The following is a 55651-nucleotide window of genomic DNA, read 5'->3' on the forward strand; positions in this document are numbered from 1 at the left end:
CATGGCCGGCGAGCTGGCCCACCAGCCTGTGCGTGGTGGTCAGTGGAAGGCCTGCACGCTCGGCAAGCTCCGACAACCGGAGGTCCGTGACGTCCTGGGGGAAGGCGGAGATCAGCCGCACAATCCGGTCCACCACCGAATCGCCCGAGCTTGAGTTCGCCACGTCCGCACGCCCTTCCGTTGAATGGGAAGTCCAGCGTACCGCGCTGGGCGAACGAAAGGCGGGTCCAACGAAAGGCCGGGCGCTTTCCCGGACGGCGGTCAGGCCGCCGTCGGGCCGTGATCCAGCCTGCGCCGCAGGCGACGCCACGCGCCGGGGGCGAGCACGACGGCAATGCCGACGACGGCGCCAATGACGGTCTCGATGATGCGGTCCCGCAGCAGGATGGGTGCCGAGGCGGGAACCACCAGGAGCGTGGACACCAGCGCCAGGGGCGTCACGAACACCTGGGCCACAAGGTACTGGCGGATGATGAACATCTCCGCGCCGAACTGGCAGAGCGCCATCACCAGCACCGTCTGCCAGGGCTGCAGGCCCACCAGCAGGACGGCCGCCAGGACCAGCAGGCCCAGCACGGTGCCGATGATCCTTTGGATGCCGCGGCGCACCCGGTGCCTGGTGGTGTGCCCCACCAGCGGAACCACGGCGGCCACCATGGCCCAGTAGTTGTGGCCGAAGCCGAGGCGGCCGCCTGCCCACGTGGCCAACGAGCCGGCCAGGCCTGCCGCCACCAGGTAGCCGAAACCCTCAAGCCACGCCGTCCGCTTCTCTGCCGGGGTCCGCCGGATGCGGGGAGGCCTGGTCCAGGGGGTGCGGTGGCTGGGAAGAATCCGGGAGGAGAAGCCAATGAGCAGGGCGAACACCGTGGTGAGGACCGCGACCAGCATGCCCTGCCACAGCGGCGGCTGGTTGGGAATGGACGCGATGGCGGCAAAGGCGAAGATGTGGAAAAGCGATCCCGCCGGGCGCAGCCGCAGCCAGGAGATCGCCACCGAGCAGCCGCCGGCCACCAGGGTGGTGGCCAGGACCAGCAGCCAGGTGTGCGCGGCGGCATCCAGGCCCCAGGCAGGACCTATCCGGGCGGCGAGCGCGGCGAGGAGGATCACCAGCAGCATCAGCAGCCCGGCCCGCAGCTGCAGGACAAAACGGACGGCGTGCGGCTCCCCGCGGCCGTAGATTCCGGTGAAGGCACCGAACGACGCGAAGATTGCCAGGTCCAGCCGGCCCAGCAGCACCAGGGTGATCAGGGGTACGAAGACGCCGACGGCGCACCTCAGTGCCGGGTGGTGGTCCTTGTTGCCGGGGGCGATGCTGAACATCTCAGCAAGCATCTTCACGGGGGCAGCGCCTTCCTTGGGGGTGGATTCCGGGGTGGCGGCCGCGCTGACGTTCCTGGTAAATCCTACGGCCCGGACCCCCGGCACCGCCCGGTACGTTCCCATGAAGGGAATCGGGAGGCAATGCGGCGGAAACAACGCCCCGTGATGCTTGAGTCATGAAGCGCCCTCCGCACAACACACCTGCCGCTGACTTGAGCTGCGAAGTCTGCGGCCGGATGCCGGAACCGCCCAAGGCGCGGCTGACCCTGGCGAACGTGGCCGCGATGCTGCCCATCGAGCTCCTGGTCCATGCGCTGGTGGTGGAGACCCACCTCCCCTATGTGGCGAAGGTGCTGGTGCTGACCCTCACCGCCACGGTCCTGGTGATCTGGGTGGCTGAGCCGTCTGCGGCCCGGATCCTGCGCGGCTGGCTGCATGCCCCGGCGCTGCGGCACCGCAGCCGGCTGGCCGCGGCCCCGGCGCTGTGGCGGGCGCGGACGATGCTCCAGGACCAGCCCGGGTCGCTGCAGCGGGTGACGCGGGCGCTGTCCCGGCTGGATACGAACATCCTTGGCATCCACGTCCATCCGGTGCCGGGAGGGGTCCTGGACGAGTTCGTGCTCTCGGCTCCGGGCACCGTGGGCGAGCGGGAGTTGCTGGCAGCGCTTTCCGACGGCGGCGGGAGCCGTTCGCACGTTTGGCCCACCACCGCGCTTGCCATGGCCGACGGGCAGACCAGGGCCCTGAGCCTTGCCTCGAGGATCGCGGCTGCCCCGGAGGAACTGCCCCTGGCGGTGGCCGAGCTGCTGCACGCAACGATTGTGCCGCCGTCGGACGCCGGCACCAAAGCGGCCGACGACGGCACCCGGCTTAAGATCCCCACGGCATGGCATGGCCCCATCACCTTTTCCCGGCCGGGCGAGCCGTTCACTCCGGCCGAATCAGCCCGGGCGCACCGGTTGGCGGAGCTTGCCGAGATCCTGTCCCATCGGCGCGAGGACTCCCGCGCCTAGGTCCACGGGCAGTCACAATCCGTTTGCAGGCCATCCGGGCCCTTCGGACCACTAAAACCCTTGACAGTGGCGGGAGTCACTTCTACCTTTGATTTTGGGATCCCAAATTGGGATCCCAAAAAAGCTCCCGCTCCACGCTCCGGATCGTCCAGCGGCTGCTCCCTCCGCGGGCCGGCCCCCTCCTGCCCGCGACGCACCACGCATCTTTTCGAACCCTCCCCATCCGTAAACTTCCCCGTGAAGGAGAAGCTGTGTCCATCCCAAACACCGAAACAACGGCCACGTCCGACGAGGCCGCACCCCAAACCGCCGAACAATCCGGAAAGGGCGGAACGCAACGGCGCACCTCCGTCCGCTGGAAAATGTTCCTGCTCCTGCTCGTGCTGGTTTCCGTCAACTACATCGACCGCGGCTCCATTTCTGTCGCGCTGCCCATCATCCAAAAGGAATTCAACCTCGCTCCGGAGTTGGTGGGCCTGCTGTTGTCCGCTTTCTTCTGGACCTACGCCCTGATGCAGGTTCCCGTGGGCTGGCTGATCGACAAATTCGGTCCCCGCAAGGTCATGACCGCTTCCTGCATTGGCTGGGGTGCTGCGACAGCGGCGTCCGGCATGGCCGGCGGCTTCCTGAGCATGTTCATCGCCCGGCTTGGAATCGGCGTGACCGAAGCCGGCGTGATGCCTGCCGGCGGAAAGCTCAACGCAATCTGGATGCACAAGTCCGAACGAGGCCGCGGCGCGACCATCCTTGACGCCGGCGCACCCTTGGGAGCAGGGCTGGGCGGCATCATCATCGCCGGCCTCATCGCCTCCACCGGCAGCTGGCGCTGGTCCTTCGTCATCGCCGGCGCCGCCACCGTCCTCATGGGCCTGGCCGTCTGGTGGTACGTCCGGGACAACCCCCGCCAGCACCGCGGCGTCAATGATGCCGAGGCCTCCTACATCGAAGCCTCCCACGCTGCCGAGGACGCCGAAGCAGCCATGGACGGCAGCAAGGGCAAGCGAGGCCTGCTCCCCTACCTCAAGTTCCGCTCCTTCTGGGCCATGTGCCTGGGCTGGCTGGGATTCAACGGCGTGTTCTATGGCCTGCTGACCTGGGGCCCGCTGTACCTGGCGCAGGCCAAGGGCTTCGACCTGAAGACCATCGGCTGGTCCACCCTGGTGATCTTCGGCGCCGGGTTCGTCGGCGAGATCATCGGCGGCACCATCGCCGACAAGTGGCGCGCCTCGGGCGCCTCTGCAAACCTGGTGATGCGGACCCTCCTGGGCATTTCCAGCGCCATCGTCGTGGCGGGGCTAGTGGGCGTGACCGTTGTCCCGGACGCCACCACCGCCGTGGTCCTGCTCTCCGTGGTCCTGTTCTTCCTGCGCTGGGTGGGCCTGTTCTGGAGCATCCCCTCCATCCTGGGCGGCCGCACCAACGCCGGCGTCCTGGGCGGGGCCATGAACCTCAGCGGCAACATCTCCGGCTTTGTCACCCCCATCGTCGTCGGCCTGATCGTGGGCGCCACCGGCTCCTACACCTGGGCGCTGCTGTACTTCGTGGGTTCCGCCGTGATCATGGGCGCATCAGTGCTCACCCTGAACTACAACAAGCGGCTTCCTGTCTAAGCTGACCCTCGCAGGGAAACTTGCAACCGACGCCCCCGCAGCCGGGAGCCGTGCCGTACAAAATCCGAATGGAGCACCATGCTGACCGCAGAAGAGACCCAGGACAAGGACCGCCCCCTCCGCGAGACTGTCCGGGACACCCTCCGCACCCGGATTTTCGAAGGACACTACGCTCCCGGCACGCGGTTGGTGGAACGCGACCTGGCAGCCGAATTCTCCGTATCCCGGCTGCCGGTGCGCGAGGCACTGCGCATGCTGCGCCAGGAAGGCCTCATCAGCGACCGCGGCGCACGCGGGGCAGAAGTCAGCAGCCTTAGCCCCAAGGACGTGGAGGACCTGTTCGACGTCCGCCAGTCCCTGGAGGTGTTGGCCTGCAGGCTCGCCGCCAAGCGGGCCACCAGGGACGACCTCTCCTACCTCAAGCGGCTGCTGGACAACGCGGAGGCGTTCCTGGCCAAGGGGGCGGTGATGGAGGCACACCGCGCCAACAGCGAATTCCATGACGCCATCACCGCCATCGCCGACAACAACTTCCTCAAGTCCGCCCTGGAACCCCTTCAGGGCCGCATGCACTGGCTGTTCCGGCACGTCAGCGACCTGCCCGAGCTCATCCGCGAACACCGCGAACTCTACGCCGCCATCGCCAGCGGCGATCCGGACAAGGCAGCCGCCCAGTCCGCCTCCCACATTGGAAAGTACCGGGACCAGTTCCCTGAGGACTTCCAGAAGACCGAACCAGAATTCCACCGGAAGAGAAAATGAAACTCCTGGTCATCAACCCCAACATCAGTGCAGATGTCACGGCGCTGATCGAATCCGAGGCGCTCCGATCCGCCTCCCACGGCACTGAACTGCTGGTCCGGACGGCCGCCCACGGCGTCGAATACATCGAGACCCGCTTCGAATCCCTCATCGCCGCCGGAGCGGTGGCCGAAATCATCGCCGAACACACCCGCCCCGGAGCAGACCCGGTGGATGCGGTGGTGGTGGCAGCCTTCGGGGATCCGGGCATGCCTGCCCTCAAGGAACTCGCGGACGTCCCCGTCATCGGCATCACCGAGGCGGCCCTGTGCGCAGCCGCCCTGCAGGGCCACCGTTTTTCCATCATCGCCATCTCAGACCGGATCAGGCCCTGGTACCGCGAGTGCGTGGAGCGGTTCGGCCTCTCCGGCCGGCTGGCTTCCATCCGCTCCATCAACGACTCCCTGACCAGCATCGCTTCCGTCCAGCAGGACTTCAGGGAAACCCTGCTGGCACTGGGCCGGCAGGCCGTGGCCGAGGACGGTGCCGACGTCGTGATCCTCGCCGGCGCCCCGCTGGCCGGGCTTGCCCGGGAACTCAACGGACAGATTCCCGTCCCCGTGGTTGACGGCATTTCCGCCGGCATCCGCATGGCCGAAGCCGTAGCTGCACTGCAGTCCGGAACCCACCGCGCCGGCGCCTTCGCCCCGCCCCCGGCCAAGGACCGCAAAGGCCTCTCCGGCAACCTGGACGCGGCCCTCGCCGCCCGCCAGGAGCACGCCGGCACCCCGCAGCCCGCAGCCTAAACAAACTTCACCACTCCAAGGAGGACACCGATGTCCCACCAGCCAGACCTCGTCATAGCCAACGCCACCGTCGTCAACAGCACGGGCCGGCAGGAAGCCCACATTGTGGTGCACGAAGGAAAGATTGCCGCCCTCGTGGACGCCGCCCAACCCGCCCCGGCGGCCGGCCGCACCATCGACGCCACGGGCAAGCTCGTGATCCCCGGCGGCGTGGACGGACACTGCCACGTCGCGCAGGTGACCGGCCGCTTCCGCACCCTCGACGACTACCGCACCACCTCCACCGCAGCGCTGTGGGGCGGCACCACCACCATCATCGACTTCGGCATCCCCCGCGATGCCCAGGAAACCCCGCTCGCCGCCGTCCTGCACAAGAAGGAACTCGCCACCCAGTCACGCTGCGACGTGGCCCTGCACGGCGCCGTGGTCAGCTGGGACGAGACCGTGCCGTGGCAGCTGGAGCAGTTGGCCGCCGAGGGCGTGCGTTCGGTGAAGATGTACACCACCAACCGCGGCACCACCATGGCCGACGGCGACACCATCCTGAAGGTGATGCGCGAAATGGTGCGGCTGGACGGCCTGGCCTACATCCATGCCGAGCACGATCCCATCATCGCCGACTGCACCGAACAGCACGCCCAGGACGGCCGGATCGGCATCGAACACCTGCACCGGACCCGGCCCGAACTGGCCGAGGAGATCTCGGTCAAGGAAACCCTGGCGATGGCCGAATACACCGGCGCACCGGTCTATTTCGTCCACCAGTCCACGCCCGGCGCCGTCGACCTGGTATCGCAGGCACGGGAACGCGGGCTTGAGGCGTACTCCGAGACCTGCCCGCACTACGTCACACTGGACGACACTGTCTACGCCTCCACCTTCCCCGAGTGGTTCGCCTGCTGCCCGCCCATGCGCAGCGCGGAAACCGTGGCCGCCCTCAAGGAGCGGCTGGCGTCCGGCGCCATCCACACCATGTCCTCCGACCACTCCTGCTACGACCTGTCACAGAAGCGCGAGCGCACCGATGACGTGCGCGCCATGCCGCACGGACTGCCCGGCGTGGAAACCCGGATGCCCGTCACCTTCAGCGCGATGACCTCCGCAGGCGCCACCGTTGAGCAGTTCGTCAGCGCGTTCGCTGCGGAGCCCGCGCGGATCAACGCCGTCCCCGGCAAAGGCCGCATCGCCGAGGGGTTCGACGCCGACCTGGTGGTCTTCGATCCAGCCGAGGAACGCACGGTCAACGGCGCCGCCCTGCACATGGGAACCGACTTTTCACCCTTCGACGGGAAGGCACTCACGGGCTGGCCCGCCGTCGTGGTTTCCAACGGGCGCGTGGTCCTGGACGGCGGCGGCTTCCACGACCCGGGTGCGGTGGGCCGCTTCATCAACCGCAACGGCTTCCGGCAGCACCAGTCCCCTGCCGCCGAAGCCTCCCACCTGCCTGCCGCCGTCCTCTAGGAGCCCCCATGCCAGCAACCACACGCCCCCGCAGGATCGGCATGATCGTGCCGTCCTCCAACACCTGCCTGGAACCCCAGACCTACCGCATCCTGGGCAGCCGCACCGACGTCACGGTGCACTTCACCAGGATCCCGGTCACCCGCATCGCCCTGGACGATTCCTCCAACCGGCAGTTCGACCCCGCCGTCATGGAGGAGGCGGCCACGCTGCTGGCGACGGCGGATGTGGACGTGATCGCCTGGAACGGCACCTCGGGTTCCTGGCTGGGGTCAGCGCACGACCAGGAACTGGCCGGCGGGATCACGGCCGCCACCGGGATCCCGGCCACCACCTCAACGCTGGCCTACCTTGAGGCCTTCCGGGCCTTCGGCACCGGGCGGATCGGCCTCTTCACGCCCTATACCGAGGATGTGAACCACCAGGTCATCGCATCCTACGAGCGGGAGGGCATCAAGACCGTGGACCACCGGGCGCTGGGCCTGAGCGACAACGAGTCCTTTGCCCGGGTCACCGACGACGAGATGCGTCCCGGCTCCCTGGAACTCGCCGCCGCGGCTCCCGACGCGCTGGTGTACCTGTGCACCAACCTGTACGGGGCCAACATCACCGCGGAGATCGAGCACGCCACCGGGGTCCCGGTGCTGGATTCAGTGGCAGTGACGCTCTGGCACGCCCTGAAACTGGCAGGCGCGCCGCTGCTGGACGCGCGCTGGGGCAGGCTGCTGGTGTAGCGGACCTGCCCCGGAAAATCCCTGCACCCGCAGGCCGTTACATGCGCAGGGTGAGGGCGCCGGGCTCCATGGTCATGAGCACGTGCTTGCCCTCGCCCTCGTGGTCGCCGTCCAGCTGGTAGTCGTCCTTGTGCTCCAGCGTGATCTCAACGGTCTTGCCCTGGAAGTACTCCACTGCGGTGTCTTTGCCCCGGCCCTTGCCGATCATGCCGGCCACCACGGAGAGCCACCCCAGCTTTCCGTGGTGGGGGGCCAGGACGGCGATGTCCAGCAGGCCGTCGTCCATCTTGGCGTCAGGGAAGATTTCCAGGCCGCCCTGGACTTTGCCGCAGTTGCCCACCATCACGCTGCGGACACCGCGGTGGACCACTGATTTCCCGTCGATCACCACGGTGGCCTTGACGGGTTTGCCGGGCAGGTTCCTGATCCCGGCGTCCACGTAGGCCAGCCAGCCCACCTTGTCCTTCAGGTCCTCATTGGTGTCCGCCATGATGGTGGCGTCGTAGCCCATGCCGGCCATGACCAGGAACAGCTGTTCCTTGTCCGGGTCGCTGCGGCGGGCGCGGACCACGTCGATCTTCCGTTCGGTACCGATCAGGGCCCCGGCCATGGCGCCGTCGTAGTCGGTGACGTCCATGCCCAGGTTGCGGGCCAGCAGGTTGCCGGTTCCCAGGGGCAGCAGGCCCATGGGGGTGTCACCGCCTGCCAGGACCTCGGCGACGCAGCGGACAGTACCGTCGCCGCCGGCGGCGATGACGATGTCCGCGCCCTGCGCCAGAGCCTCCTTGGCCTGGCCCACCCCGGGGTCCTCCTTGGTGGTTTCCAGCCAGATGGCTTCGCCCCAGCCGTTTTCCACGCAGTGCTTGGCCACCAGGCCGCGCACGTCGATGTCCACCGGCTTGGCGGGATTGACGATGATGGCGGCACGTTTGGGCGAAGTGGAGCTGGTCTCAGTCATGGCGTCCTCTAATGGCGGATGGAAAGCAGGCTTCTGAAAGAAGGGTATCCCGCCGCGGGGGCGGTCCGGCGCAGCGCGGCGGACTACAGCGCCTTGACTGCACCCAGCACCTGGGCCAGGGAGTCCTTGGCGTCACCAAACAGCAGGGAGGTCTGGGGTTCGTACAGCAGCTCGTTCTCAATGCCGGCGAAGCCCGGGCGCATGGAGCGCTTCAGGAAAACCACCTGCCGCGCCTGGGCCACTTCCAGAATGGGCATGCCGTAAATCGGGGACCCGGAGGACGTCTTGGCGGCCGGATTCACCACGTCGTTGGCGCCTACCACCAGGGCCACATCGGTGGTCTTGAACTCCGGGTTGATCTCGCCCATCTCCTTGAGCGACTCGTACGGCACGTTGGCTTCCGCCAGGAGCACGTTCATGTGGCCGGGCATCCGGCCGGCCACGGGGTGGATGGCGAAGTCCACCTCTATGCCCCGGGCTTCCAGTGCCTGGGCCAGTTCGGCGGCAGTGTGCTGGCCCTGTGCCACCGCCAGCCCGTAGCCGGGGACGATGATCACCCGCTGGGCGTACCCCAGCAGGACTGCCACGTCCTCCGGTGAGGACGAGCGGACCGGACGCCCGCTCACGGCCGTGGACCCCGCCGTCGAACCTCCCCGGAAAGCCCCGAACAGGATGCCCGCCACGCTGCGGCCCATGGCAGCCGCCATGGCACGGGTGAGGATGGTGCCGGAGGCTCCCACCAGGGTGCCGGCGACCACCAGCAGGACGTTGCCCAGCACCAGGCCGGATGCCGCGACGGCCAGGCCGGTGAAGGCGTTCAGCAGCGAGATGACGATGGGCACGTCGGCGCCGCCCACGGGCAGCACCAGCAGCACGCCGGCGGCCAGGCCCAGGACCAGCAACAGCGCCGCAAGGGGCAGCGAAGCGGTGAGGACCACGGCGACGCCGGCGGCGAGTGCGGCCAGGAGGACCACAGCCATCACCACGGGAAGGCCCGGAAAGACAACAGGCCGGGTGGTCATCAGTTCCTGCAGCTTGGCGAACGTGACGCCTGATCCTGCGAAGGACACAGCACCCACCAGGAGCGTGAAGACGATCGCCACCCGCACCCAGGGGTCTTCCGCATGGCCCAGCTCCAGGAGCGCCACGAGGGCTGCCGCGCCGCCGCCAACCCCGTTGAAGAGCGCCACCAGCTGTGGCATCTGCGTCATCTTCACCCGCCGGGCCACGGGCGCCGCCACCGCGGAACCCACGGCGATGGCGGCCAGGATCCAGGGAATGTTCTCCAGCCGGGCGGACAGGAAGACAGTGACGACGGCGATCAGCGCACCGAGTGCGCCCACCAGGTTTCCGCGGCGGGCCGTCCGCGGGGAACTGAGTCCGCGCAGGGCCAGGATGAAGCAGACCGCAGCGGCGAGGTAGAGCAGGGAGGTCCAGCCGGGGTCGAGGAGGCTCATTTGCTGCCTGCCTTGGGTTGGGCGCCTGCCCTAAGGGCGTCCTTTTTGCCGTGGAACATGTGCAGCATCCGGTCTGTCACCACGAACCCGCCCACCAGGTTGGCCGTGGCAAGGACGACGGCGAGCAGCGCCACCGAGAGCACCCAGGGGTCCGCTGCCTGCCCTGCGACAATGATGGCCCCCACCAGGATGATCCCGTGGATGGCGTTGGCGCCGGACATCAGGGGCGTGTGCAGGGTGCTGGAGACCTTGGAGACCACCTCGAAACCGACGAACACCGCCAGCACGGTGATGGTCAGCAGCGCGATCCCGTCCATCAGCGCGCTCCTTCCTGCCCGGCCGCAGCCGTGGCTGTCCGTGCCGCCAGGAGGTCCGCGGTGGGCTGGTGCCGCACTTCCCCGGCGTGGGTAAGGCACGCACCGGCCACCACTTCGTCATCGAAATCCAGCGTGAGGTTCCCGTCGTGGACCAGCAGGGCCAACAGGTTGGCCACGTTCTTGGCGTACAGGCGTGAAGCATCCGACGCCATGGCGGAAGCAGGGTCCTTTAGCCCCACCAGGGTGATGTGGCCCGTTCCGTCGGCGGTGGGGATGGGGATGTCCCGTCCGGGCACGGAGCCCTCCACGTTGCCGCCGGACTCGGCGGCGAGGTCGACGACGACCGATCCCGGGCGCATGCCCTGCACCATCTCCCGGGTCACCAGAAGGGGCGCCGGACGCCCGGGGACGGCCGCCGTGGTAATCAGGACGTCCGACTGCGCCACGTGGGGTGCCAGCAGCTGCCGCTGCCGCGTGCCGGCGTCGGAACTCAGCTGCCGGGCGTAGCCGCCGGCGGCTTCAGCGGTTTCGAGGTCCAGCCGGATGAAGGTGCCGCCCATCGAGGCGACCTCGTCGGCTGAGGCGGGGCGGATGTCGTTGGCGAAAACCCGTGCCCCGAGCCGCTTGGCGGTGCCGATGGCCTGCAGCCCTGCCACGCCGGCACCGAGCACCAGGACACGGGCCGGCGGGACGGTTCCCGCCGCGGTCATGTACAGCGGGAAGAACCGGGGAAGCCTGATGGCTGCCTCCAGGACGCACCGGTAGCCGGCCACCAGGGCCTGGGAGGTCAGGGCGTCCATGGACTGGGCGCGCGAGATGCGGGGCACCAGTTCCAGGGCGAAGGAAGTCACTCCGTTGTCAGCGAGCGCCTGCACCGCGGGCAGTTCGGACGACGGCGACGCGAGGCCCACCGTCACGGCTCCCCGCGGCAGGGACGCGGCAGTGTGCGGGTCAAGGGGCCGGACGTGGGCCAGGACGTCCAGGGCCGTGGTGTCCAGTACAGGGACGATGGTGGCTCCGGCCTGCTGGTAGGCGGGATCGGCATGCCCCGCGCCGTCCCCTGCCCCGGTTTCCACCAGGACGTCCAGCCCCATCCCCGCCAGCTGCCTGACAGTATCCGGAGTGGCGGCGACACGCCGCTCGCCCTCCCTGCGTTCCCGCGGAATCCCCAGTTTCACCCGCCGACTCCTCTTCCTGACGAGCTGTGCAGCGGCTCTGCTGCACGCAGTTGGGTTGAGTCTAGAGCGCAGCGGCCCGCGGCGGGAGTAGTCGGCGGGGAGGTTGTGGGTAACGATTCGCCTGTCAGCCCGCGTCCTCCCGGGGCCGGCCGTCCCTTTGTCCGGCGGGCGGCTTACTTGTTGCTGGCGCGGATGGCGTCAGCCACGCTTTCGAGATGGACGCGCATGGCCTCGGCGGCGGCATCGGCGTCATGGGCGCAGACGGCATCGATGACGGCGAGGTGCTGCGGGAGCGAGACGGCCGGGCGCCCTGGCTGGCGCGCCAGGCGGAACTGGAAGCGGACTGCCTGTCCGCGCAGTCGCTGGATGGTTGCCGCGGCGGTCTTTTGGGCACTCATGGCAATGATCTTTTCGTGCATCGCCTGGTTGCCTTCCGAGTAGGACTCGCGGTCTCCGCGGTCCACGGCGCCCTTCATCCGGGCTGCCAGCTCCTGCAGTTCGGCGATGTCGCTGTCCGTGGCCCGTTCGGCGGCCTTGCGGGCACAAAGGGCTTCCAGGGCCGCGCGCACCTCAGTGATTTCAACGGCCTCGTCCACCGAGACGGCGCGCACTCTGGCACCCCGGTTCTGGACGCGTTCCACGAGGCCTTCAACGCTCAGCTCCGAGAGCGCCACCCTGATGTTTCCACGGCTCGCTCCATACTCGGCGGCGAGGTCGCCTTCCACCAGGCGCTGGTTGGGGACCAGTTCGCCGCTGACAATGGCGGTGCGCAGCAGCTCCGCGAGTTCGGCGGCGGTGAGGGTCCGGCCCGTTCCGTCCACGGTCTCCACAGCCCACCATCTCCCTGTTCAGCCGGTTGCCAATTTTGCTGACAATTTTCCGGATTCAGCGTACTCCAGACTCGGCTGCCCGGACCCAGTGCGAACCATTGATTGTTAGCTATATTGCTGACAACATTTGCTTGTGCGGTTATCGAGTTAGAACGGCGTCGTTCTGCAGGCGCCCCTGCCAGGAGCATGCGCGATGATTATTGACATCCACGGCCACTACACCACGGCCCCCGCCGCCCTTGGGGAGTGGCGTGAGCGCCAGGTGGCAGCGCTGCAGGATCCCTCGCCGCCGCCATCCCGTGCGGATTTGAAGATCTCCGACGACGACCTGCGGGAGAGCATCGAGGCGAACCAGCTGCGGCTCATGGATGAGCGCGGCATCGACCTCACCCTCTTCTCACCCCGGGCATCCTTCATGGCCCACCACATCGGGTCCTTTGAAACCTCCGCCGAATGGGCGGCCGTCTGCAACGAACTCTGCCACCGGGTCAGCCTGCTCTATCCGGAGCGGTTCGTCCCGGCCGCGATGCTCCCGCAGTCACCCGGCGTGGACCCGGCTACCTGCCTCCCGGAACTCACCCGATGCGTAGAGGACTACGGGGCCGTGGCCCTGAACCTGAACCCGGACCCGTCCGGCGGCCATTGGACTGCCCCGCCGTTGACGGACCGGTACTGGTACCCGATCTACGAAAAAATGGTGGAGTACGGCATCCCTGCCATGGTCCACGTCAGCACCAGCATCAATCCCGCCTTCCACACCACCGGCGCGCACTACCTCAATGCCGACACCACAGCGTTCATGCAGCTCATCCAGGGCGACCTGTTCGCAGACTTCCCCACCCTGAAGCTCGTCATCCCCCACGGCGGCGGCGCAGTGCCGTACCACTGGGGACGCTTCCGGGGCCTCGCCATGGCACTGGGAAAGCCAACGCTGGAAGAACACCTGCTGCAGAACGTCTTTTTCGACACCTGCGTCTACCACCAGCCCGGAATCGACCTGCTGCTGGAAGTCATCCCGACGCAGAACATTCTCTTCGCCTCCGAAATGATCGGCGCGGTGCGGGACATCGACCCCTGGACCGGCCGCCACTTCGACGACACGGCACGCTACATCGACGACGCCGGCCTTGACGAGGCCGAACTCGGTGCCATCCAGGAGCACAACGCACGCAACGTTTATCCACGCCTTGACGCCCTGCTCTCGCAACAGGGCCGGTGACATGCCTTCGGAAGGAACAATGATGCAGGAACTCGGCGTGGTCCACACCAATATCACCCGCGCCGGGGAAGACGCCGTCAAGGCCCTCTCCGCGTTCGGCGTCAGCACTGTGCATGAGGCCATGGGCCGCCTGGGGCTCATGCGTCCCTATATCCGCCCCGTCTACCCCGGTGCCGCCCTGTGCGGTACCGCTGTCACCGTCCTGCTCCAGCCCGGCGACAACTGGATGCTCCATGTCGCAGCCGAACAGCTCCGGCCCGGAGACGTGGTGGTGGCAGGGTGCACCACGGAATGCGAGGACGGCTTCTTCGGCGAATTGCTGGCCACGTCACTCCGAGCACAGGGCGCAGCCGGCCTGGTCATCGACGGTGGCTGCCGCGACGTCGCAGCACTCCAGGCCATGGACTTTCCCGTTTTCAGCCGCGCCATCAATTCCAAAGGCACCGTGAAAGCAACGCTCGGATCCGTGAACGTCCCGGTGGTCTGTGCCAACGCGCTGGTCACCCCGGGGGACGTGGTGATTGCCGACGTCGACGGCGTCGTGGTGGTGCCTGCCGCCCGTGCCGCCGAGGTAGCGGCAGCCGCCATGAAACGCGAAGAGAACGAAGAAGCCAAGCGCGGGCGCTTCGCAGCAGGAGAGCTGGGCCTGGACATCTACAACATGCGCGGACCGCTTGAAGCGGCGGGGCTGCGGTACGTGGACTAACTGCTGCGTGGACCAGGAGCTTCGAGGGCTAAACGGCGCGGACGGCAGGACCGCCGTAATCGAGTGCAATGCGCCGCGCAGCCTCGGTCAACTGCGGCAGGACCGTTGCCTCGATGTCCCGGGCCGCTGCCCGGTGTGTCTGCAGGGACACGTTGGCAGCAGCAACGACCTCGTTTCCGCGGCGGACCGGGACGGCCACACCGCGCAGGCCCTCCTCGAGTTCCTGGGAGACCATGGACCAGCCCCTGGCCCGCGCCGCTTCCACCTCTGCCCTGAGGTCCTCCACGCTGCCGATTGAGCGGTCGGTAAAACGGCGCAGCTGGACCGACCGGAGGTACTCCTCCAGCTGTGGACCAGGCAGCCCGGCAAGCAGGACCCGGCCCATCGAGGTTGCCCACGCCGGGAAGCGGGTGCCGACGGTGATGGAAACGCTGAGCAGCCCCGGAGACGGCACGCAGGCCACGTAGACCACGTCGCCGCCGTCGAGGACGCACAGGGCTGTTGTTTCATTGAGCTCCGCAGCCAGGTCCCTGAGATGGGGCTCGGCAACCCTGGGCAAGGTCAGGCCCGCAAGGTAGGAACGGCCGACGTCCAGGGACCGGGCCGTGAGTTCGAAGGCCGGCCCCTCGGCGCGGATGTACCCAAGGTCCGCCAGGGTCAGCAGGAAGCGGCGGGCGGAGGCACGGGTCATGTCCGTCCGGGCTGCAACCTGCGACACGGTCAGCCGGGGCTGGTCCGGAGTGAAAGCGAGCAGGACGTCGAATGCCTTCTCAACCGACTTCACGAAGTAGGCTGCCTGCTCCTCCATTGACGTTGCTGTTCCTCTCTGAACGGTTGGCACACCTGCGCCGGCCTGCCGGCCTGCGGTGCCTGTTCGATCTTATCGTTCGGCGCGTCCGCCTTTCAGTGCTTTTCCCGGAGGGCTCCCAGGGTTTGCCGCAGCAACTCGCAGGCCCGGCCGCCCAGGCCAAGGAGGGGCACCATGGCCACGGCTTGCTCACGAAGGTGGTCCCACCCATCGATGCACCGGACTCCCAACTCCATGGCCCGCTCCACGCTGGCAGTGGCGTGGCCGGCGTAGACGTAGTCGTAGAGCACAGCATCGGGAGCCAGCCGGGCGCCGCCCCAGACCGGACCGTCGGTGGCCTTTTTCCCGACGGGTGTCGCATTGACAATCAGGGATGCCCCGGGCGCCAGGTCCTGCGCCTCCTGCCAGGTGACCGCCTGCGCCTCGATGCCGAAGCCGTTGGCCAGGTCCAGCAACTCCTCCGACGCATGGGGATCGCGGTCCGCAATGGACACTCTTCCCAGGTTGTCCTTGAGCGCGATCAAGGCCGCCCGGGCTGCTCCCCCGGCGCCCAGCAACACCGCGTGCCGCTGGTACCGGCCCTCCAGCAGGACGCCCACGGCGGTAACGTCCGTGTTGTGCCCTGCCAACCGGCGGCCCTGCTGTACCAGCAGGTTGCAGGCACCGCTGAGCAGGACGGGCCCGGTGGCTTCATCAGCAGTTTCCGCGGCCCAGTGCTTGTGCGGCATGGTCACGTTTGCCGCCACGATGTCCGGTTCCAGGAGCCTGCGCCGGACGGCGCCAAGATCGGCGTCCGGTGCCACATCCCAGGCCTCATATGTCCACCCGCTGCCGAGTTCCTGCAGAACCGGATTCCACAGGCCGGGGGACATGGCCTGTGAGGCGGCGGAACCGATCAGGACCAGCCGGGATGCCTGCCCGCGTGGTTCGGCCATGATGCACCTTTCCTTTTGCCGTTGTGATTGGCGTCACCGCCTAGTATCCTCTTTCTAGGCGCATTCCGCACACCTGTTCGCATTGCGTACAAATAATGACAGATCCCCACCTTCAGCGTGGAAGGGAACCCCACCATGACCCACATCGCAGCAGGAGCCCAGGCGCAGTCGACGCCTGAAGCACAACGCCAGCTCAAGCGCGCCCGGAAAGCCGCGCTGGCTGCCTTCCTTGGCGGCGCCCTGGAGTACTACGACTTCTTCATCTACGCCACCGCCGCGTCGCTGGTGTTCTCGAAGATCTTCTTCCCGGCCGGCGATCCCACGGTGGCCCTCATCGCCTCCTTCGCCACATTCGGCGTCGCCTACGTCGCACGGCCCTTCGGAGCCGTAGTGTTCGGACACCTCGGTGACAAGATCGGGCGCAAGAACACCCTGGTGCTCACCCTGGTGCTCATGGGCAGTGCCACGTTCCTGATCGGCGCCCTGCCCGACTTCAACGCAGCCGGCTACTGGGCCCCGGCACTGCTGGTGGTGCTGCGCCTGATGCAGGGCCTGTCCGCCGGAGCGGAAACCGCAGGCGCTTCCGCACTGTCCACGGAGGAAGCACCCGAAGGCCGCCGCGGTTACTTCGCCAGCTTCGCCATGAGCGGCATCTCCGCCGGCATCGTGCTGGCATCCCTGGCCTTCCTGCCCGTGGCCGCCATGAGCGAGGCGGACCGCCTCGCCTGGGGCTGGCGGATCCCGTTCTGGCTCTCCCTGGTGGTCCTGATCGTCGCCTACCTGGTCCGCCGCTCGCTGGAGGAGCCGGAGGTCTTTGAGGAAAAGCATGACCACGGGGAACTGGTGAAGCTCCCCTTCGCCAAGATGTTCCAGACGCACCCGGCGCAGTTCTTCCAGGTGGCGCTGATGTCCTTCGAAACCGTCACCAACACGTTCATGCAGTCCTTCGGCCTGGCCTATGCGGTCTCGGTGGGTGTCCCCGCGTCCACCATGCTCTGGGTCAGCATGCTGGGCAATGTCCTGGCGATCGCCAGCCAGCCACTGATGGCCCGATGGTCCGACAGCTTTGGCCGGCGTCCCATCTTCATCGGCGGTGTGCTCGGTTCCGGGGCCATGATCTTTGTCTACTTCTGGGTGATCTCCACCGGAAACATCCCCATGATCTTCCTGACCAGCACGCTGATCACCGCCGGCACCTATGCCATGTCCAACGCCATCTACCCGGCCTGGTTCTCCGAGCTCTTCAACGTCAAGGTCCGGTACTCCGGCATGGCGATCGGACTCCAGGTCGGCATCCTGTGCGCCGGCTTCACCCCGCTGCTCGGCACCGCCCTGGTGGGTGCGGACAAGGCAAACTGGGGACCGGCCGCCTGGATCGTGGCAGGTTCCTCCATCCTCGCGGTGGCAGGTGCCTGGTGGGCGCGCGAGACCGCCAAGACCCCGCTCCGGGAGCTGGGCAACCACGTGAAGTAGCGGCCTTCGCGGCCATCCGGAAAAACTGAAGAGGACGACGGCGGGAAGCACCCGCCGTCGTCCTCTTCAGTTAAGCTCCGGGTAAGGTCAGCCGCGGGCAGTGAGGTCCGCGGAGATGAGCTTGGCCGTGGCCACGATCTCCTGCGCCACCGACGCCAGGTACGCCTGCGGGTCCGGCTTCGCCTCCACGGACTGGGCCTGCAGCGACACGTTTACCGCCGCCACCACCTTGGCCCCGTCATAGACCGGGGCGGCCACGGACATGAGGCCAAGCTCCAGCTCCTGGTCCAGCAGGCACCAGCCCTGCGCCCGGACGGTTTCCAGGACCTTCAGCAGCTCCGGGACGGTGCCGAGGGCGCGGGGGGTGAGCGGTTTGACGTCGGTGGCCGCCAGGCAGGCCTTGAGGTCCGCCGGCGGCAGGTAGGCAAGCAGCACCCGGCCCATCGACGTCGCATAGGCCGGGAACCGGGTACCCACCGTTATGCCAACGGTCATGATCCGGCGGCTGGTCACCCGCGCGATGTAGGCGATATCCGTGCCGTCCAGCACGGCCGCGGACGTGGATTCCCCCAGTTTGAGGGACAGCTCCTCCAGGTGCGGCTGCGCCAGCTGCGGCAGCGACAGCCCCGAAAGGTAGGCATATCCCAGCTGGAGGACCTTGGCCGTCAGCGCGAAAGTCTTGCCGTCGGTCCGCACGTAGCCGAGCTCCACCAGGGTGTGCAGGAAACGGCGGGCCGTGGCCCGGGTCAGGTTGGTGCGCGAGGCCACCTCGGTGAGCGTCATGACCGGGCGCTCGGCGTCGAAGGCGCGGATCACCGCCAGGCCCCGGGCCAGCGACTGGACGTACTGGTCGCTGGCCTGCGGGGCGGCCTGGGTATCTGTGCCTGCGGCGTCAATCATGGTTACCAATCCTAGGTGCGGTGACGGGCGCAGGCTCATCCGGCGGCGGGCGTGGCCTTCAGCGGGACGGGCACCAGGTCCTGGAGTTCCTCGAGGGTGCAGCCGAAGGTTTCGCGGACGGTGACGACGTCCGGGCCGATGAGGAAGACGGCCTTGTCCGTGTAGACGCGGGTGACGCAGCCGACGCCGGTGACCGGGTAGGTGCAGGCGTCCACGATCTTCGAGGCGCCCTCGCGGGTCAAAAGCGTCATCATCACGAAGACGTCCTTGGCTCCGGTGGCCAGGTCCATGGCACCCCCGACGGCGGGAATCGCCCCGGGTGCCCCGGTGTGCCAGTTGGCGAGGTCACCGGTGGCGGAGACCTGGAAGGCGCCCAGGACGCAGATGTCCAGGTGCCCGCCGCGCATGATGGCGAACGAGTCCGCGTGGTGGAAGTAGGACGCACCCGGGAGTTCGGTGACGGGGATCTTGCCGGCGTTGATGAGGTCCTCGTCGATCTCCTCGCCCTTGGCTTCCGGGCCCATGCCCAGCATCCCGTTCTCCGTGTGGAGGGTGATGTTCTGTTCCTCAGTGAGGTAGTTGGACACCAGGGTGGGCTGGCCGATGCCAAGGTTCACGAAGGACCCGGGTGCGATGTCCCTGGCCACCAGCCGGGCCAGGTCGTCGCGGCCCAGCGGCGTCGCCGAGGTCTGGAGGGACTTTTCGTTGGACTGCACGCTCATGTCAGGCCGCCTTTTCTGCTGTGCTGCCGCTGCCGGCAACTTTGACGATGCTGTTGACGTAGATTCCCGGGGTGACCACGTTCTCCGGGTCCAGCCCGCCGGTCGGGACGATGTCGGACACCTGGACGATGGTCTGCTTCGCGGCCGCTGCCATGATGGGGCCAAAGTTCCGGGCGGTCTTGCGGTAGACCAGGTTGCCCTTGCCGTCCGCCTTGAGGGCCTTGATCAGGGCGACGTCGGCGTGGATCGGGGTTTCGAAGACCTGCCACTTGCCGTCCAGGAAACGGGTTTCCTTGCCCTCGGCGAGCATGGTGCCGTAGCCGGTGGGGGTGAAGAACCCGCCAATGCCGGCCCCTGCGGCGCGGATGCGTTCGGCGAGGTTGCCCTGCGGCACCAGCTCGAGCTCGATCTCGCCTGCCTTGTACTTGGCGTCGAAGTGCCAGGAATCGGACTGCCGCGGGAACGAGCAGATCATTTTCTTCACCCGGCCCTCCTTAATCAGCAGGGCCAGGCCCTGGTCGCCCTGGCCGGCGTTGTTGTTCACCACGGTCAGGCCGGTGGCGCCGCATTCCAGCAGCGCGTCGATCAGTTCGAAGGGCTGGCCGGCGTTGCCGAAGCCGCCGATCATCACGGTGGAGCCGTCCTTGATGCCGGCAACGGCGTCCTGGACCGAATCTACGAAGTTCAGCATTACTGGTCCTTTCCAGCGGTGACGTTTTCGAGCACGACGGCCAGGCCCTGGCCCACGCCGATGCAGATGGCAGCGACGCCCCAGCGTTCGCCGGAGGCCTGCAGGGACCGGGCCAGGGTGCCCAGGATCCGGGTCCCGGAAGCACCCAGGGGGTGTCCCATGGCGATGGCACCGCCGTGCCGGTTCACGATTGAGTGGTCAATGCCCCAGGCGTTGATGCAGGCCAGGGACTGCGCGGCGAAGGCTTCGTTAAGTTCGACGGCGCCCACCTGCTCCCAGCCGATACCCGCCTTTTCGAGGGCTTTGTTCGCGGCCTCGACGGGGGCGTAGCCGAAGTACTGCGGATCGTTGGCGTGCGCGCCACGCCCGGCGATGCGGGCCAGCGGGTCCAGCCCCAGCAGCCCGGCGGCCGCCTCGGAGCCCACCCATGCCGCGGAGGCGCCGTCGGACAATGGTGACGCGTTGCCCGCGGTGACCGTGCCGTTCTCTGCCCGGAACACGGTCTTGAGCCCGCCGAGCTTCTCCGCCGAAGAACCCGCCCGGATGCCTTCATCGCGGACCAGGTCCGTTCCCGGCACGGGGGCGACGAGGTTGTCGTAGAAGCCCTCGTCCCAGGCGGCGGCGGACAGGTTGTGCGAGGCGGCGGCGAACTCGTCCTGCGCCTCCCGGGTCACGCCGTACTTTTCGCGGAGGCGCTCGGTGGCCTCGCCCAGGGAGATGGTCCACTCCTTGGGCATGGCCTTGTTCACCAGGCGCCAGCCCAGCGTGGTGGACGCCAGGGTCATGTCCCCGGCCGGATACGGCTTCTCCGTCTTGGGCAGCACCCAGGGCGCGCGGGACATCGACTCGGCGCCACCGACGAGCATCAGGTCCGCGTCGCCGGCGTTGATCTGTCGGGAGGCGATGATCGCGGCATCCAGCGAGGAACCGCAGAGCCGGTTGACCGTGGTGCCCGGGATGGAGACCGGGAGCCCGGCCAGCAGGGTGCCCATCCGGGCGATGTTGCGGTTCTCCTCACCGGCACCGTTGGCGTTGCCGAACACCACCTCATCGATCCGCTCGACATCGAGCCCCGGCGCCCGCTTCACGGACTCCTTGATCACGTGCGCGGCAAGGTCGTCCGGACGGACGGCGGCGAGGCCGGAGCCGAACTTGCCGAAGGGGGTGCGCACGGCGTCGTACACAAAAGCCTGGTTCATCGGGTGGTGTCCATTTCTCGAAAGACCTGCTGGGCGGTCTTGAAGGCGGTGTTGGCGGAGGGGACTCCGCAGTAGATGGCTGTCTGCAGCAGGATTTCCTTGATCTCGTCCCTGCTAAGGCCGTTCCGGAGGGCGGCGCGGATGTGCATGGCCAACTCCTCCCAGTGGCCGTGCGCCACCATGGCGGTGATGGTGACCGCGGAGCGCATCTGGCGGGTCAGGCCGGGCCGGGTCCAGATTCCGCCCCAGGCGATGCGGGTGATCATGTCCTGGAAGTCGTCGGTGAATTCATCTTTGTTGGCGTTGGCCCGGTCCACGTGCGCGTCGCCCAGCACCTCGCGCCGGACCGCCATGCCGCCGTCGTAGATTTCCTGGCTGGTGGCGCCGGGCTGGACCACGCCGTGGCGTTGCGCTCCGTGGTGTTCAGCGCCGCTCACTTGGCGGCCTGCCGTGATTCGGCCCAGGTGGCCAGGCTGCGCATCAGGTCCGCAACGTGTGCCGGAGCTTCGGCTGGTGCCAGGTGCGAGATCCCCTCCACGGTCACCGCCGTCGCGGTGCCGCCGCCGGCGGTGATGCCCGCTGCCACTTCCTCGGCCATGGCGGGCGTGGCCACGCCGTCCAGGGACCCAGCAATGACCTGGGTGGGGACGGTGATGCTACCCAGCTCTTCCCGGACGTCGAAGGCGGCCAGCGCTTCGCAACAGAAGGCGTAGCTGAAGCGGTCGGCGTCGCGCAGGGCGTGCAGCAGCCGGCTGCTGAAATCGGGTTCCCGGTCCATGAAGCCCGGTGCGAACCAGCGCTCCGCGGACCCCTGGATCATGACGGGTGTGCCCTGGGTGCGGACGGTTTCGGCGCGCTCCAGCCAGGCTTCGGGGGTGCCGATCTTGGCGCCGCTGTTCTGCACGGAGAGGCTTTTCAGCCGTTCCCCGTGCTTGATGCCCAGCTGCAGGCCGACGGCGCCGCCCAGGGAGACCCCTGCGCAGTGGAAGTTTTCACCGGGGGCGATGGAGTCCACCAGGTCCACGACGGCGTCAGCGAGCGCGGCGACGTCGAACGCTTCGATGGCGGCGGGTGAGACGCCGTGTCCGGGAAGGTCCCAGGCCACCACGTCGTAATCGTTGCCGAGCAGGGACGCCACCCTGTTCCACAGGATCGACGAGGTGCCCAGGGAGGGCCCCACCACCATCAGGGGGTGGTCGCCCAGGGGACGTTGCGGGGACAGCAGTGCTGCCTTCAAAGCCGGCTTAGCCACGGTAAGCTCCATTCGCGTCGGTGGTAGGGGAAGTGAATTCGGGAAAGGCGGCCAGGACGCGGCGGGTAATCTCCGCCGATTGGCCCAGGTAGCTGGCGGGGTCCAGGAGCTCCTCCAGCCGGGCGTCAGGGACGACGGCGGCGGGGAAGGCGTCGCGGAACAGCTTGCGGTAGGTAGCGGCCTGTTCCGGAGGGGGCGCCTGCAGCGTCTGGTCCACCACGTCCTGCAGCTGCTGCTTGCCGCTGCGGCCGTCCTTCTCCTCGAGGAGGGGGGCAACCGCGGCGCTGACGCCCTCAGCCAGCAGCAGCGGGCCGGACAGGTCAAGGTTGCGGCGCATGGCGTCCGGGAACACCTGCAGCCCCCCGGCGAGTTCGCGGATGTGGCCCGCGGCGCCGAGGGCCAGGGCCAGCAGCTGGCGCAGGGCCGGCCATTCGGTGTGCCAGGCGCCGTCCGGGCGTTCGTCGTTGAAGTTGGCGGCAGCCACATGCAGCTGGGCGGCCAGCTGTGGTGCCTGGAGCGCGGCGCTGCGGACCAGGACGGACAGCACCGGGTTCTGTTTCTGCGGCATGGCGGATGACACGCCCCGCCCGGCGGCCCGCGGTTCGGCGAGCTCCGCCACCTCGGGCCGGCTCAGGAACAGGACGTCCGCGGCGATCTTGCCGAAGGCGTCCAGCGCGGACGCCAGCGCATGCCCCAGGGATGTGATGGCCAGGCGGTTGGTGTGCCAGGGAGCTGCGGCCGGGGCCAGGCCCAGCTGGGCCGCCAGGGCGTCGGCCAGGGTGAACGGCGTGGCTTGGGAGCCATCCGTCAGCACCGTTCCGGCAGCGAGTGTTCCCGCCGCCCCGCCGAACTGGACCGGGAACTCGAGGGTTTCCAGTTGCCGCCCCGCGGCGGCCACGCCCTGGAACCACTGCGCGGCCCGCAGCCCGAAGGTGTAAGGCAGGGAATGCTGTGTCAGGCTCCTGCCCACGCACAGCGTGTCCGCATGCTCCCCGGCAAGGTGCGCGAGCGCCGTCGTAGTGCCTTTCAAGTCCGCCAGCACCGCGTGGACGGTGTTGCGGGCCAGCAGCATTAGGGCAGTGTCCAGCACGTCCTGGCTGGTCAGGGAGGTGTGCACGGCCTTCGCGGCACCAACTCCGGCGGTATCCAGCGCCGCCACGTTCTTCCGGAGGTCCGCCAGCAGCGGGATCACCGGGTTGCCGCCGCCCTGGGCGCGCAGCGCGATACCGGCCAGGTCGTAGCGCCCCGCCTCGGTGGCGGAGGCGACGACGGCGGCCGAACCGGCGGGTGCCAGCCCGGCCCGTTGCAGGACGGCGGCCCAGCCGGCTTCGACGGCAAGGATGGCCGCCAGCACTGCCCGGTCCCCCGTCAGCGCCGCCACCAACGGCGACGCTGAGACGGGGGTGAGCAGGCCGGCGTCGGCCTCTTCCGCGAAGGCGCGCAAGTCTCCCAAAGCGGCGGCGTGGGTCACTGGAAGTCCAGGAAGACCGTCTCGCCCTCACCCTGGAGACGGATGTCCCAGGTGAGGCCGCCGTCGGGGTCGCGGCGGGCGATGAGCGTCTCGCGGCGCTCCGGCTCCAGCGAGGCCAGCAGCGGGTCATTGGCCAGTGCCTCGGTGTCCTCCGGCAGGTAGATGCGGGTGAACAGCCGGTTGGTCAGGCCGCGGGCGAAAAGCGCCACCGAAATGAACGGTGCCGCGCCCGGCTTGGTGGGGCCGGGGTTGACGGTGGTGAAGGTGAAGACGCCGGAGTTGCCCACGGCGCCGCGGCCCCAGCCGGTGAAGGTGTAGCCGTCGCGGACCAGGGAACCGGTGCGCTGGACAACCTTGCCGTCCGCGTCCGGCTGCCAGATCTCCAGGATGGCGTCCGGGATGGTGTGGCCGGCGCCGTCATAGACGGTGCCCTGCAGGCGGATGGAGCCCGGGAAGCCTGGGGGCAGGAGTTCGTTGTCCTTCTCGAACGGGAGCGCGTAGCCGTAGAACGGGCCCACGGTCTGGCCGGGGGTGGGTACCAGTTTGGTGCTCATCTTTCCTACTCCTCGTCGCCTGCGGCGCCGAGCGCCTCGTTTTCGGTCCAGGTCCGCTTGGGACCGGTCAGGACGATGTCCCAGTTGTAGCCCAGGGCCCATTCGGGCTCGGTGATGCTGTGGTCATAGGTGGCCACCAGCCGGTCGCGGGCATCCTGGTCCACGATGGTCTGGTAGATCGGGTCCAGCGGGAAGAGCTGGTCACCGGGGAAGTACATCTGGGTGATGATCCGCTGGGTGAACTCGGTGCCGAACAGCGAGAAGTGGATGTGCGCCGGCCGCCACGCGTTCAGGTGGTTCTTCCACGGGTAGGCGCCGGGCTTGATGGTGATGAACCGGTACGAGCCGTCCGGGCCGGTGATGCAGCGGCCAATGCCGGTGAAGTTGGGGTCGATGGGCGCGGGGTGCTGGTCACGCTTGTGGAGGTAGCGGCCGGAGGAGTTGGCCTGCCAGATTTCCACCAGCTGTCCTGCCACCGGGCGGCCGTCACCGTCCAGGACCTTGCCGGAGACGATGATCCGCTCACCCAGCGGTTCCCCGTTGTGCTGGATCGTCAGGTCCGATTCCAGGGCGTGCACGTCCTGGTGCCCGAACGCCGGCGAGTACAGCTCGATGGTCTCGGGGTCCGCGTGCTGCAGGCTCTTCGTGGGGTGGCGCAGGATGCTGCTGCGGTACGGCGGGTAGTCCAGGCGCGGCTGGATCTCCGGCCGGCCGCCGTCCTTGAGGGCGCGCCGGTAAGCCTCGCCGATGGCGTTGATCTCTGCACTGAGGTCCGCCTGCGACTCGATGGCCTTGTCCAGGGGCTGGTGGGCAGCCTTGGGTTCGGCCGGGGGCACGAGCTCCTCCGACTCCAGCTCGGCGTTGATGTCTTCCTTCACGGCTGGCTCCTTTCTGATCTGTTGGGTTTGTTGCGTCTGGGTTTTGGGTGGTGCGGGTTAAGTGGTGCGGTGCAGCGAGTCGTACTGGACTGCGTGCCGCACCGGGGCGTTCGGGGCGCCGTATCCGTCGTAACGGCCGCGGCGTTCCACCATTTCGAAGAACACGCTGCCCACGGTCGCGGTGTAGAAGTGCAGGAACTCGCCGTCGGCATCCCGGTCGAACAGCAGGTTGAGTTCCTGCAGCGTGGCCAGGAATCCCGGTTCCAGGTCGAACCGCGCGTCCAGGTCCTCGTAGTAGTTGGCCGGGATCTGGAGGAATTCCAGGCCGCGCTCCCGCGCGGCCCGGGCGGTGGCCACCAGGTCCTCCACGGCGAAGGCGATGTGTTCCTGGTAGGTCTTCCGGGCCTCGTTCCGTGCCTGCTGGATGGGTGCCAGGTTGAGCACGAGCCGCACCGCGCCGTCGGAGGTCTGCATGACCTGGGACCGGACCAGCCCGCTGGGGCTGGGCACCTCGGCGAAGGGCTGGGGCTCCAGGGCCAGGGCGCTGGTGTAGAAGAGGACAGCCTCGTCGAAGTGCTGCCACGGCTGGGCCAGGTTGACGTGGTCGATGACCGCCCTCGCTCCTGCTGACGGGTGTTCCAGCCCTTCCCCGAATTCGTGCGTCCACGCTGCGGTTCCGTCCGGGCTGCCCTGGCAGAGGAAGATCTCGGTGGAGTCCGGGGCGCAGATGCCCTGGAACACTTCCTCGTCCGCCTGGACCTTGCGGGCCACCACGGGGGCCTTGAGCTGCTGGGCGCGGGCGGAGGCGATCACGGGGGAATCGACGTCGAACCCCAGTGCGGCAATTGCCGGTTCGGCGTGCCGTGCGGCCTGCTCGTTGATGATGACCCGGGCCTGGCCCATGGTCCACAGCTGGACGTCCTTGGTGCGGTGCCGGCCCTCGAACTGGAACCCGAGCTGGCCCAGGAGCTTCTCCAGCTGGGCGGTGTCGTCCGCCTTGACCTCGGCAAAGTTGAAGCCGGCGGGTTCGTTCACTTTGGGCAGCGTGGCAAGTTCCATGGGATAACGACGGCGGAGCGCGCCTGCGTTGCCGGGCGCGGCTTCGGTGCCGGCGAGCCATTTGGCGCTTTGCTCCTCCAGCCAGATCAGGGACCGCATGGCATCCACCGCGGTGCGCTCGACGTCCGACTGGCGGAAGACGTCGTTGAAGACCTCCAGCGAGACGGGTCCGGTGTAGCCGGCGCGGACCACGTGGCCCATGAATTTGGCCAGCTCGAACTGCCCCTCGCCCGGGAACACCCGGTAATGGCGGCTCCAGGACAGGACGTCCATTGAGAGCTTGGGGGCGTCCGCCACCTGGACGAAGAAGATCTTGTCCGGGTTGATGTCCTCGATCGGCGCGGTGTCCCAGTCGCGGGACAGGATGTGGAAGGAGTCCAGGCAGGTTCCCAGGTTGGGGTGGTCCACCATCTCCACCAGGCGGTAGGCGTGCTCGTAGTCGTTGACGTACTTGCCCCAGGCCAGGGCCTCATAGGCCACCTTGACGCCGTGGTCCCCGGCCAGGTTTGCGAGCTGTGCAAGTTGTTCCGCGCGGACGGCATCGTCGTCAATGGTGGCGGTGGCAACATTGGAGCACACCAGGATGGTGTCCATGCCCAGGCGTGCCATGAGCTTGAACTTGGCCTCGGCGCGCCGGAGGTTGGCCTTCAGCAGGTCCGGGGTGACGCCGTCGAAGTCGCGGAAGGGCTGGTAGAGGTCCAGGCCGAGCCCCAGGTCCGCTGCCATCTTCCGCACATCTTCGGGGCTGAGCGGTGAGGTAACCAGGTCCTGCTCGAAGATCTCGATGCCGTCGAAGCCGGCGATGGCGCAGGCCTGCATCTTTTCCTTCAGGGTGCCGGAGAGGCAGACGGTGGCGATTCCGGTGCGCATCAGGCGGCCACCTCCTCGGCGGCCACAAGTTCCAGGAAGTGCGAGCGCATGCGCTCCGGGTCCGCGTCCAGGCCGGTGAAGATCCGGAACGCGTCGGCGGCCTGGCCCACTGCCATCCGGCCGCCGTCCAGGACCTCGCAGCCCTTGGCGCGGGCGCCGCGGACCAGTTCGGTGTCGATCGGCCGGTAGACGATGTCCGTCACCCAGTGCCGGGGCTCGAGCAGGTCCAGGTCCAGCGGGACGCCGGGGTGGGCTGCCATGCCAACGGGTGTGCAGTGCACCAGGCCGTCGGCCAGCGGCATCAGCTGCGGCAGCTCCGCCGTCGGGCGGGCCGTGACGGTGCTGTCCGGGAAAAAGCCCTGCAGCTCGGCAGCCCGTGCCGCCGCCCGTTGGGGGTCCATGTCCACCAGGTCCAGCGTTTTTACGCCTGCGCTGAGCAGGGCGTAGGCGACGGCGGACCCGGCCCCGCCCGCGCCGAGCTGCACTACACGGTCCAGCCGGGCGCCGGGGAGGCCGGAGGCGAGGGCGGCGGCGAAGCCGGAGAAGTCGGTGTTGTGGCCGATGAAGCGGCCGTCCCGGATGACCACGGTGTTTACGGCACCGAGCCGGCGCGCGTCCGGGCTGACCTCATCCAGGTGCTGCAGGACCAGCTGCTTGCAGGGATGGGTGATGTTCAGGCCGTTGAAGCCCAGGGTGCGGGCGCTGTGCAGGATGGCGCCCACCGATTCCCCGGTCAGCCCCAGTTCCAGCAGGTCGATGGGCCGGTACAGGTAGCGCAGGCCCTGCACGTCACCTTCCCGTTCGTGCATGGGCGGCGTGAGCGATGGCGTAACGCCATCACCAACCAGCCCTACCAGGTAGGACTCAGTTCGATTGCTCATGCGTGCAGCTCCTTTGGTACGACACCGGGCAGTAGCGGAACTCGGCCGCGCTGCGGGTGATAGGGATTACGGTACAACAAATGTTCACTTATCGCACTGTTGTTCTAGATGCGAACAGAATAAGTCTCCGGGGAAGCCGCGAGGCCTCCTGGTGCTATCGCTGGGGCAGCCTGGCGGCCAGTTCGGCGGCGGCTTCCTGCAGCAGGGGAACGTGCGCCACGAGCCCCTCAAGGTCCAGCCGGAACACCGGCACGGCGGTGGCCAGCGAGGCGAAGGCATGCCCCTGGTCATTGAGCAGCGGCACGGCCACGGCGCGCATCCCCGCCTCATTCTCCTCATCCATGACGGCATATCCCTGCCGGCGGACCTTCTCGATCTCCGCCCGGAAGGCGCCGCGGTCCGTTATGGATGTGTCAGTGAGCGCTTCAAGCGGGACCTCGGCCAGCAGCTTTTCGCGTTCTGCATCCTCGGCAAATGCCACCAGGGCCTTGCCCACGGCGGTGGTGGAGAGCGAGCCCAGGTGGCCGGGGTCGCTGGTCACCCGGAAGGTCTGCGGCCCGTCCACCTTGCTGACGGTCAGGTGGTGCAGGCCGTCGCGGACGCTGAGGATGGTGGCCTCGCCGGTCTGTTCGGTGACCCGGCGGAGGATGGGCATGGCCGTGCCCGCGAAGCCGTGGTGGTTGGAGACGCGCTGTCCCAGCTGGAAGATCCGCAGGCCCAGGTGGTAGCGGCGGCCGTCCGGCTCGTAGTCGACAAAGCCGTCGCGGGTCAGGGAGCCCAGCAGGCGGTAGGTGGTGCTGAAGGGAAGTTCGGCGCGGCGGGAAATCTCCGCGGCACTTGCACCGCGGGGTTCATCACCCAGGAGGACCAGCAGCCCCAGGGCCTTGCCCACCATGTCCGTGCGGTCGGCGGGACGGGCACCCACTTTGCCTTCCGGCGGCATGGCATTCACGGGCTCTCCGGCGCGGGCGGCGGCAGCGGGTGCTTCATTGGCCGCTGTGGTTTGGTTCACACTCATGGGTTCGATGTTGCCACAATGTGAGAGCTATTTCTAGATGGTGATTATTTTCTTGACAGGTGACTGCCCTCACAGTCATAGTTTCTGTATCGCAAAAGTAGCTCCCACCATGTGGCTACAACTGCCGGGTCTTTCCACCGGACTCCAGCCGCATCCCCCGCCCGCACCAAGGCCTCGGCGGCTGCGACCCCCAGATCCATCCGCGACAATGTCGTCACACCAAAGGAACACCATGAGCAAGACACTTCCGTCCGCAGGGGCGGGTGCCCTCACCTCCGCCGGAACACCCAGGAAGGCCGCCCTCGCCAGCTTCCTGGGCAGCGCCGTCGAATACTATGACTTCTTCATCTTTGGCTCGGCCGCAGCGCTGATCTTCCCCACGGTCTTCTTCCCCAGCGCCGATGCCAACGCCGCCATCATGTCCTTCGCCACCTTCGGGTTCGCGTACGTGGCACGGCCCATCGGCGCCGTCATCCTGGGCCACTTCGGCGACCGGGTGGGCCGCCAGAAAGTGCTGATGTTCACCCTGGTGCTCATGGGTGCTTCCACCTTCGTCATCGGCTGCCTGCCCGACTTCCGTACGGTCGGCTGGTGGGCTCCGGCGCTGCTGGTGCTGGCCCGCCTGTGCCAGGGCCTCTCCGCTGCAGGCGAGCAGGCCGGCGCCTCCTCCATGACCCTGGAGCACGCCCCGGACAACCGCCGTTCCTTCTTCACCTCCTGGACCCTCACCGGCACCCAGGGCGGCCAGATCCTCGCGGCCCTGGTGTTCATCCCTGTCCTGGCCCTGCCGGACGAGATCAAGTTCGGCATTGGCTGGCGCATCCCGTTCTGGCTGAGCGCCGCGGTGGTTGTGGTGGCGTTCCTTATCCGCCGCACCCTGCACGAGCCGCCCGCCTTCGAGGAAGCCCGGAAGAACGCGCAGATCGCCAAGCTGCCCGTGGCCGACCTCCTCAAGGGCCACTGGCGCGACGTCCTCCGCGTGATCTGCTGCGCCTTCATCGCCGCCGTCTCCACTGTGTTCGGCACCCTGGCCATCAGCTACGCCAAGACCGTGGCCGGCGTGGACGGCACCACCACCCTGTGGCTGGTGGTTGCCGCCAACATCGTGGCCCTGGGCACCCAGCCGCTCTTCGGAATGCTGGCGGACAAGATCGGCCGCAAGCCCGTCTTCATCTACGGCGCCCTGGCCAGCGCGGTCCTCACCCCCGTTTTCCTGCTGAGCCTGGAGTCCCACAGCGTCCCGCTGATGTTCCTGGCCGCGATCGGCTACTTCTCATGCGGCTACGCGGCGGCCAACGCCGTCTGGCCTTCCTTCTACGCCGAAATGTTCAGCACCAAGGTCCGCTTCTCCGGCCTGGCCATCGGAACCCAGCTGGGCTTCCTGATGGCAGGGTTCGCGCCGGCCATCGTCGCGGCCATGGGCGGCATCAAACCCGGCGGCTGGGTGCAGATCAGCATCTTCACTGCCATCATCTGCGCCGTGGCCGCTGTTTCAGCCCTGACCGCCAAGGAATCCTTCCGGACCCCCACCAAGCAGCTCGGCCTGAAGTAGGCCGTCCGCCGCGTACAGACTGGCCCGGTTTTCAGGCCGGAGAGCCCGCCATTCCCCCAAATGACGGGCTCTCCCCTGTTAAAACCGGGCCAGTTTGTGACGACCGAGAGCCCGCCGCTACCCCCGGCCGGTCTCCAGCACCGAGGCGAGATCGAAGTTCACCGGCTCCTCCAGCTGCGCGTAGGTGCAGGATTCCGGGTCCCGGTCCGGCCGCCAGCGGTTGAACTGGGCCGTGTGGCGGAACCGGTCGCCCTCCATGTGGTCGTAGCGGACCTCCACCACCAGTTCGGGCCGGAGCGGAACGAAGGACAGGTCTTTGCCGGCGCTCCAGCGGCTGCCCTCCGCGTTCCGCGGGGTCCGTTCGCCTTCTTCCTGCTTGGCCCAGGCCCAGGGGTGGTTGTCGAACTCGGTCACCAGTGGTTGGAGTTCCTGGAACAGCTCCTGCCGCCGCTTCATCGGGAAGGCGCCGATCACGCCCACGCTGGCCAGGCCGCCGTCGTCCTTGTACAGGCCCAGCAGCAGTGAGCCGATGGCATCCGGCCCGCTCTTGTGCAGGCGGTAGCCGGCCACCACGCAGTCCGCGGTGCGCTCGTGCTTGACCTTGAACATCACCCGCTTGTCGGGTTCGTACCGGCCGTCCAGCCGCTTGGCCACGATGCCGTCCAGCCCGGCCCCCTCGAACTGCTCGAACCAGTGCCCGGCCGTGTCCTTGTCCGTGGTGGCGGCGGTGAGGTGCACTGGTGCCTTGCTCGCGGCGAGCGCCTTCTCCAGCGCAGCGCGCCGCTCCGCAAAGGGCCTGCCGGTGTAGTCCTCATCGCCGAGGGCCAGGAGGTCAAAAGCCACAAAGCTTGCCGGGGTTTGCTCCGCCAGCAGCTTCACGCGGCTGGCAGCAGGATGGATGCGCTGCTGCAGGGTGTCGAAATCGAGCCTGTCCCCGGACGCCCCCACCAGGATGATCTCGCCGTCCACCACGCAGCGCGGCGGCAGGTTCTCCTTGAGCGCCGCCACGAGCTCCGGGAAGTACCGGGTCATGGGCTTTTCGTTGCGGCTGCCGATCTCCAGGTCATCACCGTCACGGAAAATGATGGACCGGAAGCCGTCCCACTTGGGTTCGTAGCTGAGGTCCCCGCTGCCGGGAATGCCGTCGAGGCCGCTGACGGCCTTGGCGAGCATGGGCGGGACGGGCGGCATCACGGGAAGTTCCATGTGCCCATTCTTGCCCGGCCCGTGGCCCGGGCGGTAGGGCGGCGCGCCCGCTTCAGGCCGCCAGCAGCCAAACGATCAGCACCAGCACCGGCGCAGCGGCGGCCGTGGAGAGCAGGATGGTTTCCCGCGCCACGGCCACGCCGCGCCCGTATTTGCTGGCGAACAGGAACACGTTCTGGGCCGAGGGCAGCGCCGCCATGAGCACCACGCCCAGGAGCATGTGGTGGTCCAGGTTGAAGAGGAAGCGCCCGACGACGAAGGCCACCGCCGGCATCACGGTGGACTTCAGGGCCGTGGCAGTAAGGATTTCGGCCGTGTGGCCGCCGCTTCGGAGCATTTTGGTGCCGTGCAGTGACATGCCGAACGCCAGCAGCACCACCGGGACGGCCGCACCGCCCAGGAGGGTGAGCGGTGCCATCACCGGGGCCGGCAGCTGCACGTGGAACGCGGCCAAGACCACGCCCAGGAGCGAGGCGATGATCATGGGGTTGCGGAAGGGCTGGGTGAGCATCAGCCGGGGCGAGAACCGGCCGGCTTCGCTGAGGTCAAGAAGCGTCAGGACCAGCGGGGCGAACAGGAGCAGCTGGACCAGCAGGACCGGGGCCACGGGAGTGGCGTCACCCAGGGCATAGAGGGTGATGGGGATGCCGATGTTGTTGGCATTAACGTAGGAGCCGGCCATCGCGCCCACTGCCGTTTCGGCCAGCGGCCTGCGGAACCAGATGCGGCTGGCGGCCACATAAAGCAGCGCGGTCACCGCGGCGGTGATCATGGCAAGCGGAACATAGGCGGAGAAGACCACGGACAAATCCGACTTAAGCACCACTGTGAAGAGCAGTACCGGGTTGGTGATGAAAAAGGCGGTCCGGGTCAGCGCCGAGATGGTGGCTTCATCGCCCAGGCCGCAGCGCGCGGCGATATACCCGGCAGCTATGACGACGCCGATCACCGCCAGCCCGATCAGCACGCCGCCCATCGAGGTACTTCCCTTCCATAGACTGCGTTCCCACCGTCAGCCGGAACGCAGTACCACAAGTCTCCAACTTATCCGACAAGTGGCCCCGGCCCGCTGAATTTCCGGCGAACCCTCGACACGGCACGGTGCGGGACGGTAGAGGTTATCGATGGTCACTGTCGGTTTTCACGCATCGCACGAACAGATAAGTCCCGGCCAGCTGCTCAAAGACGTCCAGCACGCGGAACGCGCCGGCTTCGATGCGGCCATGTGCTCGGACCACATCGAGCCCTGGTCAGCGCGCCAGGGTCACTCCGGTTTCGCCTGGTCCTGGCTGGGGGCAGCGCTGGCCACCACCGGCCTGCGCTTCGGAGTGGTGACCGCACCCGGCCAGCGGTACCACCCCACGATCATCGCGCACGCCTCCGCAACCTTGGCCAGCATGTTTCCCGGCAGGTTCTGGTTTGCCCCGGGGAGCGGTGAAAACATGAATGAGCATGTCACCGGCGACCCCTGGCCGCCGAAGGACATCAGGCAGCGCCGGCTGGAGGAATGCGTGGACGTGATCCGCCGGCTGCACCGCGGCGAGGAGGTCACGCACCGGGGCCTGGTGACGGTGGAGCAGGCGCGGATTTGGGATGTCCCCGGTGCCCCGCCGCCGTTAATCGCGCCGGCCATCAGTGTGGACACGGCGCGTCGGGCAGCGGCCTGGGCGGACGGGCTGGTCACCGTCAACCAGCCCGCGCCGAAGCTGCGTGAAATGCTGGCCGCCTACCGCGACAGCGGGGGCAGGGGGAAGGCCGTGCTGCAGGTGCACCTTTCCTGGGCGCGGAGCGGGGATGAGGCGGCAGCCATCGCCATGGACCAGTGGCGGACCAACACGTTCGCACCGCCCATCCCCTGGGACCTGCCCACCGCAGGACATTTCGACGGCGTGGGCGAGCACGTGCACGAAGAGCAGGTCCGCAGCACGGTCAACGTCGCCGCCAGCCTGGCCGAGCACGTGGACTGGCTGGGCGGGTACGCGGAGCTGGGCTTCGACGAGCTGTACCTGCACTTCGTGGGTCAGGAGCAGGCCCCCTTCATCGACGCGTTCGCCGCAGGCGTCCTGCCGCAGCTGCGCACCCGCGGAACCGCTGCTGCCGGAACCCCCTCTGAACCTCAGCTGGTCCGCGCGGCTGCCAATCCGGCGTCGGGGTCTCCGGCATGAGGATCGCGGAGACGTCCGACCTGTGGTGGAAGAACGCCGTCATCTACTGCCTGGACGTAGAGACGTTCTTTGACGACGACGGCGACGGCACCGGTGACTTTGCCGGCCTGACCCAGCGGGTGGACTATCTCGCCGCACTGGGCGTGACGTGCATCTGGCTGATGCCGTTCTACCCGTCCCCGGACCGGGACGACGGCTACGACGTGACTGACTTCTTCAGCGTGGACCCGCGGCTCGGCACGCTGGGCGACCTGGTGGAGTTCATCCGTGCCGCCAAGGACCGGGGCCTGCGGGTCATCGCCGACTTCGTGGTGAACCACACCTCCGACCAGCACCCCTGGTTCGTGGCGGCCCGGAAATCAACCGACAACCCGTACCGCGACTTCTACGTGTGGCGGCAGGACACACCCCCGGACACCTCCGCCGAGGTGGTGTTCCCTGGGGAGGAGAACTCGCTCTGGACCCTCGACGAGGCCACCGGCGAGTGGTACCTGCACATGTTTGCCAAGTACCAGCCGGACCTGAACGTCACAAACCCGCAGGTCCGCGACCAGATCGCAAAAGCCATGGGACTCTGGCTGGAACTGGGGCTGGACGGCTTCCGGCTGGACGCCGTGCCGTTCTTCCTGGAAATCAGGGGCCAACCCAAGGACGAGGCAGCAAACATCAACCCGCATGGCTACCTCAGCGCGCTGCGCAGCTTCCTGAACCGGCGCAACGGCAGCGCCGTGCTGCTGGGCGAAGTGAACTTGCCCTACAAGGAGCAGCTCGAGTACTTCGGCGGCCCGGAGGGCAACGAGCTGAACATGCAGTTCGACTTCCTGTCGATGCAGCACATCTACCTGTCACTGGCCCGGAAGGACGCCAGGCCGCTGGCGGAAACGCTCAAGAGCCGGCCGCCCATAAACCCGGACAACCAATGGGCCATGTTCGTGCGGAACCATGACGAGCTCACGCTGGACAAGCTCAGCAACGGGGAGCGGCAGGAGGTCTTTGCAGCCTTTGGGCCGGAGAAGAACATGCAGGTCTACGGCAGGGGGCTGCGGCGGAGGTTGCCCCCGATGCTGGGCGGGGACCAGGAACGGATCCGGATGGTGTACTCCCTGATGTTCTCCCTGCCAGGCACCCCCGTGATCTTCTATGGCGAGGAGATAGGCATGGGTGAGGACCTCCGGCAAAAGAGCCGGGCCGCCGTCCGCACGCCGATGCAGTGGAACAGCGAAAAGAACGGCGGCTTTTCCAACGCCAAGGCCTCGGACCTGGTGGCACCGCTGGTGCGCGGGGATTACGGGCCGGAGCAGGTCAACGCGGCGGCGGGCAAACGGGACCCGGAGTCCCTGTTCACCTTCATGGCCACGCTGATCGCCCGCTACCGGGAGGCCCCTGAGCTGGGGTGGGGCGAGTTTGGGGTCATCGACCAGCCTGAGCCGGCGGTGTTCGCCCATACCTGCAGTTCCGGCGGCGGCACGCTGGTACTGCTGCACAACTTTGGCGAGGATCCGGTGAAGGTGAGCGGGAAGGTGGGGCCGGGGGACGGCCCGGCGCAGGCATTCCGCGGTGCCATGCTGCTGGACCTGTTCGACGGCGGCAACGTCGACCTGGATCCCGACGGCGGTTTCCGGGTGGAGCTGGGACGCTACGGCTACCGCTGGTTCCGCGTGCACCGGAAAGGCGACCGGCTGGCGCCGTAACGGACGGGATGAGGGGTTGGACCGGGTCCTCCCCTCCCGCACGTGTGGCGGAAAGGTGTGGAGCCGCCGCCCGCCGTCGTGCTTTGTGAAAAGATCAACCATGCGCGCCATGCAACACTCCAGCAAACTCCGGAACGTCCGCTACGAACTCCGCGGACCGATCCTCGAGGCCGCCAAGAACATGGAGGCCGAAGGGCACCGGATCCTCAAGATGAACCTCGGGGACACGGCACCCTTCGGGCTGGAAGCACCCGAGTCTGTGGTGGTGGACATGATCCACCACCTTCGCGGCGCCCAGGGCTACAGCGATTCAAAGGGCATCTTCACGGCCCGGACCGCCATCTCGCAGTACTACCAGACCCGAGGCCTGATGAACATCGGGGTCGAGGACATCGTCATCGGCAACGGCGTCAGCGAACTGATCTCCATGTGCCTGCAGGCCTTCATGGAGAACGGCGACGAAATCCTGGTCCCGGCACCTGACTACCCCCTGTGGACCGCCGCCGTGACCCTGACCGGCGGCAAGCCCGTCCACTACGTCTGCGACGAGGCGGAGAACTGGTGGCCGGACCTGGCCGACGTGGAAGCGAAGATCACCAACCGCACCAAGGGCATCGTGATCATCAACCCGAACAACCCCACCGGGGCCGTCTACCCCCGGCACATCCTGGAACAGTTCGCCGGCCTGGCCCGGAAGCACAACCTGGTTCTTTTCTCCGACGAGATCTACGAGAAAGTGCTCTATGAAGACGCCACGCACATCCACACCGCTGCGGTGGCGGAGGACGTGTGCTGCCTGACCTTCAGCGGCTTGTCCAAGGCCTACCGGATGCCGGGCTACCGGGCCGGATGGGTGGCCATTACCGGCCCGCTGGCCGCCACCGCCGCCTACCGTGAAGCATTGGAACTGCTGGCGTCGCTGCGCCTGTGCGCCAACGTTCCCGCCCAGCACGCCATCCAGACCTGCCTCGGCGGCTACCAAAGCATCGATGCGCTGGTGAAGCCGGGCGGCCGGCTGCGCGAACAGCGGGACCTTGCCCACAAACTGCTCACGGCCATTCCCGGCGTCACGTGCGTCCCGGCGTCGGGCGCCATGTACCTGTTCCCGCGCCTGGACCCGGAGCTGTACCCGATCGAGAGCGACGAGAAATTCGTCCTGGACCTGCTCCGGGACCAAAAGATCCTGGTCTCCCACGGTTCGGCCTTCAACTGGCCCGCGCCGGACCACTTCCGCTTTGTCATCCTTCCCTCGGTGCTGGACATCGAGGAAGCCGTCCGGAGGATTTCCACATTCCTGGCGGCCTACCGGAGCGGGGCCGCAGCCTGAAACCGCGGCGGCGCGAAGAACTAACCGGGCCCTAACCGCGGGGAAACCGGTACGCAACATTCCAGGCCCACACTTGGTAGTGCAGGCAAGAGCCGGCACCAGCTCCAGCCAGGAGGCCCCAGCGATGTTGAAGAAAGCGACCACGCATGTAACAAGAGTCCGCGCCCTGGATCAGCTCCACCGCGGCGATGAAATCGAAGCCCGCCTGTCGGTGGGGCCCTCCTACGACGACGTGGTGATCCGCCGCGGCAGCGTTCAGGAAACAGCGCCAGGCATCGGTGTGGTCTGGATCCTGGACCGCATCAGCGGCGTGCGCAAAGCAATCAATACGGACGAGTGCAGCGTCTGGCGGGTGGCATAGCAGGTCTGGGAAGACGGTGGCGGGCGTAGTCAGGAAGGACTGTCCGCAGCCTGTTCCTCCTCCAGCTCCTGCTGCCGGAGTGCGAGCGAATGCAGCCACTCGATGCTGGCGTCCGTTACCGGATGGGCTGTCCCGAGCGACTCCAGGAAGGCCCGCACCTCAACCATCTCCGCCTCCCTGCGGACGGCATGCAGCCGCGTGCCCTCAAGCATCCGCGACACCAGCGCATCGCCTGACGGGCCAAGTTCCGCTGCAATCTGGCTGATGACCCAGTCTTTTGCCCCCGCCGCCTCGGCGGCCGTGACTGACTCCAGGACAGTGGCGGCCAGCCCCTTCATGAAGACGCTGCGGAGCAGCTTCCGGCCGGCCGCCGCACCCGCTTCTCTCCCGGCGTTGCTGGCCGGGATGCCCCATCCGGTGAAGAGGGCCACCAACGCGTCCGCCCCCGTGCCGCTGACCAGCAGGGGCGAATTGATCCGGCCCCGCGGAACGGGCGCCAGGACGGCGACATCGGCGAAAAGGACGCCGCTCCCGGCTGCCCGTTCCGCGAGCTGCCGCTTTTGGTCCGGTCCGGCGGTGTTGAGGTCCGCGAAGATGGCCGCCGGGTCCATGGCGGCCAGCGCCTCGTCAAGGACGGATTCCGCCGCGCGGGCTCCCACCAGGCTGATCACCAGGCCGGCGCCCGCCACCGCTTCACTGATGCCAGGGGCCCGCAGCACCCCGGGCGGGACTGCGTCGACGGCAGGGTCCGTTCCCGTGACCCGCAATCCACGGCCGGCCAGGTCCTGAGCGTAGATGCTCCCGGCTTCCCCCAGGCCCAGGACGGCAACAGAGCGGCCGGCCGTTCCCGCCGGACTACCGTGCACCGGCGGCCGCGGTCCGCCAGCCGCCGTGGTATTCGGTCCGGGCGGTGACCGCGTAGGGCGCCGGGCTGACCACCGCCCGGACACTGATCTGCTCATGCGGTTCCACGGTGGTCTTGCGGGAGCCGCCATCGGGTTCACCCCAGACGACACGGACCTCGGTACCGATCTCCACGTTGGGGTCCACCGTGGCCAGCGAGAGGCCGCGGCGTTCGTTGGCCGTCACGCCGGTGAAGAGCGACAACCCCACTCCCGTTCCGTCGGCATCGATGACGGAGTCGTAGTTGGACGATCCGTAGTTGGCGTTGGGGACGTCGAAGAACTGGTAGCCGGGCTTGTCGCGGTCCAGGAACGAGGCCCAGATGGTGGCCAGGTCCTCATCGTTCCAGGCGAGGGTTACCTTTTTCCGCTGTGCGGCAGGATCGACCTTCTGGAGGGCGTCCCGCCCGATGAAGTCGTGGTCGAATTTTACGAAGGAGCCGTAGCCCAGTTCCCAGGGGGTCAGGTAGTAGTCCTCAATGTTGCCGGAGACGAAAGAGCCGGCGAGCGCATTGACCGCCTCATAGCTGGTTGCCGGCAGCCATTCACGGTAGGCGCGCTCGGCATCGCTGCTGTAGATTGCCGGCAGCGGCGAGGGGATCCAACCCGATTCGAGCGTGTTCGAGGAGTAGGCCCGCGACCCGCACGGTTCCAGCCCGAACTCAGTCCCGGCCTCGAGCACGGCATCCCGGATTTTTCCGTGCTGTTCGTAGGGTCCCCAGATTTCCAGCCCCGGGGCCCCCGCCATGCCGTGGCGCAGCGTGCGGACCTGTTCCCCGGCGATGGCCAGGTGGCCCATGTGGAAGAACTTCACCTGCTCAAGCGTTCCGCCGTTGAGCTTCTCGATGATCTGCCAGGCGCTGGGGCCCTGGATCTGGAAACGGTAATACTTCCGGGTGACTGCCTGGCCGTAGGGGCGCGACGGAGACCTGTCATCGTAGGTGCATTCGACGTCGTATCCGCCGGTTTCGGCGTGGAACTGGAGCCAGTTGGCGGCCGGCGCGCGGCCAACGTAGACAAACTCCTGCTCTTCCAGGTGGAACAGGATGCCGTCGCCGATGACTCCGCCGTTGGAGGCCGTGGGAACGAACTGCTTTGCGGTGTTCACCGGGAAGTTGGCAAAGCTGTTGATGCCCGTGTCCGAGAAGAGCTTCAGGGCATCGGGGCCCTTCACGAAGAAGTTGACCATATGGTGGGACTGGTCATAGAGCACCGCCGTTTCACGCCATGCGCGCTGCTCGCGCCGCCAGTTGGTGAACTCGGCGGGAACCACCGGATAGATGTAGGTGCCGAGCTGGGAATTGCGCAGCAGTTCGACGGTGTTGCCCGCCGCATCAAGCACGTCCTGCAGGGATTTCGGGGCCATGGGCTTTCTCCTTCGGTTCAGTGGGTGGCGCGGTAGCTCTCGCGTGCGTATTGCACGAAAGGAGCGGGGGCGACGGTGGCTCGGATGGGGACCTGACGGTGGGGTTCCACCTGCAGTTTGGCGGAGTTGGGCTCTTCGCCCCAGAGCACAGTGACCTCGGCACCGTCCTCAAGGTTGTCCACGGCCGCCAGGGAAACAAAGGAGTGCTCGTTGGCGATGTAGCCGCAGTCAAAGGACTGGCCCACCGTCCTGCCGTCCTGGAGGACCCGGTCCACCTGGAAGAGGGCGTAGCGGGCCTTGGGCAGATCAATGTACTTGGCGGGAATCCCGGGACGCAGGATGGAACCCATGACGTCCTGGACGTCGTCGGGGTTCCAGACGAGCGTCACCTTGCGGCGGGAGGAGGTCCGGGAGAGCGCTTCAAGCGCATCCCGCCCCACGAAGTCGTGGTCGAACGCGACCGAGCGGCCATACCCGAGCTCGTACGGGGTGACGAAGTAGTCCTCGATGTCCGCTGAATCGAAACTTCCCCCGAGTGAACCGGCAGCTGACGCCGGAAGCCATTCGCGGTAGCCACGCAACCATTCGTCCGTGAAGACCGCCGGCACTGGTGAGGGCACCCAGCCGGACTCAAGGTTCGCCGTCGAATAGCCCTTTGCCCCCACCTGGGTCAGGCCGAATTCGCCGCCCGCCTGCAGCAGCGCGTCCCTGACGCGGGCGCCCTCGGCCCAGGGTCCGAAGAGCTCATACCCCGGTTGTCCCGCCATGCCGTGCCGGATCCCGCGGACCTGCAGCCCGGCGATCGGAAAGCGCCCCATGTGGAAGAACCCAAGCTGCGGCACCGGGGCACCGGTCAACTTTTCGACAATGGCCAGGGCGGTGGGCCCCTGGAGCTCGAAGCGGAACAGGCGGGGATCACCGGCGCGGACGATTGAGTTCCCGTCACGGGAGACGTCCACGTCGTGTTCGCCGGACTCGGCGTGGTACTGCACCCAGTCGATGGCCATTGGGTGCCCCACGAGGTTGTAGGACTGTTCGTCGAGGTGTGCCAGGATGGCGTCGCCGATGAGTTGTCCGGAATGAGTCACCGCGATGAACTGCTTGGCGCGGTCCACGGGGAAATTCGCGAAGGAATTCACCGCGAGCCCGCGAAGCAGCCCCTCCGCTCCCGGCCCGGACAGGAAGAGATCGGTCATGTGGTGCGACTGGTCGAGGAGGGCACAGGTGCTGCGCCAGGAAATCTGCTCGGAGCGCCAGTTGCTGAACTCGGCCCGCACGGGGAAAACATGGGGGCTGGCGGGGGAATCGCGCAAAAGCTGGACCGGGGAAGCCGCGCGGTCCAGCGCTTCCTGCAAAGTCTCCGTCACTGCGAAATCCCTGTCACTGCGAACTCCGTCGTTCGGTCCACGGTGGAAAGCAGCCCGGGACATCCAGTACCAACACGATTGCTAACAAAATTGTATCGGATGTCTTGACCAGAGTTCCAGAGCATGGTTGTCTGGCACTGTCCGCCGGAAAGGACTGACCATGGGCCGTCCAGGCACCATGCCCGCCGTGGAACGCGAGGGTGGAAATGCCCGAAACTAAGGGGATCCCCTGCCTCCTCATGCGGGGAGGGACCTCCAAGGGTGCCCTGTTCCTCGCCTCCGACCTGCCCGCGGATCCCGCGGAACGCGACGACCTGCTGCTGAGGATCATGGGCTCTCCCGATCCACGGCAGGTGGACGGGCTGGGCGGGGCACACCCGCTGACCAGCAAGGTTGCGGTCATCGCCCCGTCCCCGAACGCCGGCGCGGACGTTGACTACCTCTTCCTCCAGGTCGGCGTCGACACGGCACTGGTCACCGGCCGCCAGAACTGCGGAAACATCCTCGCCGCCGTGGGACCCTTCGCCGTGGAGCGGGGCCTGGTGCAGCCCACGGATGGCCACACCGAGGTGCGCATCCGGATGGTGAACACCGGCAGCATGGCCACCGCGCGGTTTGCCACGCCCGGCGGGGTGGTGGATTACGACGGCGGCCCGGCGGCAGGTGAGGCAGTGGCAATTGACGGCGTTCCGGGAACGGCAGCGGCCATCCGGCTCAACTTCGAGGGCACGGCGGGATCATCGACGGGCGCCCTGTTCCCCACGGGCAGGATTCTGGACCACGCGGGGGGCGTGGACCTTACCTGCGTTGACAACGGAATGCCCAGCGTTTTGATGCGAGCTGCCGACCTGGGCATCACCGGCGAGGAAGCCCCTGCAGACCTTGAGGCAGACGAAGGCCTGGCAGAACGGCTCGCCGGGCTCCGCCTCGCAGCGGCGGACCTGATGGGCATGGGCGATGTCAGCGGTGCCACCGTACCCAAGCTGGTGCTGCTGGCACCGCCGCGGGCCGGGGGCGCCATAACCACCCGCAGCTTCCTTCCCGTCCGGGTCCACACCTCCATCGGCGTGCTCGGAGCACTCACCGTGGCGGCGGGTGTCCTGACGGAGGGGTCGGTGGGCCATGGCCTTGCCGCGCTTCCTTCACCGGGGGAACCCTTCCGGGTGGAACACCCCACCGGCCATTTTGACGTCGAGGTGGCCATCGAGAAGACCCCGGACGGCTATACCGTGACCCGCTCAACTGCCCTCAGGACAGCACGGAAGATTTTCGAAGGACGCGTCTTCCCGCGCCCGCGCCTGTGACGACTGCACAACGACCCCTTTAGAGAGGACAGCTTCATGACCGGGTATACCTCGTTCGACGTCGCCCACCTGGGAAACGTGGAACTGCTGACCCCCGTCTTCGAGGAAAGCCTGTGGTTCTTCCGCGAGCTGCTCGCCATGCGCGTCGTAGCGGAGACCAGCAGCGCCGGCACGAAGTCCGCCTACCTGCGGACCTGGGACGAATACCAGCTCTACACCCTCAAGCTCACCGCCTCATCCGATGCCGGTGTCGGGCGTACCACCTTCCGGGCCACCAGCCAGGAGGCGCTGGAGCGCCGGGTCGCCGCCATCGAAGCCACCGGCCTGGGCATCGGCTGGGAAGACGGTGAGGTGGGAACGGGGCCGACCTACTCCTTCCGGGACCCCGACGGGCACCTCATGGGCATCTATTACGCAACCGAACGGTACGTGGCCACGGACGACAAACCCGCCCTGAAGAACCAGGCCTCGGCCTTCCCCGGCCGGGGCGTCAACGCCCGCCGGCTGGACCACATCAATTTCCTGGCCAAGGATGTGGTGGCCAACGGGGAGTTCGTGGCCCACGCGCTGTGCGGGCGGGAGAGTGAACGCATCCGGCTCGACGACGGCGGATACGCCGCATGGTGGTTCCATTTCAACAACAAGTCCTATGACATCGTGTACTCCGACGACTGGCTCAAGCACGGCAACCGGCTCCATCACGTGGCCTTCGCTCCGGATACCCGCGAGGACATCCTGAAGGCCGCGGACATCTTCCTTGAAAACGGGATCCACATCGAGTCCGGGCCGCACAAGCACGCCATCAACCAGACGTTTTTCCTCTACGTCTGGGAGCCCGGCGGCAACCGGATCGAACTGGCCAACGCCGGCGCCCGCCTGCTGCTGGACCCGGACTCGCCCGTGGTGGAGTGGAGCCAGGAGGAGCGCAGAAAGGGGCAGGCCTGGGGCATGAAAACCATCGAGACGTTCCATACGCACGGAACGCCAAACATCCGCCAGTGAGAAAATTAAAGGATCCTCGCAGTACCGCACAGAGAGGTGCATCATCATGACCAACACAGTGGACACGTCCGCCCCGGTGACCACCGGCCTCTACACCGGAGGCTCAGAACGGCAGGCCGCCGCCACCATGGACATTGCCGATCCGGGCAAGCCCGGCACCATCGTGGGCCACGCCGCGGCGGCCGGCGCGGCCGACGTCCAGGACGCCATTGCTGCGGCCAAGGCGGCCTACCCCGGATGGGCTGCACTGGGGGCGCAGGAGCGCGCAGACCGGATGCGGCAGGCACTGGAGGGCATCGCGGATTTCCGTGATGAGGACGCCGCCATCCTCTCGCAGGAAAACGGCAAGATCCGCATGGAAGCCTGGGTGGACTCCCTGGTGTTCGAGATCAGGTGGAACCTCGCCCTGGAACTGGCTCCCGACGTCGACACCGCCAAGGTGCTGCCGCCCGCGCCCGGCATTCCCGTCTCCACCTCGGTCACTTTCCAGCCCCTGGGCGTGGTGACGGTCATCGTGCCGTTCAACTGGCCCATTGCCATCCTCGCGGCCTCGCTGCCGCACGCACTGCTGGCAGGGAACACGGCAATCGTTAAGCCGCCACCCACCGCGCCGCTGGCAACGACGCGCGTGGTCCAGCGGATTGCCGAAAAACTGCCGCCAGGGGTGCTGAACGTGGTGACCGGCAAGGACGCGGACATGGCTGCGCTCATCACCAGCCCGGACATCGCCAAGGTCTGCTTCACGGGCAGCGTGGGCGGCGGCAAGCGCATCATGGAAATGGCTGCGAAGTCACTCACCCGGGTAACGCTTGAACTCGGCGGAAACGACGCCGCCGTCATCCTCGCGGACGCGGTCCTCGATGACACCCACCTGGACCGGCTCTACGCCGCGATCTTCGATACCACCGGCCAGATCTGCATGAACGCGAAGCGGGTTTACGTGCACCGTTCGCGCCTGGACGAGGTGGTGGCGGGGCTCTCGCAGCGGCTTGAAAAGGCGGTCATAGGCTACGGGCTCGACGACGGGACCACCATGGGTCCGCTGCACTCCCCCGTGCAGAAGGCCTTCGTGGCTGAGCTCATCGAGGAGGCCAAGGAAGCCGGTGCCGATGTCAGGGAGTTCGGAACCCTTCCCTCGGACCATGAACTGCAGGGCGGGAACTTCCTGCGTCCGGCACTGGTGATCGATCCGGACCCTTCCCTGCGGGTGGTCACCCTGGAACAGTTCGGGCCCGTCATCCCCCTGATCCCTTTCGACACGGAGGACGAGGCGGTGGAGGCGGCGAACGCGAGCTGGGCGGGGCTGTGCGGCTCTGTGTGGACCGCCGATCCGGCAGCGGCCGACCGCGTGGGCGGACGCCTGGTCTGCGGCTACGTCTGGGTTAACGACCACGGTGCAACCCGGCTGGACCTGCGCGCGCCATTCGGCGGAATGAAGCAGTCCGGCATGGGCAGGGAACAGGGCATTGAAGGGGTCCGGGCCTTCCAGGACACCCGCGCCATCGCCCATCTGGAACCGGAGGCAGCAGAAGGGTAGGCCCGGGATGGACGATGGGCCGGAAGGTCCTGGATTCCGTCATTAGCTATCGACATTACCTATGTGCATAGGTAATCTTGGAGGTGGGTGCACCGCTGCACCCGCCGAAAGGATGACCTGATGGCGACTCGAATCATGCCCGCCCAAAACCGGGCAGCATCCCTGGAACTCATCAAGAACTTCTCGCTGGAGATGACCGGCAAGGACATTCCCGCCCTCATCGAAGCAAAAGACAGCATTCCGCCGGGCACCCGCATCAACGTCACCTTCCTCGGCAACGAGGACCTGGAGATGCGGGTGGCCGCGGCCAAGGCCGCCCGGGACCTGGGATTCATCCCCGTGCCGCACGTCTCGGCGCGCAGGCTGGCATCGAAGGGCGACCTCGAAAAGTTCCTCCAGCGCCTGGCGGAAGCGGGCGCCGCCGAGCACCTTTTCGTGGTGGGCGGCGACCCCGCGGAACCGGAGGGCCCCTACGAAGACTCCCTGGCGCTGGTCAACACCGGCCTCCTGCAGCAGTTCGGGGTCCGGGAGGTCGGAATCGGCGGATATCCGGAGGGCCATCCCGATATCCGCAAGGAGGACCTCTGGCGGGCGCTGGAGGACAAGACCGCAGCCCTCGCCGCGCAGGACCTTGGCGCCTCCATCATCACGCAGTTCGCTTTCGACACCGAACCGGTGGCTGCGTGGATCGCCGAGGTCCGGGCCAGGGGAATCCAGGCACCAATCCGCGTGGGAACCCCCGGCCCGGCGGGAGTAAAACGGCTCCTCGGCTTTGCGCGCCGTTTTGGGGTGGGCGCCAACGCGATGATCGTCAAGAAATACGGCTTCTCGCTGACCAACCTCATGGGCGACGCCGGACCGGACCGCTTCGTGAACGATCTGGCCGCCGTCCTTGCCGACCGCGCGCCCGGCCCCCACCAACACCTCCCGGGGCAGGTTGGCCTGCACTTCTACACGTTTGGCGGCCTGCTGGCCACGGCCAACTGGGTCCGGCACTTCACCGCGGAAGAGGGCTAGGACGGCACGCGATGGTCCTGCACACCGAATCCCGCAAGGACCAGTCCTGCCTGATCGTTGACGGGCCGGACCAGCCGGGCATCGTGGCTGCGGTGGCCGCCCTGGTGACCCGCAACAGGGGAAACATCGTCTCCCTGGACCAGTACTCCAGTGATCCTTCATCGGGTGACTTCTTCCAGCGGGTCGTCTTCAACCGGCCGGACCTGGCCGCCGCGATGCCTGAAATCGAGGCCGACCTCGCCAGGACCCTCACCCCGCTGGGGCTCTCCTGGACCCTGACCGACCGCTCCATCCCCAAGCGCATGGCCATCCTGGTATCCACCTCCGACCACTGCCTGCTGGAACTGCTCTGGCGGCACCGGAGGGGTGAACTGCCCGTGACCATTCCCATGGTGATCTCCAACCACACGAACACGGCCGAGGACGTGCGGGCCTTTGGCGTCCCGTTCTTCCACGTCCCCTCCGCAGGGCCGGACAAGGCAGCAGCGGAGGCCCAGGTCCTGAAGCTGCTGGAGGGCAACGTGGACTTCGTGGTGCTGGCCCGGTACATGCAGATCCTGTCCCCCGGATTCCTGGACGCGGTTTCCGTGCCGCTGATCAATATCCACCACTCCTTCCTGCCTGCGTTCGTGGGCGCCGCGCCCTACCGCAAGGCCAAGGAGCGGGGCGTCAAACTGATCGGCGCCACCTCGCACTACGTGACCAAGGACCTGGACGAAGGGCCCATCATCGAACAGGACGTGGCCCGCGTAACGCACGCGCACTCCGCCCTGGACCTCCAGGCGCGCGGCGCCTACGTGGAACGCGCGGTGCTCTCCCGCGCCGTCCAGTGGCATGCCGAGGACCGGGTCATCCGGCACGGCAACCAGACCATCGTCTTCTGATACCCACCAACAATCCGATACAGAACAAGAGGTTCAACGTGGCACCGAAAAACCTGCAGGAAGTCCTCGACGCGTCGAAAGGGGCGGTTGACCTCCTCCGCAACTCCCAGATCGGCTCCTACATCTACCCGGTGGTCCCGGCCGACTTCCAGAACTGGATCAAGGAGCAAACCGCCTGGCGGCAGACGGCCGTCCTCTACGACCAGTCCCACCACATGGACAACCTGTTCCTGAAGGGCCCGGACGCGATCAAGCTGATCACCGCCACCGCCATCAACTCCACCGCCGCCTTCCCGGTGAACAAAGCCAAGCAATACGTGCCCACCACCGAGTCCGGACACGTCATCGGAGACGGCATCCTCTTCCACGAGGCGGAGGACGAATACGTGTACGTCGGCCGGTCCCCGGCAGCCAACTGGCTGCTCTACCACGGCGAGACTGGCGGCTACCGGGACCTGGACATCACCGTGGACCGGCGCTCACCGTCACGGCCGTACGGCCACCCCGTGACCCGCCAGTACTACCGCTTCCAGATCCAGGGACCCAACGCCTGGCAGGTCATTGAGAAGCTCAACGGCGGCGCACTGGAGCAGCTCAAGTTCTTCAACATGTCCACCATGGCCATCGCCGGGACCACCGTCCGCACCCTGCGGCACGGGATGGCCGGCGCACCGGGCCTGGAAGTGTGGGGCCCGTACGCGGACCACGACCGCATCCGCGACGCCATCGTGGAGGCCGGCGCCGAGTTCGGGCTGGTGCCCGTGGGCTCCCGGGCGTACCCGTCCAACACCCTCGAGTCCGGCTGGATCCCGTCGCCGCTGCCGGCCATCTACACCGGCGAAGCGGAGCGCGGCTACCGCGAATGGCTGCCCGCTGACGGCTACGAAGCCACCGGAACCCTGGCGGGCTCGTTCGTGTCCGGGAACATCGAGGACTACTACCTGACCCCGTGGGAGCTGGGCTACGGCTCGTTCGTCAAGTTCGACCACGACTTCATCGGCCGCGACGCACTCCAGAAGATCGACCCCGCCTCGCAGCGCAAGAAGGTCACCCTGGCCTGGGACGCGGAGGATGTCACCTCCATTTTCGCGTCGCTGTTCAACGTGGACGGACCAAGCTACAAGTTCTTTGACCTGCCCCTGGCAAACTACGGCTCGGCCAACTATGACTCGGTGGTGGACGCCGACGGAACCGTGGTGGGCTACTCGATGTTCACCGGCTACAGCGCCAATGAACGCCGGGCCCTGTCGCTGGCCACCATCGATCCCAACGTACCGGAAGGCACGGAACTGAAGGTCGTGTGGGGTGAGCCCAACGGCGGAACCGCCAAGGCCGCCGTCGAACCCCATGTGCAGACTGAAGTGCGGGCCGTGGTCAGCCCCGTGCCCTACTCCACCGTGGCGCGCGCCACGTATCACGGCGGGTGGCGGACGAACTACCAGTCGGCCTAGGCTGGGGACCCCGGAGTGCGGGGGCGCGGGCGCCCCCGCACCTTCCTTGAGCCCTTGGAGGAGTACCGCATGAGCCTTCGGTACGCGCTGCTTGCGCTGCTGCGTGTGGGCCCGCTGTCTGGCTATGAACTGCAGAAGCAGTTCTCCATGTCGGTGGGGCACGTGTGGCATGCCCCCGATTCCCAGATCTACCCTGAGCTGCGCAAGATGGAAGCGGAGAACCTCATCGAGGGTGAGGAGCAGCCCAGGGGCCAGCGCGCCACCCGCCGGGTCTACCATGTCACGGACGCGGGGAACCAGGCCTTCCTCGAGTGGATGCAGACCCCGTTGGAGTACGCGCGGGTCCGCGATCCCGCCCACCTGCGTGCCGCCTACCTTGAGGCGGCATCCCCGGAGACGGCCAGGGAGTTTTTCCGCCGGCACCAGGAGCAATGGGAGGCCGAGCTCGCCCAATGGGAGGGTGAGCTCCAGCGCATCGCCCAGGTGGACAACCCGATGCTGGTGCGCCGCCTGGCCGTGACCGATCCGGCTGACCGCGAACGGACCATTGCGTTCAAGCGGTTCACCTATGAGGGCCTGGTGGACCGGGCCCACGCGGAGATCGCGTGGGCCCGGCGCGGGCTGGAACTGGTGGACAGCCTGGAATCCCCGGGCGGCGCCAGGCCGGTGCCAAGCGCCGCCCGGAGCTGATCAGCCAAAGTTCTCGGCAGTTGCATAGCCCTTGCCGTTGTACTTCTGCACCACCACCGAGGACACCGCCGGCTGGCCATCCACCGTGGTGTTGACCGACGTACCCTCCAGCATCAGTGGCGCCTTCAGGTCCTTGATGTCCCGCAGCGCCGTCATGAAGCTGTCCCGCGTGGGCTCCTTCATGTTCTGGAACGCCTTCTCAAGGGTGGCCCCCACCATGTAGCTCCACATGCAGTGCGGGAAGGCCGGCATGTCCGGGTAATTCCCGTACTTCTTCAGTTCGTCGAGGAATTTGACGACGTCGGGGTCCTTGGCGAACGCCGGGCTCTGCGGTGCCTTGGCAAAGGACACCGAGTAGATTCCGGGGTAGGCGGAGGCGCCGCCCGGTTCGAGGATCGCCGTGGGGCTGGACGTGTTGGAGGGCAGGAACCAGCTGGGCTTCCAGCCGATCTGCTGCGCCTTTTGCAGTGCCGCGATGGTGAGCGGCGTGATGGACATGGCGTTGAAGAAGACGTCAGCCCCCGAGGAGGCCAGCTGGGTGAGCTGGGCATCCACGGACGTGTCGGTGGCCTCATAGGTCTGCTCCCCCACCACCGAAATGTTGGACGCCCCCTGGATGGCCTCCTTGAAGCCCGAGACGTAGCCCTTGCCGTAGTCATCGTTCTGCGAAAGGATGGCCACCTTGTGCTGCGCACCCGACTTCGCCAGGAGCTTTCCGAACGCGGCACCCTCATTCTGGTAGACGGGCACGAAGCCCAGTTGCCAGGGGCTCTGCTTCCGGTCGCTGAACAGTGGGTCACCGGTCATCACCAGCACCTGCGGGACCTTCTGGCTGATGGCAGCGTCGCGGAATGCCCGGTTGGTGGGCGTCCCCAGGCCGGCGGTGGCGGCAAACACATTGTCGGACACCATCTGCTGGAAGTTAGCCAGGGACTTTTGCGGGTCGTAGGCGTCGTCATAGGACTTGATGTTCACGGTGCGCGTCTTGCCGTCACCAAACTTCACACCGCCCGCGGCGTTCGCGGCCCCGAAGTACGCCGAGACCCCGGCAACCGTGCACTTGCCCGGTCCGGCGGTGGCGCCGCTGAGCGGCGTGGTGATCCCAAGCGTGATCGCCGAGTCCGTGATCCCCGGAGAGGATGCCGAACCGCCGCCCTGGCCGCCGCTGTCACCCCTGCATCCGGACAGGGAGAGCGCGACGGCGGCCGTCACGGCAACGATGCCAAGTACCCCGCCGGGCTTCTTTCTCATCTTCATGGTCCATCTTGCCTCTCTGTTTGTTCATGTCCCTCCAGCGCACTGTCCGGTACCGGACGGTGGGCTGGAGCGGTCTGCTGGGAGGTATCCGCTGCAGGTGCCGCCGGGGAGCCGGCAGCGGTGGAGTGGGCGCCGGTGGAGCGGGCGGCGAAGCGGCCACCAGCGGCGCCGGTCCGGCGGGCCAGCCTGCGGACCACCCTGGGGATGCTGACCAGGCCGCCGGGCAACAGGAACAGCACCGCGAGGAGGATGGCACCCTGGCTGATGGTGGTGAGGTTGGGATCTATGGCGTTGGTGAGTTGCGGAACGAAGACGTAGTAGGCGCCGCCCAGGAGCGAACCCGCGATGCTCCCGGCGCCGCCGATGACCATGGCGGCCACGAGGCTGATGGAATGGCCGAAACTCAGGGTCTCCGGCGAGGTGTACTGCACGGCTGCGAGGTACAGGAAGCCGCTGGCACCGCCGAAGATGGAGGCGATGGTGAAGGCGAGGACCTTGGTCCGGTAGGGCGAAATGCCCATGGAGGCCGCAACAGCCTCGTTTTCCCGGACGGCCGCGAATGCCCGCCCGTACTTGCCCCGGACCAGGCTCCGCGCCAGCAGGAAAGCCGCGGCCGCCACCGCCAGGACGATGTAGAACTGCCATTGGTCGTTGTCCAGGCCGGACCAGTCCGGGGCGTCCGTGAACCGCGCGGAGATCCCCTGCGAGCCGCCGGTAAATTCGGAGAGGCGCTTGGCCAGTGGCACCCCGACGATCGGGAGGGCGATGGTGACCATCGCGATGGCAAGGCCGCCCAGGCGGGCGGCGGCAAGGGCCACCAGCAGTCCCACCACGCCGGCAACGGCGCAGGCGGCGGCGAACACCAGCAGGATGTTCCAGCCATGGTTGACGCCGTACGCGGTGACATAGGCGCCCAGCCCCACGAAGAAGATCTGCCCGAGGTTGACCTGGCCTGTGTAGCCCATGACGATATTCAGCCCGAGCACCGCCACGGCATAGACACCGATGCGGACCAGCGTTTGGTTCGCAAAGGCCGGCAGGGCCAGTGGGGCCACGAGCAGCACTATGGCCACGACGGCGGCGAGGACTATCCGGACCCATGGCCTGCGGGCAGTGGCGGCAACGGCACTCATCAGACCCTCACCACGACCTTTCTGCCGAACAGGCCCTGGGGACGAACGATGAGGATGACGAAGATCAGCGCGAAGGGCACGGCGATCTTGAGGTCGTGGCCGATGAGGGGAATGTACACGGCCACCAGGTTTTCCAGGACACCGATCGCGGACGCCGCTACCACGCAGCCGACGGGGCTGGTCAGGCCGCCGAGGATCACGGCGGCGAGCGCATAGACCAGGGCCGTGTCCAGCATGCCGGGCGTGAGGGTCAGCTGGGGAGCCACGAGGACGCCGGCGATCGCCCCCAGGGTGGCCGCAAGTCCCCATCCCACCATGAGCAGGCGGCCCACCGGCAGGCCGGAAAAAGCGGCCGACGCCGGGTTGTCGGCAACGGCGCGCAGGGCCAGTCCCAGCTTGGTGCGCAGGAAGAGCAGCTGCAGGACCACCATGATCACCACGATGGTCACGGCGGTGGCAAGGGACCTGACGCTGACCACCGCCCCGAGCATTTCAACGCTGGTCAGCGGGAAGAGCGACGGGAACCCCAGGTTGTTGTAGCCCCAAAGGACTGCGCAGATGCCGGTGACCAGGGTGAGCAGGCCGATGGTCACCACCACTGCGGTGTCCGGATCCCCCCGTTCAAACCGCCGGATCAGGAACCGTTCCACCAGTGCGCCGAAGAGGAAGGACAGGACAATGGCAAGGATGATGGCCAGGATGAGCGGCAGGCCGAGTTCCACGAACACGTAGGCGATGTAGGCGGACAGTACCGCCATGCCGCCCTGCGCGAAGTTGATCAGGCCGGTGGCCTGGTTCACCAGCACGATTGCCAGGGCCAGGGCGGCGTAGATGGAGCCGGTGGCGAGGCCGTCAACGACGAGTTGGATGAAGGTTCCCATGCCGGTCAGCCCCCCAGGTAGGCGCGGCGGATTTCGTCCATGCCCTTGAGTTCGGCCGAGGTTCCGGTGAGGACGTTCCGGCCCGTTTCCAGGACCGTGGCGGTGTCCACCAAGGAGAATGCGAGGTTCGCATTCTGTTCCACCACCAGCATGGCGATCCCGGACTCGAGCCGCAGCCGGCGGATGGCCTGGTAGACCGCCTTGGCAGTGCTGGGCGCAAGCCCCAGCGAGGCTTCGTCCAAAAGCAGCAGTTTGGGTTTGGCCATGAAGGCGCGGCCCACCGCGAGCATCTGTTGTTCGCCGCCGGACAGTGCCGCCGCCCGCGAGCCCACCCGGTCCTGCAGCTGCGGGAACAGGTCAAGGCAGTAGTCGATGTCCCCGGCGATGGCCTTCCGGTCTTTGCGCAGGTAGGAGCCCACCATCAGGTTCTCGCGCACGCTGAGCTGGCCCAGTGTGCCCCGGCCCTCGGGCACGTGGGCTATGCCCAGCGCGGCCACCTGGTCCGGCCGGAGGCCCCGGATGTCCCGGCCATCGAACCTGATCCGTCCACCGGTCCTGACGCTGCCGCTGATGGCGCGGAGCGTGGTGGTCTTGCCCGCCCCGTTCGCGCCCAGGATGCCCACGGACCCGCCGTCCGGCACGCTGAGCGAGACCCCGTCCAGGACCTGCACGGGCCCGTAGGACGCTGTCACGTCCGTGAGTTCAAGCAGCGTCATCCGCGGCGTCCCTCCCAATGTAGGCCTCGATGACGCGGGGATCGGACTGGGCCTCCGCCGCGGTTCCCGACATCAGCTTCCGTCCGTGGTCCAGGACCACCACCTGGTCGGTGAGCGCGGAGATGAGTCCCATGTGGTGCTCCACGATGATGATGGTGACGTCCTGCTCGGCGCGGAGGCGCTTCACGGTGGCGATGAGTTGTTCGACTTCCCCGTGGGAGAGCCCGGCTGCCGGCTCGTCGAGAAGAAGCAGGGCGGGCCTGGAAAGAAGGGCCCGCCACAGCTCGATGCCTTTATGCAGCCCGTGGGAGAGTTCGTCGGCTGGCACATCCGCCGCCCAGCCCAGCCCGGCCTTGGCAAGGAGTTCGAGCGCCTCGTTACGGACAGCGCGCTCGGCCCGGACGGTGTAAGGCATCCTCAGCGCCCAGGAGACCGGGCCGCCGGGGAGCCGTGTGTGCCCTCCGAGGAGCACGTTCTGCAGCACTGTGGTGTTTAGCTGGAGCGCAGGATGCTGGAAGGTGCGCGCAAGTCCAAGGCGGGCCATCCGGGAAGGGGCACTGCCGGAAACCTCGGTCCCGTCGATGGAAATCGATCCGGAGCTTGGCCGGTAATGGCCGCTGATGCAGTTGAACAGGGAGGTCTTGCCGGCACCGTTGGGGCCCACCAGGCCGAAGATCACGCCGGGCTCGACGTCGAAGCTGACGTCCTGCAGCACCTTGACCCCGCCGAAGTGCAGGCTGACGTCCTTGAGGCTCAGGCTCGCGGCCACCCTGTACCTTCCTGTCGCATCATCGCTAGGAATGGGTGCAGTTGATCACCACTGCACGAAACCGACGGTACGGATCGCGGACGAAATTGTCAACGATTTTGGAATCGTTTGGCGGTCAGGACTCCAGGCGCGGCTCAGCCACCCGCCACGGACTGGATTACCAGCACTTCCTGGCCGGGTTGGACCTCGGTGTCCAGGCCCTGCAGCCGCCGCACTTCGTCGCCGCCCACATAGATGTTCACGAATCTGCGCAGGGCCCCGGTTTCATCGCGGAGCCGCCGGCCCAGCACGGCATAGTCCGAGGCCACCGCATCAAGCAGGTGTGCCACCGTCACCGGCCCGTCGGCCCGGGTGGACAGGACGGACTGCCCGCCGGCCAGCGGCTGCAGGACACCGGGAAGCAGCAGCGAGATCTCAGGCACCGGCCACCACTGCCGCCCGGACGCAGAGGACGTCCGGGAGGTGCGACGCCACTTCCGTGAAAGTCTCCCCTTCGTCCGCGCTCGCGTAGACCGTCCCGCCCCGGGTACCGAAGTAGACGCCGGCGGGTTCGGCGGTGTCCACCGAGGCGGCGTCCCTGAGCACACTGTTGTACTCCTGCCCGGGGAGCCCGGTGCTGAGCCGCTTCCAGCTGTTCCCGGCGTCGTCCGTGCGGTGGACGGCGAGCTTTCCGTCGGGAGGAATGCGTTCGCCGTCGGCCTTCAGCGGAACAACCCAGGCGGTGCCGTCCCGGCGCGGATGCGTCAGCATCACGAAGCCGAAGTCCGCGGGCAGGCCCTCCGCGATGGAGTTCCAGCTGTCGGCATTGTCGTCTGTCCGGTAGACGCCGTGGTGGTTCTGGGCGTAGAGGCGTCCTTCCACCACAGCATCGGCGGCGATCTTGTGGACGCACTGGCCGAACTCGGGGTTGGGGTCCGGCATGAAGTAGGCCGAGATGCCCTTGTTGCGCGCCTCCCAGGACGTTCCGCCGTCGAGCGAGCGGTACACGCCGCCGGTGCTCATGGCGACGTGCACAGTTTGACCCGCAGGGTCCACCACGATGGAATGTGCCGCCGCACCGCCATAGCCGGCTCCCCATTCACTGCGGTGCGGGTGGTCCCACAGGCCCCGGTTCAACTCGAAGTGCTCGCCGCCGTCCGTGGACTTCCAGACGGAGATGGGCTCGGCGCCGGCCCACACCACTCCGGGACGGGACTCGGCGTCCGGGTAGATCTGCCACACACGGTCCAGGGCGGCGCCGGTGTCCTCGGGAAACGTGATGGCGCCATGCTCCGGCTCGGACCAGGTGGCGCCCAGGTCATCGGAGTGTGCAACCGTGGGCCCCCAGTGCGGGCTGCGGACGCCCACCAGGATGCGGGTGCGGCCCTCCCTGGTATCGATTCCGATGCTGGGGATTTCAGCCATGAGGAAATGCGGGCCGGTGAAGGACCACTCCCGCCTGTCCCGGCTTGTGGCGAGCCACAGCCCTTTCTTGGTGCCGATTGCCAGGAGGAATGATTCTGCCGCCGTTGCCATGCGGACCATGCAACCACCGCAGTGGCCAAGGCGCAACGGGTTCAGGCCCCCTTCGGCTCCCTGAACTGCCGGCGGGCGGGATCAGTCCACGAATTCCGACTGGGTCTCGATGAAGTCCCAGTCTGCGGCGGTCAGCACTGCAGCGGGATTGCCGGGATGCGGACCGCCCGCCTCCGCGATCCCCTGGAGCACCGGAAGCGGCAGTTCCTCTGAATGGAGGTTTTGCCGCAGCCACTCCTTGCTGGCGAGGTCCAGGTCCAGCCACCACATGAAGATTTCCACGATTCCCCCTCCTTGCTTCACTTAAAACGTTAGGCGCGGCCCACCCGGCGGACAAGGTCCCGGCGCGGAAGCAGGTGGCGCGGCCCGGGTTTAGGGTACTGGCAGGTAACTTGGCCGGCCGGCCCCGGGGAAAGACGAGTACCCCCTACTGGCGACTGCCCCGGGCGGCGCCCCTAGCCTGAAATCTCAAGGCAAGCTGACCGTGCTGCTGGGGC

55 protein-coding genes (1 of these 55 cut by a window edge) are annotated in these 55651 nt (G+C 67.4%); 21 read left to right on the forward strand and 34 right to left on the reverse strand.

Features of this window, described 5'->3' with window-relative positions; all coding sequences use genetic code 11:
- A protein-coding gene (locus tag VIK36_RS21075) for an IclR family transcriptional regulator (RefSeq protein WP_255173716.1) crosses the window boundary here: on the reverse strand, positions 1 to 163 show its 5' portion. 581 nt of this gene lie to the left of the window's left edge; only the first 163 of its 744 coding nucleotides appear in the window; it begins with the start codon at positions 161 to 163; its stop codon lies off the left edge, out of view.
- Positions 164 to 261: 98 nt separating this feature from the next.
- Entirely contained in the window at positions 262 to 1338 is a 1077-nt protein-coding gene (locus tag VIK36_RS21080; protein WP_324645330.1) for an FUSC family protein, read from the reverse strand.
- Between the two features lie 158 nt (positions 1339 to 1496).
- Between VIK36_RS21080 and VIK36_RS21085 the strand changes: the two genes are divergently transcribed.
- The 6 genes from VIK36_RS21085 (at position 1497) to VIK36_RS21110 (ending at position 7685) form a co-directional block, all read left to right on the forward strand.
- The gene (locus VIK36_RS21085) at positions 1497 to 2333 is read left to right on the forward strand and encodes an amino acid-binding protein (protein WP_324643528.1); all 837 of its coding nucleotides are present in this window, start codon (positions 1497 to 1499) and stop codon (positions 2331 to 2333) included.
- 251 nt (positions 2334 to 2584) lie between these two features.
- Positions 2585 to 3943 carry an MFS transporter gene (locus tag VIK36_RS21090; RefSeq protein ID WP_324643529.1) on the forward strand — a complete coding sequence of 453 codons (1359 nt, stop codon included), beginning with the start codon at positions 2585 to 2587 and terminating at the stop codon, positions 3941 to 3943.
- A 78-nt stretch (positions 3944 to 4021) separates the two neighbouring features.
- Positions 4022 to 4705, forward strand: a complete 684-nt coding sequence (locus tag VIK36_RS21095; protein WP_224023781.1) for a GntR family transcriptional regulator — start codon at positions 4022 to 4024, stop codon at positions 4703 to 4705.
- The gene (locus VIK36_RS21100) at positions 4702 to 5490 is read left to right on the forward strand and encodes an aspartate/glutamate racemase family protein (RefSeq protein WP_324643530.1); all 789 of its coding nucleotides are present in this window, start codon (positions 4702 to 4704) and stop codon (positions 5488 to 5490) included. The genes VIK36_RS21095 and VIK36_RS21100 overlap by 4 nt, the downstream gene beginning before the upstream one ends.
- Positions 5491 to 5520: 30 nt before the next feature.
- Positions 5521 to 6951 carry an amidohydrolase family protein gene (locus VIK36_RS21105; RefSeq protein ID WP_324643532.1) on the forward strand — a complete coding sequence of 477 codons (1431 nt, stop codon included), beginning with the start codon at positions 5521 to 5523 and terminating at the stop codon, positions 6949 to 6951.
- 8 nt (positions 6952 to 6959) lie between these two features.
- Positions 6960 to 7685 carry an Asp/Glu racemase gene (locus VIK36_RS21110; RefSeq protein ID WP_324643533.1) on the forward strand — a complete coding sequence of 242 codons (726 nt, stop codon included), beginning with the start codon at positions 6960 to 6962 and terminating at the stop codon, positions 7683 to 7685.
- 37 nt (positions 7686 to 7722) lie between these two features.
- On the opposite strand, the gene VIK36_RS21115 is transcribed toward VIK36_RS21110, so the two are convergent.
- The 5 genes from VIK36_RS21115 to VIK36_RS21135 form a co-directional block, all read right to left on the reverse strand.
- On the reverse strand, positions 7723 to 8643 hold the full coding sequence (locus VIK36_RS21115; RefSeq protein WP_255173723.1) for a diacylglycerol/lipid kinase family protein: 921 nt from the start codon (positions 8641 to 8643) through the stop codon (positions 7723 to 7725).
- Positions 8644 to 8726: 83 nt separating this feature from the next.
- Positions 8727 to 10100, reverse strand: a complete 1374-nt coding sequence (locus tag VIK36_RS21120; protein WP_324643534.1) for an NAD(P)(+) transhydrogenase (Re/Si-specific) subunit beta — start codon at positions 10098 to 10100, stop codon at positions 8727 to 8729.
- Positions 10097 to 10417: an NAD(P) transhydrogenase subunit alpha gene (locus VIK36_RS21125; RefSeq protein ID WP_324643535.1), complete on the reverse strand. Its 321-nt coding sequence runs from the start codon at positions 10415 to 10417 to the stop codon at positions 10097 to 10099. The genes VIK36_RS21120 and VIK36_RS21125 overlap by 4 nt, the downstream gene beginning before the upstream one ends.
- Positions 10417 to 11595 carry a Re/Si-specific NAD(P)(+) transhydrogenase subunit alpha gene (locus VIK36_RS21130; protein WP_324643536.1) on the reverse strand — a complete coding sequence of 393 codons (1179 nt, stop codon included), beginning with the start codon at positions 11593 to 11595 and terminating at the stop codon, positions 10417 to 10419. The genes VIK36_RS21125 and VIK36_RS21130 overlap by 1 nt, the downstream gene beginning before the upstream one ends.
- A gap of 173 nt (positions 11596 to 11768) precedes the next feature.
- Entirely contained in the window at positions 11769 to 12425 is a 657-nt protein-coding gene (locus tag VIK36_RS21135; RefSeq protein ID WP_255173727.1) for a GntR family transcriptional regulator, read from the reverse strand.
- 193 nt (positions 12426 to 12618) lie between these two features.
- Here VIK36_RS21135 and VIK36_RS21140 point away from each other — a divergent pair, with 193 nt between their 5' ends.
- Positions 12619 to 13644, forward strand: a complete 1026-nt coding sequence (locus VIK36_RS21140) for an amidohydrolase family protein (RefSeq protein WP_324643537.1) — start codon at positions 12619 to 12621, stop codon at positions 13642 to 13644.
- A 22-nt stretch (positions 13645 to 13666) separates the two neighbouring features.
- Positions 13667 to 14350: a 4-carboxy-4-hydroxy-2-oxoadipate aldolase/oxaloacetate decarboxylase gene (gene ligK, locus VIK36_RS21145; RefSeq protein ID WP_255175688.1), complete on the forward strand. Its 684-nt coding sequence runs from the start codon at positions 13667 to 13669 to the stop codon at positions 14348 to 14350.
- Between the two features lie 28 nt (positions 14351 to 14378).
- On the opposite strand, the gene VIK36_RS21150 is transcribed toward ligK, so the two are convergent.
- Both VIK36_RS21150 and VIK36_RS21155 read right to left on the reverse strand, forming a co-directional pair.
- Positions 14379 to 15158 (reverse strand): IclR family transcriptional regulator domain-containing protein, encoded by a 780-nt coding sequence (locus VIK36_RS21150; protein WP_255173729.1) that lies wholly within the window; start codon positions 15156 to 15158, stop codon positions 14379 to 14381.
- A 95-nt stretch (positions 15159 to 15253) separates the two neighbouring features.
- On the reverse strand, positions 15254 to 16093 hold the full coding sequence (locus tag VIK36_RS21155) for a shikimate dehydrogenase (RefSeq protein ID WP_324643538.1): 840 nt from the start codon (positions 16091 to 16093) through the stop codon (positions 15254 to 15256).
- Between the two features lie 135 nt (positions 16094 to 16228).
- Here VIK36_RS21155 and VIK36_RS21160 point away from each other — a divergent pair, with 135 nt between their 5' ends.
- Positions 16229 to 17566 (forward strand): MFS transporter, encoded by a 1338-nt coding sequence (locus VIK36_RS21160; RefSeq protein WP_324643539.1) that lies wholly within the window; start codon positions 16229 to 16231, stop codon positions 17564 to 17566.
- An 87-nt stretch (positions 17567 to 17653) separates the two neighbouring features.
- On the opposite strand, the gene VIK36_RS21165 is transcribed toward VIK36_RS21160, so the two are convergent.
- The 12 genes from VIK36_RS21165 to VIK36_RS21220 all read right to left on the reverse strand — a co-directional run bounded on the left by VIK36_RS21165 (position 17654) and on the right by VIK36_RS21220 (position 29061).
- A complete protein-coding gene (locus VIK36_RS21165) occupies positions 17654 to 18466 on the reverse strand; it encodes an IclR family transcriptional regulator domain-containing protein (RefSeq protein WP_255173732.1) in 813 nt (270 codons plus the stop codon).
- Positions 18467 to 18501: 35 nt separating this feature from the next.
- Positions 18502 to 19188: a 3-oxoacid CoA-transferase subunit B gene (locus tag VIK36_RS21170; RefSeq protein ID WP_324643540.1), complete on the reverse strand. Its 687-nt coding sequence runs from the start codon at positions 19186 to 19188 to the stop codon at positions 18502 to 18504.
- A 1-nt stretch (position 19189) separates the two neighbouring features.
- Positions 19190 to 19879 (reverse strand): 3-oxoacid CoA-transferase subunit A, encoded by a 690-nt coding sequence (locus tag VIK36_RS21175; RefSeq protein ID WP_255173734.1) that lies wholly within the window; start codon positions 19877 to 19879, stop codon positions 19190 to 19192.
- Positions 19879 to 21078 (reverse strand): thiolase family protein, encoded by a 1200-nt coding sequence (locus VIK36_RS21180; protein ID WP_324643542.1) that lies wholly within the window; start codon positions 21076 to 21078, stop codon positions 19879 to 19881. The genes VIK36_RS21175 and VIK36_RS21180 overlap by 1 nt, the downstream gene beginning before the upstream one ends.
- The gene (gene pcaC / locus VIK36_RS21185) at positions 21075 to 21515 is read right to left on the reverse strand and encodes a 4-carboxymuconolactone decarboxylase (RefSeq protein WP_324643543.1); all 441 of its coding nucleotides are present in this window, start codon (positions 21513 to 21515) and stop codon (positions 21075 to 21077) included. Before pcaC ends, VIK36_RS21180 begins: the two co-directional genes overlap by 4 nt.
- Entirely contained in the window at positions 21512 to 22330 is an 819-nt protein-coding gene (locus tag VIK36_RS21190; protein WP_255173737.1) for an alpha/beta fold hydrolase, read from the reverse strand. Before VIK36_RS21190 ends, pcaC begins: the two co-directional genes overlap by 4 nt.
- Positions 22323 to 23801, reverse strand: a complete 1479-nt coding sequence (locus VIK36_RS21195) for a lyase family protein (RefSeq protein WP_324643544.1) — start codon at positions 23799 to 23801, stop codon at positions 22323 to 22325. The genes VIK36_RS21190 and VIK36_RS21195 overlap by 8 nt, the downstream gene beginning before the upstream one ends.
- On the reverse strand, positions 23798 to 24355 hold the full coding sequence (gene pcaG / locus VIK36_RS21200) for a protocatechuate 3,4-dioxygenase subunit alpha (protein WP_324643545.1): 558 nt from the start codon (positions 24353 to 24355) through the stop codon (positions 23798 to 23800). The genes VIK36_RS21195 and pcaG overlap by 4 nt, the downstream gene beginning before the upstream one ends.
- Before the next feature lie 5 nt (positions 24356 to 24360).
- Positions 24361 to 25233 carry a protocatechuate 3,4-dioxygenase subunit beta gene (pcaH, locus tag VIK36_RS21205; RefSeq protein WP_324643546.1) on the reverse strand — a complete coding sequence of 291 codons (873 nt, stop codon included), beginning with the start codon at positions 25231 to 25233 and terminating at the stop codon, positions 24361 to 24363.
- A gap of 57 nt (positions 25234 to 25290) precedes the next feature.
- Positions 25291 to 27162 carry a bifunctional sugar phosphate isomerase/epimerase/4-hydroxyphenylpyruvate dioxygenase family protein gene (locus tag VIK36_RS21210; protein ID WP_324643547.1) on the reverse strand — a complete coding sequence of 624 codons (1872 nt, stop codon included), beginning with the start codon at positions 27160 to 27162 and terminating at the stop codon, positions 25291 to 25293.
- The gene (locus VIK36_RS21215; RefSeq protein ID WP_324643548.1) at positions 27162 to 28043 is read right to left on the reverse strand and encodes a shikimate dehydrogenase; all 882 of its coding nucleotides are present in this window, start codon (positions 28041 to 28043) and stop codon (positions 27162 to 27164) included. The genes VIK36_RS21210 and VIK36_RS21215 overlap by 1 nt, the downstream gene beginning before the upstream one ends.
- Positions 28044 to 28197: 154 nt before the next feature.
- A complete protein-coding gene (locus VIK36_RS21220) occupies positions 28198 to 29061 on the reverse strand; it encodes an IclR family transcriptional regulator (protein ID WP_324643549.1) in 864 nt (287 codons plus the stop codon).
- 232 nt (positions 29062 to 29293) lie between these two features.
- Here VIK36_RS21220 and VIK36_RS21225 point away from each other — a divergent pair, with 232 nt between their 5' ends.
- A complete protein-coding gene (locus VIK36_RS21225) occupies positions 29294 to 30613 on the forward strand; it encodes an MFS transporter (protein ID WP_255173743.1) in 1320 nt (439 codons plus the stop codon).
- A 117-nt stretch (positions 30614 to 30730) separates the two neighbouring features.
- Here the strand turns inward: VIK36_RS21225 and VIK36_RS21230 are convergent, their stop codons facing one another.
- Positions 30731 to 31819: an ATP-dependent DNA ligase gene (locus VIK36_RS21230; RefSeq protein WP_324643550.1), complete on the reverse strand. Its 1089-nt coding sequence runs from the start codon at positions 31817 to 31819 to the stop codon at positions 30731 to 30733.
- 52 nt (positions 31820 to 31871) lie between these two features.
- Positions 31872 to 32795: an AEC family transporter gene (locus tag VIK36_RS21235; protein ID WP_324643551.1), complete on the reverse strand. Its 924-nt coding sequence runs from the start codon at positions 32793 to 32795 to the stop codon at positions 31872 to 31874.
- A 148-nt stretch (positions 32796 to 32943) separates the two neighbouring features.
- Here VIK36_RS21235 and VIK36_RS21240 point away from each other — a divergent pair, with 148 nt between their 5' ends.
- The 4 genes from VIK36_RS21240 to VIK36_RS21255 all read left to right on the forward strand — a co-directional run bounded on the left by VIK36_RS21240 (position 32944) and on the right by VIK36_RS21255 (position 37363).
- A complete protein-coding gene (locus tag VIK36_RS21240; RefSeq protein ID WP_255173746.1) occupies positions 32944 to 33984 on the forward strand; it encodes a TIGR03885 family FMN-dependent LLM class oxidoreductase in 1041 nt (346 codons plus the stop codon).
- Positions 33981 to 35675, forward strand: coding sequence for an alpha-amylase family protein (locus VIK36_RS21245; RefSeq protein WP_324643552.1), 1695 nt, complete (start codon positions 33981 to 33983; stop codon positions 35673 to 35675). The genes VIK36_RS21240 and VIK36_RS21245 overlap by 4 nt, the downstream gene beginning before the upstream one ends.
- A 100-nt stretch (positions 35676 to 35775) precedes the next feature.
- The gene (locus tag VIK36_RS21250) at positions 35776 to 37002 is read left to right on the forward strand and encodes a pyridoxal phosphate-dependent aminotransferase (protein ID WP_255173748.1); all 1227 of its coding nucleotides are present in this window, start codon (positions 35776 to 35778) and stop codon (positions 37000 to 37002) included.
- Between the two features lie 124 nt (positions 37003 to 37126).
- Complete coding sequence (locus tag VIK36_RS21255; RefSeq protein WP_141158887.1) at positions 37127 to 37363, forward strand: hypothetical protein; 237 nt, start codon at positions 37127 to 37129, stop codon at positions 37361 to 37363.
- Between the two features lie 29 nt (positions 37364 to 37392).
- Here VIK36_RS21255 and VIK36_RS21260 read toward each other — a convergent pair whose 3' ends face one another.
- From VIK36_RS21260 to VIK36_RS21270, 3 genes are read right to left on the reverse strand one after another with little or no spacing between them, the layout of a single operon-like run.
- On the reverse strand, positions 37393 to 38229 hold the full coding sequence (locus tag VIK36_RS21260) for an NAD(P)-dependent oxidoreductase (RefSeq protein WP_324643553.1): 837 nt from the start codon (positions 38227 to 38229) through the stop codon (positions 37393 to 37395).
- Positions 38219 to 39631, reverse strand: coding sequence for a vanillate/3-O-methylgallate O-demethylase (ligM, locus tag VIK36_RS21265; RefSeq protein ID WP_324643554.1), 1413 nt, complete (start codon positions 39629 to 39631; stop codon positions 38219 to 38221). The genes VIK36_RS21260 and ligM (VIK36_RS21265) overlap by 11 nt, the downstream gene beginning before the upstream one ends.
- A 17-nt stretch (positions 39632 to 39648) precedes the next feature.
- Positions 39649 to 40998 carry an aminomethyl transferase family protein gene (locus tag VIK36_RS21270; RefSeq protein ID WP_324643556.1) on the reverse strand — a complete coding sequence of 450 codons (1350 nt, stop codon included), beginning with the start codon at positions 40996 to 40998 and terminating at the stop codon, positions 39649 to 39651.
- 206 nt (positions 40999 to 41204) lie between these two features.
- On the opposite strand from VIK36_RS21270, the gene VIK36_RS21275 reads away from it, so the two are divergent.
- The 7 genes from VIK36_RS21275 (at position 41205) to VIK36_RS21305 (ending at position 48883) form a co-directional block, all read left to right on the forward strand.
- Positions 41205 to 42302 carry a 4-oxalomesaconate tautomerase gene (locus tag VIK36_RS21275; RefSeq protein ID WP_324643558.1) on the forward strand — a complete coding sequence of 366 codons (1098 nt, stop codon included), beginning with the start codon at positions 41205 to 41207 and terminating at the stop codon, positions 42300 to 42302.
- Positions 42303 to 42338: 36 nt separating this feature from the next.
- Positions 42339 to 43304 carry a VOC family protein gene (locus tag VIK36_RS21280; protein WP_324643559.1) on the forward strand — a complete coding sequence of 322 codons (966 nt, stop codon included), beginning with the start codon at positions 42339 to 42341 and terminating at the stop codon, positions 43302 to 43304.
- 46 nt (positions 43305 to 43350) lie between these two features.
- Positions 43351 to 44841, forward strand: a complete 1491-nt coding sequence (locus VIK36_RS21285) for an aldehyde dehydrogenase family protein (protein WP_324643560.1) — start codon at positions 43351 to 43353, stop codon at positions 44839 to 44841.
- Between the two features lie 120 nt (positions 44842 to 44961).
- A complete protein-coding gene (locus VIK36_RS21290; protein ID WP_255173755.1) occupies positions 44962 to 45858 on the forward strand; it encodes a methylenetetrahydrofolate reductase in 897 nt (298 codons plus the stop codon).
- Positions 45859 to 45869: 11 nt separating this feature from the next.
- Positions 45870 to 46742, forward strand: a complete 873-nt coding sequence (purU, locus tag VIK36_RS21295) for a formyltetrahydrofolate deformylase (RefSeq protein WP_324643562.1) — start codon at positions 45870 to 45872, stop codon at positions 46740 to 46742.
- A 38-nt stretch (positions 46743 to 46780) separates the two neighbouring features.
- Entirely contained in the window at positions 46781 to 48193 is a 1413-nt protein-coding gene (gene ligM, locus VIK36_RS21300; RefSeq protein ID WP_324643563.1) for a vanillate/3-O-methylgallate O-demethylase, read from the forward strand.
- Positions 48194 to 48262: 69 nt separating this feature from the next.
- Positions 48263 to 48883 carry a helix-turn-helix transcriptional regulator gene (locus tag VIK36_RS21305; protein ID WP_324643564.1) on the forward strand — a complete coding sequence of 207 codons (621 nt, stop codon included), beginning with the start codon at positions 48263 to 48265 and terminating at the stop codon, positions 48881 to 48883.
- Here the strand turns inward: VIK36_RS21305 and VIK36_RS21310 are convergent, their stop codons facing one another.
- The 8 genes from VIK36_RS21310 to VIK36_RS21345 all read right to left on the reverse strand — a co-directional run bounded on the left by VIK36_RS21310 (position 48884) and on the right by VIK36_RS21345 (position 55436).
- A complete protein-coding gene (locus VIK36_RS21310) occupies positions 48884 to 50134 on the reverse strand; it encodes an ABC transporter substrate-binding protein (RefSeq protein ID WP_255173759.1) in 1251 nt (416 codons plus the stop codon).
- Between the two features lie 2 nt (positions 50135 to 50136).
- On the reverse strand, positions 50137 to 51273 hold the full coding sequence (locus VIK36_RS21315) for a branched-chain amino acid ABC transporter permease (RefSeq protein ID WP_324643565.1): 1137 nt from the start codon (positions 51271 to 51273) through the stop codon (positions 50137 to 50139).
- Positions 51273 to 52154, reverse strand: coding sequence for a branched-chain amino acid ABC transporter permease (locus tag VIK36_RS21320; RefSeq protein WP_324643566.1), 882 nt, complete (start codon positions 52152 to 52154; stop codon positions 51273 to 51275). Before VIK36_RS21320 ends, VIK36_RS21315 begins: the two co-directional genes overlap by 1 nt.
- Positions 52155 to 52159: 5 nt before the next feature.
- Positions 52160 to 52870 (reverse strand): ABC transporter ATP-binding protein, encoded by a 711-nt coding sequence (locus VIK36_RS21325; RefSeq protein ID WP_255173762.1) that lies wholly within the window; start codon positions 52868 to 52870, stop codon positions 52160 to 52162.
- The gene (locus tag VIK36_RS21330; RefSeq protein WP_255173763.1) at positions 52857 to 53639 is read right to left on the reverse strand and encodes an ABC transporter ATP-binding protein; all 783 of its coding nucleotides are present in this window, start codon (positions 53637 to 53639) and stop codon (positions 52857 to 52859) included. The genes VIK36_RS21325 and VIK36_RS21330 overlap by 14 nt, the downstream gene beginning before the upstream one ends.
- Before the next feature lie 134 nt (positions 53640 to 53773).
- Positions 53774 to 54061 carry a MoaD/ThiS family protein gene (locus VIK36_RS21335; RefSeq protein WP_255173764.1) on the reverse strand — a complete coding sequence of 96 codons (288 nt, stop codon included), beginning with the start codon at positions 54059 to 54061 and terminating at the stop codon, positions 53774 to 53776.
- Positions 54054 to 55163 carry an exo-alpha-sialidase gene (locus tag VIK36_RS21340; protein ID WP_324643567.1) on the reverse strand — a complete coding sequence of 370 codons (1110 nt, stop codon included), beginning with the start codon at positions 55161 to 55163 and terminating at the stop codon, positions 54054 to 54056. The genes VIK36_RS21335 and VIK36_RS21340 overlap by 8 nt, the downstream gene beginning before the upstream one ends.
- Positions 55164 to 55235: 72 nt before the next feature.
- On the reverse strand, positions 55236 to 55436 hold the full coding sequence (locus VIK36_RS21345) for a hypothetical protein (RefSeq protein ID WP_159629526.1): 201 nt from the start codon (positions 55434 to 55436) through the stop codon (positions 55236 to 55238).
- Between the last annotated feature and the right edge of the window lie 215 nt (positions 55437 to 55651).

The organism is Pseudarthrobacter sp. LT1 (assembly GCF_035621795.1).
GTDB lineage: Bacteria > Actinomycetota > Actinomycetes > Actinomycetales > Micrococcaceae > Arthrobacter.

What these genes read in the sequence shown, in the direction of transcription:
- VIK36_RS21120 (WP_324643534.1), bottom strand. Translation starts at nt 10,100, where the DNA reads ATGAGCCTCCTCGACCCCGGCTGGACCTCCCTGCTCTACCTCGCCGCT.
- VIK36_RS21315 (WP_324643565.1), bottom strand. Translation starts at nt 51,273, where the DNA reads ATGAGTGCCGTTGCCGCCACTGCCCGCAGGCCATGGGTCCGGATAGTC.
- ligM (WP_324643554.1), bottom strand. Translation starts at nt 39,631, where the DNA reads ATGGCCCCGAAATCCCTGCAGGACGTGCTTGATGCGGCGGGCAACACC.
- VIK36_RS21290 (WP_255173755.1), top strand. Translation starts at nt 44,962, where the DNA reads ATGGCGACTCGAATCATGCCCGCCCAAAACCGGGCAGCATCCCTGGAA.
- VIK36_RS21250 (WP_255173748.1), top strand. Translation starts at nt 35,776, where the DNA reads ATGCGCGCCATGCAACACTCCAGCAAACTCCGGAACGTCCGCTACGAA.
- VIK36_RS21285 (WP_324643560.1), top strand. Translation starts at nt 43,351, where the DNA reads ATGACCAACACAGTGGACACGTCCGCCCCGGTGACCACCGGCCTCTAC.
- VIK36_RS21210 (WP_324643547.1), bottom strand. Translation starts at nt 27,162, where the DNA reads ATGCGCACCGGAATCGCCACCGTCTGCCTCTCCGGCACCCTGAAGGAA.
- VIK36_RS21230 (WP_324643550.1), bottom strand. Translation starts at nt 31,819, where the DNA reads ATGGAACTTCCCGTGATGCCGCCCGTCCCGCCCATGCTCGCCAAGGCC.
- VIK36_RS21115 (WP_255173723.1), bottom strand. Translation starts at nt 8,643, where the DNA reads ATGACTGAGACCAGCTCCACTTCGCCCAAACGTGCCGCCATCATCGTC.
- VIK36_RS21170 (WP_324643540.1), bottom strand. Translation starts at nt 19,188, where the DNA reads ATGAGCGTGCAGTCCAACGAAAAGTCCCTCCAGACCTCGGCGACGCCG.
- pcaG (WP_324643545.1), bottom strand. Translation starts at nt 24,355, where the DNA reads ATGAGCACCAAACTGGTACCCACCCCCGGCCAGACCGTGGGCCCGTTC.
- VIK36_RS21165 (WP_255173732.1), bottom strand. Translation starts at nt 18,466, where the DNA reads ATGATTGACGCCGCAGGCACAGATACCCAGGCCGCCCCGCAGGCCAGC.
- VIK36_RS21105 (WP_324643532.1), top strand. Translation starts at nt 5,521, where the DNA reads ATGTCCCACCAGCCAGACCTCGTCATAGCCAACGCCACCGTCGTCAAC.
- VIK36_RS21125 (WP_324643535.1), bottom strand. Translation starts at nt 10,417, where the DNA reads ATGGACGGGATCGCGCTGCTGACCATCACCGTGCTGGCGGTGTTCGTC.
- VIK36_RS21100 (WP_324643530.1), top strand. Translation starts at nt 4,702, where the DNA reads ATGAAACTCCTGGTCATCAACCCCAACATCAGTGCAGATGTCACGGCG.
- VIK36_RS21325 (WP_255173762.1), bottom strand. Translation starts at nt 52,870, where the DNA reads ATGACGCTGCTTGAACTCACGGACGTGACAGCGTCCTACGGGCCCGTG.
- purU (WP_324643562.1), top strand. Translation starts at nt 45,870, where the DNA reads ATGGTCCTGCACACCGAATCCCGCAAGGACCAGTCCTGCCTGATCGTT.
- VIK36_RS21155 (WP_324643538.1), bottom strand. Translation starts at nt 16,093, where the DNA reads ATGGCCGAACCACGCGGGCAGGCATCCCGGCTGGTCCTGATCGGTTCC.
- VIK36_RS21235 (WP_324643551.1), bottom strand. Translation starts at nt 32,795, where the DNA reads ATGGGCGGCGTGCTGATCGGGCTGGCGGTGATCGGCGTCGTCATAGCT.
- VIK36_RS21160 (WP_324643539.1), top strand. Translation starts at nt 16,229, where the DNA reads ATGACCCACATCGCAGCAGGAGCCCAGGCGCAGTCGACGCCTGAAGCA.
- VIK36_RS21255 (WP_141158887.1), top strand. Translation starts at nt 37,127, where the DNA reads ATGTTGAAGAAAGCGACCACGCATGTAACAAGAGTCCGCGCCCTGGAT.
- VIK36_RS21305 (WP_324643564.1), top strand. Translation starts at nt 48,263, where the DNA reads ATGAGCCTTCGGTACGCGCTGCTTGCGCTGCTGCGTGTGGGCCCGCTG.
- VIK36_RS21215 (WP_324643548.1), bottom strand. Translation starts at nt 28,043, where the DNA reads ATGAGCAATCGAACTGAGTCCTACCTGGTAGGGCTGGTTGGTGATGGC.
- VIK36_RS21280 (WP_324643559.1), top strand. Translation starts at nt 42,339, where the DNA reads ATGACCGGGTATACCTCGTTCGACGTCGCCCACCTGGGAAACGTGGAA.
- VIK36_RS21095 (WP_224023781.1), top strand. Translation starts at nt 4,022, where the DNA reads ATGCTGACCGCAGAAGAGACCCAGGACAAGGACCGCCCCCTCCGCGAG.
- VIK36_RS21140 (WP_324643537.1), top strand. Translation starts at nt 12,619, where the DNA reads ATGATTATTGACATCCACGGCCACTACACCACGGCCCCCGCCGCCCTT.
- VIK36_RS21310 (WP_255173759.1), bottom strand. Translation starts at nt 50,134, where the DNA reads ATGAGAAAGAAGCCCGGCGGGGTACTTGGCATCGTTGCCGTGACGGCC.
- VIK36_RS21220 (WP_324643549.1), bottom strand. Translation starts at nt 29,061, where the DNA reads ATGAGTGTGAACCAAACCACAGCGGCCAATGAAGCACCCGCTGCCGCC.
- VIK36_RS21175 (WP_255173734.1), bottom strand. Translation starts at nt 19,879, where the DNA reads ATGCTGAACTTCGTAGATTCGGTCCAGGACGCCGTTGCCGGCATCAAG.
- VIK36_RS21150 (WP_255173729.1), bottom strand. Translation starts at nt 15,158, where the DNA reads ATGGAGGAGCAGGCAGCCTACTTCGTGAAGTCGGTTGAGAAGGCATTC.
- VIK36_RS21225 (WP_255173743.1), top strand. Translation starts at nt 29,294, where the DNA reads ATGAGCAAGACACTTCCGTCCGCAGGGGCGGGTGCCCTCACCTCCGCC.
- VIK36_RS21085 (WP_324643528.1), top strand. Translation starts at nt 1,497, where the DNA reads ATGAAGCGCCCTCCGCACAACACACCTGCCGCTGACTTGAGCTGCGAA.
- ligK (WP_255175688.1), top strand. Translation starts at nt 13,667, where the DNA reads ATGCAGGAACTCGGCGTGGTCCACACCAATATCACCCGCGCCGGGGAA.
- VIK36_RS21240 (WP_255173746.1), top strand. Translation starts at nt 32,944, where the DNA reads ATGGTCACTGTCGGTTTTCACGCATCGCACGAACAGATAAGTCCCGGC.
- VIK36_RS21275 (WP_324643558.1), top strand. Translation starts at nt 41,205, where the DNA reads ATGCCCGAAACTAAGGGGATCCCCTGCCTCCTCATGCGGGGAGGGACC.
- VIK36_RS21110 (WP_324643533.1), top strand. Translation starts at nt 6,960, where the DNA reads ATGCCAGCAACCACACGCCCCCGCAGGATCGGCATGATCGTGCCGTCC.
- VIK36_RS21320 (WP_324643566.1), bottom strand. Translation starts at nt 52,154, where the DNA reads ATGGGAACCTTCATCCAACTCGTCGTTGACGGCCTCGCCACCGGCTCC.
- VIK36_RS21340 (WP_324643567.1), bottom strand. Translation starts at nt 55,163, where the DNA reads ATGGTCCGCATGGCAACGGCGGCAGAATCATTCCTCCTGGCAATCGGC.
- VIK36_RS21180 (WP_324643542.1), bottom strand. Translation starts at nt 21,078, where the DNA reads ATGAACCAGGCTTTTGTGTACGACGCCGTGCGCACCCCCTTCGGCAAG.
- VIK36_RS21245 (WP_324643552.1), top strand. Translation starts at nt 33,981, where the DNA reads ATGAGGATCGCGGAGACGTCCGACCTGTGGTGGAAGAACGCCGTCATC.